This is a genomic window from Defluviitalea raffinosedens (genome assembly GCF_016908775.1).
Classification (GTDB): Bacteria; Bacillota; Clostridia; order Lachnospirales; family Defluviitaleaceae; genus Defluviitalea; species Defluviitalea raffinosedens.
In genome coordinates this window covers 1-46,926 of record NZ_JAFBEP010000024.1, presented here as the reverse complement: position 1 = coordinate 46,926, position 46,926 = coordinate 1, and the positions used below count along the sequence as shown (strand labels likewise).

Below are 46,926 nucleotides of genomic sequence, written 5' to 3'. Positions count from 1 at the left end.
ATCGGTTATATGACTCCTCAACAGCTTGAAGATGCTTTAAGAAAAACTGCATAAAAATTTGAGTTTTTGTGTCTACTATATTGACATAAATCCATAAAGAGATTTTAAATCCGATGAAATGAACCAAAAGTGTGCACTGACATTATTTATATTTATACTATCAAAAATGGGATGGATTTATCTTGACACAGTTATAAATCTCTATAGCAGAAAGATTATTTGGTATGCATATGAAATATCAATACTGCAGACTTAGTAGTAAGTCACTAGAGAATTGCTGCTAAATGTAAAATCAACAAAAGGAATAATATTTCATGGTGATTTCGGAACACAGTACACAAGTCAAAAGTTTCAAGAGTTGGTATCAAAAAAGGAGATAATGCATTCCTTTAGTCGTAGGTGAATCTCCCATGCTAATACTTGTATTTAATCCTTTCATTTTATCCTTAAGAAGGAAGAAGTCAACCATAATAACTACTATGATTTTAAATCTGCTCGTATGGAAATATTTGAATTTATTTACTCCTGGTATAATTGAAAAAGGATTCATGGCTCCATTTATGATATGACTTCTAATTCAGTTCATGAAAGAGCTGCATAGAAGTTAAACTTTTTGTGTCTATTCTATTGATATAAGTCTATAAGGAGAGAATTATGTATATTAATGATTTAGTTAGTATTATTACTCCAGTTTATAATGCTGAGCAATTTATAAAGCAAACCATTCAATCTGTAATTCAACAAACTTATGAAAAGTGGGAAATGATTATTGTAGATGATTGCTCGACTGATAGTTCATATGAAATAGTAATGAGTTTAGCTAAAAATGATGATAGAATTAAATGTTTTAGGTTAAATAAGAATTCAGGAGTAACTGACGCGAGAAATGTTGCATTAAGAGAGGCGAAAGGAGAATTCATTTGCTTTTTAGATGCAGATGATTTGTGGGTTAGTCATAAGTTACAGCGACAGCTAGATTTTATGAAAGAAAATCAATATGCAATTTCATTCACAGCCTATGAATTAATTGATAAAAATTCAAGATCACTAAAAAAAATAGTGAATATACCTAAAAAAGTAACATATAATCAATTGCTTAAAGGGAATGTTATTGGTTGCTTAACAGTTATGATAAATAGATCATTAACTGGTGAGTTTTTTATGCCTAAAGTTAGACATGAAGATTATGCCACTTGGCTTTCACTATTAAAAAGAGGTTATAATGCATACGGAATTAATGAAGTACTTGCTCAATACAGATATATGCGTACTTCTTTATCGGGAAATAAATTTAAAGTATTTAAGTGGACATGGAATATTTATCGTAAACACGAAAATTTATCAATTGTAAAGTCACTATATTATTTTATAAATTATTTAATTAAGTCAATACGTAAACACTATTTATAAAGTTTAGTCAAAATATAGAGTCATGCGAGAAATAAATAATTAATTTTTATTGATATAATGTAGCATATTCTAATAATATGTTATAATAAAAAGACTCATGAAGTAATTTTTCTTGAGTCTTTTATAATGTTCTAAATATACAGAGGAGAGTTTAAGGTGAGTAAATTTAAAAAATATCTAATAAGGTTGTGCATGATCTCAATTCCTTTCATGAGCATCAAAAATTTTTTCAATATAATTGAATTTAATACTTCTTTAGCGGATTTTATTCTATTAATCTATGTTATAATGACACTTTTACAATTACGAAAATTTAGTATAAAAAGATACTTCCCACAATGTAGGATTTTTTTCTTGCTAGGCATATGGATGATATTTTCTAATATTTTAGCAATATACAATCCTAACATTAATTCTACTGGTTGGATGGGAATGATAAGTGAAGGAATTAAAATTGGAATTTCAGGCCTTTATTTTTATATAGGCTATTATATTTTGAAAGAGGGCAATAGTTTCATATCCACTTTAAAATTTTGGACAATTACATGTATAAGTGTTTGCTTTATCGGAATAATTGCTGTTATTATGTATTATCAAGGTTCACCTTTAGAATTTCATACTTTAGTAAATGGATCAAGAAGTAGTGCTGTTTTTGTTGGTACATTAACAGATCCTAATTTAGCAGCTTTATACTTAACCATTTCTTTCTATATTAATCTCATGTGGATTAAGACAGATATTAACACATTTGAAAAATATATTGGTATATTAGTCTTAATTCTTATTCCTATATGTTTACTACTGACTGTTTCACGAGGAGGAATAATTGGTTTTGGATGTTCTATTTTCGTGTATACTATTTTGCATTTTCATAATTTCAATAAAAAATTACTTGTTATTATACCGTTAGTAGGTGTTCTTTTTTTTGCATGGATAGATATAGATTCAACTTATTTAAATGGTTCTTTGTTGGAACGTTTTACAGGAAAGATAGAACAAGTTACAGAGAAGACCGGAGAATTTGAAATTCGAAAAAATTTAACCATATCTGCTTTAAATATGGGGAAAGATCACTTTTTTACGGGAGTAGGAAGAGGAAATTATCCTTTGAATTCAGCCAGATATTTAGATGAAATGGGGATTGAGGATTTATCTCCATACAAAATTGGTGAATCAATGAAAATTCCTCACAATACATTAGCAGGTATATTTGCAGAATTAGGTATAGTCGGACTTCTCCTATATCTTGGGGTATTTATATTATTAGGTATAAGAGTATGGAGAAATCGATATTTAAAAGAACACAAAGTTTTTATGTGTATTCTTATTCCATTGTTTTTAGGTATATTTGTTGAGAGTTTGCCTCTAAATATTGAAAATTTTCGGGGGCTTTGGTTCTTGGTAGGATTATTATTAGCATTAGAAGAAGAAAAGTCTTACGAAATTATAAAAGATTCTACTGATTCTATAAAAACAAGTGATAGAAAAATTATTATTGGTACTTTAGCTGCTTTATTGTTAATGGGAGTAATATATGTTGATGCAGCTAGAAAAAGTTATATTTTTAAATCTATAGAATTATCTTCTAATAATTTATTTGAAGTAGCTATTCCTATAGATAATTTTAAAGAAGATCAAATAATCTATTATAATATACAAGCTAATTCACCAGATATAAATTATAAGGCAGCAAATATTCAGATAGTTGAAATTCAACAGGATAAAAGTGAAAAAGTGCTTCAAGAATATTCATACTGGAAGGCTAGAGGTGAAGCGAGAGTTTATATTGATCCTTCTGATAATACGAGTCAAATACTATTAAGAGCTAGAGCGACAGATATAGAAGAAACCAGTGCAGTAATTAAAGATATTGGATATATAAAAGATGATAAAAGAAAGTCACTTTTGAAGAAATACTTCTTACTTCCTGCTTGGCTTTATGAAATATTCGAACAAAGAAATTGGCTTGTTGATAGAGAAGCCACACAGACGCCTAAAGAAGAATTATGGGAAAAACAATTAAATATTGTTATGGGCGATTCTGTTGTATTGCAAAAAATAAGATATGAAGAAATAGAAGATAACAAAGTAAAACTTCGTTTCACTTTTAAATGCGAAAAGCCAATGGATATTGATTATATTATGTGGCTGCACGGAAAACCGGATAATATTAATTTACTATCAGAGGATAGAATACAATATGGATTTGCAAACTTTGATCATTTATTATCACCGGAGACATCTACATGGGAAGTAGGAAAAGAGTATATCCATGAATATATTCTTCCAGTTAATCAAGGAACATGGGATTTAAATTTTGGACTTTGGAAAAGTGAAGGAGAGAAGATCTATAGATTATATATAGATAATGATGAAAAGAAATCCGGGCTTTATATAGGACAAGTTTCCTTTGATAAGAGATAATACTTTACAAAAATATTGAAACACTGTATCCTATTATGTAGGATTTAGTCAAATGAGGTGTGGACAGTGGATATAATAACTAAGAATAAGAGAATTTTTAAAACGGGAACAATAGTTGTAGATATTTTATTGATTGTAGTAAGTTACTTATTAGCATTTAGAATCCGATTCAAGGGAGAACCTTCTAGTCATACATTTGATCCTTTTGTTAGTTCATTACCCTATATATGTGTTGCTGCTGTTATTCTTTTTTATGTATATGGGATGTATTCAATTCTTCAAAAAACTGTATGGGAAACTCTTTTAACGATTGTACTGATTACGATTATCTTAACAATTATTAGTATGGCAGTTACTTTCTTTATACGTGGTTTTGGATTTCCGAGAACTGTTTTTGCATATGGGGCTATTTTGCAAGTTATTCTTTTAAGTATTTGGCGAACCCTTATTTTAAAGGTTAGAAGACGATTACATGGTAAGCAATCTATTCTGATTATTGGACATGGACAAGAATTAGAAGAAGCAGCAAGAAAGATTATCATGTCTGCAGGCCATTTATATGAAGTCAGATATTTATTTGATTTACAGAAGGATTTTAAGTTAGCGCGGAAGTTAATTAATGATGTAGAGCATGTTTTTATTTGCTCTGATCTTGCAGAGCAAGATAAATCTAAAATTTTTTCTTACTGTGTGTCAGAGAATAAAAATATGTTTATCATTCCTGATTTGTTTGAGATAAGTATAAAGAATGCTTCTTTATATCAGTTTGATGATATTCCTCTTTTTAGAGTTCAGCATCTTACGTTGACCAGTGAGCAAAAGCTTATAAAAAGAATATTTGATTTAATCGTATCAGGAGTTGCAATTATTATTACTGCTCCTATTATGCTGATTATAACTATTGCAATTAAAATTTCATCTCCCGGACCTGTTTTATTTAAGCAAGAGAGGGTAACAGAAGGAAATAGAACATTTAATGTTTATAAATTTCGAACGATGGTTAAAGATGCGGAGAAATTAACAGGCCCCGTGTTAGCCTCAGAAAAAGACCCTAGAATTACGCCAATAGGACATTTCCTCAGATCAACTAGACTAGATGAGCTGCCACAATTTTTTAATGTATTCTTGGGCCATATGAGTATTGTTGGACCTAGACCGGAAAGACCTTATTTTGTAGAGAGATTTATAAAAGACATGCCTGACTTTGAATATAGAGTATCTGTAAAGGCAGGAATTACAGGGTTGGCACAAGTACTTGGGAAATATACTACAACTCCACAAGATAAGCTTAGATATGATTTGCTATATATAAGGAACTATTCTTTTTGGCTAGACATTAAATTAATTTTGCAAACGATTAAGATAGTTTTTGTAAAGGAGAGTTCCATCGGTTTAAAGGATGATATGGACTTTGATAGTGTTTTAAAGGAGTTAAGTTATAAAAAAGTTTTACGAAAAGGTTATATAGAATTGCAAAAAAGCTAGTATGATAAAGATACTGGCTTTTTACTTATAAATATAAAGAATCAGAAAGGGAGGATAGTATAGAATATGAAACGTTATTCAGTTATTATGGCAGGTGGGGGAGGTACTCGTTTCTGGCCATTATCAAGGCAAGCCTCCCCTAAGCAATTGCTTAATTTAAGTGGTAATGATGTGATGATTAATGAAACGATTAATCGTATTAATCCTTTAGTACCTTATCATCAAACCTTAATCGTAACCAATCAAGTTCAGGAAGAGATTATGAAAGAAGTTGTTATTGAAGAGATCCCTAAAAGTAATATTCTCTTAGAACCTATTGGCAGAAATACTGCACCTTGTATTGGATATGCTGCTATGGTGCTAAGAAAGAGAGAACAGGATGCTTTAATGTGCGTACATCCTTCTGACCACTTTATTAAAAATGAATCGGAATTTATAAAGATACTGGATAAATGCTTTGATTTAGCTGAATCTACGAACAACCTGATTACGATTGGTATTAAGCCGACTTTCCCTTGCACAGGATATGGCTATATTCATATGGGAAAAGAAATAGATCAAAATGTATACGAAGTTGAGGAATTTGTAGAAAAACCAAATATTCAAAAGGCCAGGGAATATTTAGACAGCGGAAAATTCTTATGGAATAGCGGTATGTTTGTATGGAAAGCTTCTACTATTTTAGATAATATCAAAAGATTTTTGCCTAAACTCTATGATAAACTGCTAGAATTGGAGCAATATATAGATACAGAGGAAGAAGCAAAAGCGCTTGCTGCTCTTTATCCTCAGATGCAAAACATTTCGATTGATTATGGTATTATGGAGAGAAGTAATGAAGTTCTTGTGGTTCCAGGAGATTTTGGATGGAACGATGTGGGCAGCTGGGATAGCCTTGGCAGCATTTATGAAGCAGATGAACGAGGGAATATAATTGTCGGTGACCATATTTATATTGATACGACGAACACCATTGCTTATGGAAAAGAGCATTTGATTGCCGCTTTAGGAGTGGATAATCTGATTATCGTACATACTCCTGATGCTACTTTGGTTTGCCCCAAAGACAGAGCGCAGGATGTAAAGTTGATCGTGGATGAGTTAAAGGCTAAAAATAGAAATGAATTATTATAGACCAAAACCCTTTTCATGTTTCAAATGAGCATGAAAAGGGTATTTTTAAATCTAATTATTTGATATAATAATAAAAGTTCAATGAATATGATGAATGGTGGAGAATTTATGAAAAGTAACATAAGAAAAATAGGGATTTTTAGTGTAGACATTATTTTGATCAATCTATCTATTATAATAGCATATTATTTGCGTTTTGGCCTTAGAATGCCTCTTGATTATCTAAAAGTTTATTTTCAAATGGCTGTTTTTGTAACTTTTATAAAGCTGCTTGTGTTTTATTATATGGGGTTGTATCGACCAATTTGGAAATATGCCGGTATTGATGAGATAATTAATATCTTTTTTATGGTCTGTATTGCCAATGGAATGATTATTATTGGTATTTATTTTCTAAGTTTAAATGTTCCGCGTTCTATTTATGTAATTGCTACGTTGATAGATTTATTCTTTATTGGGGGAACCAGGTTTATAAAGCAGATTTATAATCGATTAACCTTTCAAGAAAATATCTTTGTAAAGCGAAAAAGAAAGCGAGTTATGATTGTTGGAGCAGGAGAAGCCGGAGGATTATTGATCCAAAGTTTTAAAAACCATCCTTCTTCCAACCGTGTTCCCATATGCTTGGTGGATGATGATTCTCATAAATTAGGAAGAAAGATTAATGGCGTTCCTGTATTGGGCAATAGAGACATGATTTCATTTTTAGCTTACGGGAAGAAAATTGATGAAATTATCATAGCGATACCTTCCATTAATAAAAAGGATTTGGCAGAGATTATTCACGAATGCAAAAAGACTCAATGTGCTATTAAAGTTGTTCCTTCTATAAATGAAATTAAAGAGTTTACTGGTAATATTCAGGACGTACTTCTCCAAAAAATGAGACAGGTCAATATTGAAGATTTACTTGGCAGAGAACCGGTTGATTTAAATATTGAGGAAGTATCCAGTTATATTGAAAGCAAAGTGGTTTTGGTTACAGGAGCAGGTGGATCCATTGGTTCTGAGCTTTGTAGAAATATTGGAAGATTTAACCCCAGTAAAGTAGTGATGCTGGATATATCTGAAGAAAATCTGTATAATTTAGAAAATGAATGGAAGATTCATTATCCACATATTCCTTATGAAACAGTGATCGCCAGTATCAGGGAAGAAGATAGACTTAGGGAGGTTTTTGCGACATATCATCCGGATATCGTATTTCATGCTGCTGCCCATAAACATGTGCCATTGATGGAAAAGAATCCGGGAGAAGCAATTAAAAACAATGTTCTGGGGACGTGGAATCTGGTTAAAGTTGCTCATTTATTTAATGTAAAGCGTTTTATATTAATTTCTACGGATAAAGCCGTAAATCCCACTAATGTTATGGGAGCCACCAAGAGGCTCTGTGAGATGATTATACAAGGAATTAACGAAGTAAGTAGCACGGAATTTGCTGCCGTACGTTTTGGAAATGTTCTGGGAAGTAGTGGTAGCGTAATTCCTTTGTTTAAAAAGCAAATAGAACAGGGAGGGCCTGTTACAGTTACCCATCCGGATATTATTCGTTATTTTATGCTCATACCGGAGGCAGCTCAATTGGTTATTCAGGCAGGTGCTATGGCAAAGGGCGGAGAAATATTTGTATTGGATATGGGAGAACCAGTTAAAATTGATAAATTGGCAAGGGATTTGATTCGCTTATCAGGATTTAAACCAGATGAAGATATAAAGATCGAATATACCGGGCTTCGACCGGGAGAAAAGCTTTATGAAGAGCTTTTGATGGCAGAAGAAGGATTAAATAATACGAAGTATCAAAAGATTTACATTGCAAAGCCAATGAAGATTACAATGGAAGAAATAGAAGAGAAAATAGAGATTCTAAAAGAAGTACTTGATAAAGAGGACAAAGAAATAATAAAGGCATTGCAGACAGTTGTACCTACGTATCATACTTCCAATGATTTATTCTGATGTTTTTTAGAATATAAAGCTATGAATTGCTAAAAGCCAAGGAAATGTTCCTTGGCTTTTGGATTAGACTTCAAAATTCATTGTTATTCTCTCAAATAACTCTTTAAATTCTCCTTCATTTTCTAAAAACACATCTGTAATTTCCGGATCAAAATGGCTGCCTTTGCCCTCTTTGATGATTTCAAGACTTTCTTCGTGGCTGTAAGGTTCTTTATAGACTCTTTTTGAGCGCAGGGCATCATATACATCCACTAAAGCCATAATTCTTGCGCAAAGGGGGATTTCTTCTTTGGACAAACCGAAAGGATAGCCTTTTCCATTCCATTTTTCATGATGATAATACGTGATATCTATTCCAAATTCTAAAAATTTATTATTAGGGTATTTCTTTTGAACTTCTAAAAGGGTATTGGCTCCGATGACTGTATGCCGCTTGATCACCTCAAATTCTTCATTAGTAAGTTTACCTGGTTTCAGGAGGATACGATCGGGAATACCTACTTTGCCTATATCGTGTAATGCGCTGGCTTTATAAATATTCTCAATGAAACGATCATCAATGTAATTGGCGTATTTTGGAAGATGAAGTAATTTTTCAGTTAAAAGCTTACACAGAACAGAAACTCTTTCAATATGTGTTCCTGTTTCATCGTCTCTGGATTCAGATAATTTAACCAGGGCATAAATGGTTGCCATATGGGAGTCAGAGATTTCTTTGGTGATAGCGTTGTTTTTTTCATATTCTTTCTTGGAATAGTCGGAGAGGAAACCTATGATTAAAGACATTAATACAAAGAATAACAGTCGAATGATCCAGTTAAGAGGTTTTTGCTCAGTATGGGAATCAGCAAACAATGGCATATATGGACCCAATAGTAATCCGCTTATTATAGCATGAATGAGTCCTTTAATTTTTCCATTGGTGAATGTAGCTAAAATAATTGGTATATTCATAAAATAAGGGTATGCAGTATGGGTTCCGCCACTCATATAAATGATAAAAGCAATTAAAATGGAAAGAAGATATGAGAAGATGAGTAGCTGATAGTTTTTAATGCTTTTAAAATGATTCCACATAGGCATATCCCCTTTATCACAATCTAGTCTAGTGTACTAGAAATTTGAATCTTTTTTCCTAAATTTCAGCATTATTCTATAATTATTATAACATACTACTGATTTTACCCAAATAAAAAAAGTCAAAAGTACTATTTCGGATGATGATTTTTTACTAATTTGTTATGTGATATAATTAAATGACAAAAATTAAACTTTAAATGGAGGAAATATGAAAAAAATTTTGCTAATTGCCAGTGTCGATTTTCATTTTACATCTTTTCATATCCCCTATATAGAATATTTTCAGAAGCGGGGAGCAGAAGTACACATTGCTGCAAGATCGGGGGAAAGGACAAAAGAATTAGAATCCATGGGAGTCATTTTTCATCCCATAGATTTTTCGAGATCCCCATATTCGCCCAAATTATTTAGAGCTTTTGCTGAGTTGAAAAATTTGATGGCAACAGAGCGATTTGATTTAGTGCATGTCCATACTCCTGTAGCTGCTTTTTTGGGTCGATTTGTAGCTAAAATCACAAAGACTGAGCCGGTTTTATATACTGCCCACGGCTTTCATTTTTATAAAGGAGCACCGATTTTAAATTGGCTTATTTATTATCCTATGGAGAAAATGGCAGCTCGCTGGACCCATGGACTTATTACAATTAATCATGAAGATTATGAAAGAGGAAAAAGCTTTCATTTAAAAAGAAAAGATGGTTTATTCTATGTCCATGGAGTAGGATTATCTCTGGAAAACTATTCTGTTCCTCAGAATTTTGATAAAGAAGCACAGAAAGAAGCAATGGGTTTTAAAGAGTCAGATCAGTTATTGGTTTGTGTCGGAGAATTTACGAAGAATAAGAATCAGAGGCAAATTATTCATGCTATGCAAGAAGTAGTGAAAATAGATCCAAGTATTCATTTGCTTTTGGTTGGGCGAGGAGAAGAAGAAGAGCATTTAAAAAGCTGGGTAGAGAAGTTAAATATATCTAAAAATATACATTTCCTCGGTTACAGAAGAGATATTCCCGGAATTTTATGGGCGGGAGATGCGTTTATTTTAACTTCCAAAAGAGAAGGATTACCCAGGGCTGTGATGGAGGCTATGGCAGCGGGACTGCCTATTATTGCTACGGATATAAGGGGGAATAAGGATTTAATAACCCATGGTGAGGAAGGGTATCTTGTGCCAATAGGGGATATAGAAAAAACAAAGGAAGCCATTTTGAAAATCATGAAAGATTCTGAACAAGTTAAAGAAATGAGGCATAAAGTAAAAGAAAAAATTAAAACGTATTCAATTGAGAATACTCTTTTGGAAATGGATAAAATATATAGAATCTTTATTAATATGTAAGAAGTTCAAATTGCCATAAGCCCAGCATTGAAGAATAATGGTATTTATAATATAATAATAAGGACTCATATTGTAGAATCTTATCATAGGAGGATGAGTGATGGAAGAAGAAATTAGCTTAAGGGAGCTTATTGAGGTTCTTTTAAAAGGTAAAAAATTAATAGGTATTATTACAGCTGTTGCTGTTATACTTTCTGTTGTAGTAAGTTTTATAATGCCGCCGGTGTATGAAGCAAGGGCGACACTTTTGGCGAACCCCATAGGTTCTCGGCAGAACAAGGAAATTGCGAATAGTACTGATGTTTTAGATACGATTAGTCAATATCCTGAGATGACGATAGAAACCTATAAAGAACAGTTTTTAAATTCTGAAGTAGTACAAGCTACGATTATTGCTTTAGATTTAAAAGACTCAGAAGGTAAAACGATGAAAATTCGTTCTTTAAGGGATAAAGTTGCTCTGGAAGTTGTGGAGGATACGAATCTTATTCGTGTAACAGTAAAGGACAAGGATCCGGAGTTGGCAGCCAAGATTGCTAATTCTCTGAGTGAGAATTTTATTCAGTTTATTACGAGAATGACAAAAAGAAAAGGTGAGCAGGCAGTACAAGCGATCAACGAGCAACTGGAGGCAACCAAAAAACTTCTTGACGAAGAGGCACAAAAGAAAAGGGATTATTTAAAGAATGCTAAGGATATTGAGGAACTCAATCAGGAAATCATTACGCTTAGAGACCAATTGACTTTGTATAAGCAGAGATTGATTGATACGGAAAGACAAATACAGTCGGATCTAAAAAGTCTTGAGACTTTAGAAAGAAATGGTATAAAATCTAATAATGTTAATATTGGAGCAATCAAAGGCAAGATTCAATTAAATGAAGTACAGGGTATAACCAGTGCAAATAACACCAATGATGCCAATAATACTCAGAAAGATGATAACGCTTCTCAATCAGGTAATATTCAAAATAATGATAGTAACTATATGACTATAGGGCAGGAAATAGAGTTTGATATTTCCAATGCTTCAGCTTTGGAAAGTACAATGCTGGCAGCTCAGAGAACCCAAATGGAAACAAGACTGATTCAGAATGTATCTGAGAAAGAGGTTTTAGAGCAGAAGATTGAGGAAATTCAAGCAAGATTAACTGAACTACGTGCAACTTTAGCTACAGAAGAATACAAATATAACGAAGTTATGAGAAATTACGAATTAGCAGAACAGTCTTTTGAAGCATATCAAACAAGAAAAAATGAAGCAGAGCAAAACGTAGCAGCAGATATTGGTAGGGCAAGTATTATCGTATCTTCTGCTGCTGCAGTTCCGGAAATGCCTTCATCACCAAATAAAATGCTTAATGTAGCTATTGGCTTTGTTCTTGGGTTAATGATCAGTGTATTTGTTGTTTTCTTTAAGTCTTATTGGGAAAGCACTGAAACGAAGTAAGTCTATTAATCGTCTCATTTTTATGAATGAGGCGATTTTTTATTGTAATAAAAATATTTTAGTGGTAATGAATATTCTGTAAAGCTGATGTCAATAACTTCAAGTAAAATAAATATCTGAGGAAGGATGAATATGATTAGAAAATTATTTATAATCTCATCAGCTTTAATGATATTCATGATACTGAGTTCTAAAGTTTTGGCAGAGGGAAATACTGTCTACTGGGATGGAGAAGGAAACGACAACAGATGGATGAATCCAATGAATTGGTCCAGCAATCAAGTGCCTCAATCTGATGATCATGTGATCTTGGACGGAAGATGTACTAAAAGTATAGAAATTAATGAGGAAGACCGTATTATTATCCATAAGCTTACGATTGAAGAGGGATATACTGGAACGATTATAGCCAATTGTCCCAATATCTTTAGAATCCAAGATAATTTCATAGTTAAAGGTGGTAACATTCTATGGAAGCAAGTTGTTGGGGGAAAGAGGATTATTTTTGAAGGGGATGTAATGATTAAAGGAGGGGTTGTAGAATTCATAGGCACTTATAAGATTGCTAAAAATTTCATTTGGGAAGGGGGAACTTTGATTACTGAAAAAGCAGTCTTTGATATATATGTCAGCAATGCTCGTTGCATCGATTTAGGAAGCAATCAACTGATTTTAAAGACTATGAATGTTTATCATGGTGTTTCTCCTAAAGAGCTCCGGCTAAAGGGCAATATAGTGGTATGTCATGATTTCAGTCTTAGCTCAGCAGTTAATATTCATCTTACTGAGCATTCTATATTGGATTTTAGCAAAATCAGTAAAAGTCTTAATATGGATCAATTTAAAGTTGACTCAGGTTCTAAAATATTGATTAAGGATGAAGAATGTAAAATCACCATGGAGAATTTAAAGGAATATTATTATTCTGCGAATAAGAATATCATTACCTTAGAAGGAAATATAAATGACAGTTTAGAAAATGATATAATACTCAAATACAATCTTGATCATGGAGAAGAAAAGATACTCCTGGAGTTTACATGTGATGAAAATATAAAAACTTTTAGACAATGCATAGTTTTGCCAAATGAATTAGCTGAAGGCAAGCATACTATAAATGTTTGGGCAGAAAATGATAGAGGGTATTGTTTTAACGTAGGAAGCTTGCATTTTTATATAGACAATACGGCGCCTGTAGGTACGATAAGGACAAGCAGTGAAGGAGATGCTCATAAGGAGGTCTTTATTTATCTTACAGCGGAAGATGCAGGCAGTGGATTATCTAAAATCATTCTTCCTAATGGAGTAAGTGAAGCTGTATCAGGAACTGTCTATGAAGTGGTGTATAGGGCAAAAGAAAATGGCATCTATACATTTAAGATAAGTGATCATGCAGGAAATGCAAAAGAAATATATACGGTTATTAAAAATATTAGCAGCATTGATGGTAAGGAGAGAGAAGAAGAAGTTATAGAGGATAATAAAACAGAAGAAATTGAAACAGATGAAAAAGCAAAAGATGAAATAAATGAAGAAACAGATGACAAAAAAACTGAAGACCTTATTGATACGGATGATGAAGGCTTTAAAGAGACAGAAGAAGGCCATAAACGAGACAGAGAAACAGAGGAAGAAGAAGTGGAAAATGAAGGGTCAGAAAATAAGGAGACAAAAGAAGTAGAAAACGAAGAATCAGAGAATAAAGAGATAGAAAAGGATGAAACAGATCATAAAGAATCAGAGGATGGAGAAACAGTAGAAAAGGAGAAAGCAGAAGACAAAAAAGAACCGGTTAAAAATAGAGATAAGAAAGATACAGAAAAGGAAGAACCTAAAGATCAAATTTCAGATAAAGAAATAGAAAGTGAAAAAAGTGAACAGAAGGAACCGAAAAATAGCAAAACAGGCAATAAAACAACACAAGAGAAAGGAACAGAAAGTAAAAGTACGAGCAAGATATCTAAAGCAAGTGGCAGCAAGCAATATAAAAATAACGGTAGTTCACCTAAAGATAGTATTGAAGATTTAAAAGCTCGATTGGGTATATTACAATACTTGCTAGATCTATTCCGCAAGATATTTACCCTAAAAATTGGGGATTTTCGGTATGATCTGAACGAATAGCTTTACGAAGTATTGTTATCTTGGATTCGGTTGGATCAGAGCTAAAAGAAAAAGGATATTTCGTGTTGCATGTCATGCATAATATATAATCTTGGGAATCAAGAAGTTCACGATTATAAAATAAATAGGGATACTCATTTAGTCTGGCTTCTGCTTTTTCCATATCTTCGTCATTAGGATCCAATTTATATGAATAGAGAAAAGTGGCTTCTCTGTTGATAACGAATTGATTTCCATTGCATTTTGGACAAGTAAACATATGAAAACCTCCATACCATAGTATGTTCTTAGTGTTTGTTAATATTAAAAATATATACACAAAAAAGAGATGCTCTCTACGAAGAGAACATCTCTTTTTCATTTCCAATAAGTAGGGAAGCTGAATCTTCGCTTATTGGGTTAAGATTTTTGAAAGCGGTTGAAAGCATAAGTTTTATTCGATTAAGCTGGTTTACTTCGCTGGCTCCCGGGTCATAATCTACAGCAACGATATTGGCATTAGGATATTTTTGTTTTAATGGCTTAATCATAGCTTTTCCAGTCACATGGTTAGGAAGACATGCAAAAGGCTGCATACATAGAATGTTTTCCACTCCTGACTCTATTAGTTCAATCATTTCAGCAGTTAAAAACCATCCTTCACCGGTTTGATTGCCCAGAGACAAAAGGCTGGAAGCTCCTTTTGCCAAATCGAATATGGATTTGGGAGGCTCAAAACGCTCACTGTTCTGGAGTGCCTTTTTCATTTCAGAGCGATAATATTCGATAAATTTAATTACGGCCAATCCAATCCATTTTGCTTTACGGCTTCCAGATAATTTTTCGTGTCTAAAGCTTGGATTATATGCACAGTACAGTAAAAAGTCTGTTAAGTCAGGTACAACTGCTTCTGCACCTTCTTTTTCAATAATGCCGATCGCATTGTTATTGGCAGTTGGATGGAACTTTACTAAGATCTCTCCAACTAATCCGACTTTAGGTTTCTTTATATTATTAATTTCTATGTGGTCAAAATCTTCTACAATTTCATGGACGATTTGAGCAAACTCCTTATGATTTCCTCTTCGGATCGATTCCTTGCATTTTTCTGCCCATTTCCTATACAGCAAATCAGAAGAGCCCTGGATGGTTTCATAAGGTCTTACCCGAAGAAGAACTCTCATCAGAAGATCGCCGTATACCAGGGCCATCATACTTTTATTGATGAGTTTTGGTGTAATTTTGAATCCGGGGTTTTTCTCCAGCCCCAATGCATTGAGAGAAATAACAGGAACATGGCCCATGTCGGCATCTTTCAGAGCTTTTCTGAGGAATGCGATGTAGTTGGTTGCCCGGCATCCTCCACCGGTTTGAGTAATCATTACTGCCGTTTTGCCAAGATCATATTTGCCCGATTGCAGAGCTGAAATCAGCTGACCGATGACAATGATAGAGGGGTAGCAGGCGTCATTGTTCACATATTTTAGACCAATTTCTACAGCATTATAATCTACTGAAGGCAGTAATTCCAGATTATATCCTGATGCCCTAAAAGCCTCCTGTACAAATTCGAATTGATAAGGAGCCATTTGCGGAACTAAGATCGTATATGTACTTGTCATATCTTTAGTAAATGGAATTCTTTTATACTCTGTTTTCTCGTCTGGCTTAGAGTCTTCATTCTTTTCGGCATTTTTCATTCTTTCTTCCATTGCAGCTTTCAGTGAACGCATGCGAATTCGTGCGGCTCCCAGTTGATTGCCTTCATCGATTTTAAGAACGGTATAGATTTTACCATTGTTACTTAAAATCTCCTGCACCTGGTCTGTTGTAACGGCATCCAGCCCGCATCCGAAAGAGTTTAATTGTACCAGCTCGAGATTGTCTTGTGTTCCTACAAAGTAAGCAGAAGCATATAATCTGGAATGATATACCCATTGGTCTACAACCCTTAGTGGACGTTCAACATTTCCTAAGTGGGCAACAGAATCCTCTGTAAGTACAGCCATTCCTAAGCTGGTGATGAGATTAGGTATTCCGTGATGAATTTCCGGGTCAATATGATAAGGTCTGCCGCTTAAAACGATTCCTTTCTTATTGTTCTCTTTTAAGTATTTTAAAACTTCTTCCCCTTTACGTCTTATGTCTTCTTTTACTTTTTGCTTTTCTTCCCAGGCTAATTCCACTGCAGCTGCAACTTCCTGTTTGGAAATCTTAAAATCCTGAAGTTCTTCCGTGAGTCTCTCGATCAGACGTTTCTTATTGTCCATTGGAAGGAAAGGATTCATAAAGATGATGTTCTTTTCTTTTAAAACTTCCATATTGTTTTTAACAACTTCCGGATAAGAAGTCACAATAGGACAGTTGAAATTATTATCCGCTTTCTCTTGTTCCTTTTTTTCATGAGGGATACATGGGTAGAAGATCCTCGTAACTCCTTTATCGATCAGGTTCATGATATGACCATGAACCAGCTTTGCAGGATAACAAACCGATTCGGAAGGGATGGTTTCCATTCCTGCTTCATAAATCTTTTTAGAAGATCTGGCGGAAACCTCTACGCGGAATCCCAGCTGAGTAAAAAAGGTAAACCAAAATGGATAGTTTTCATACATATTAAGAACTCTGGGTATACCGATCCTTCCCCTTATTGCTTTGTCTGGGGGAAGAGGTTTGTATCCAAATATTCTTTTATATTTGTAATCAAATAAGTTTGGCAGGGTTTCTTTAGAAGTTTCGACTCCTGCACCTCTTTCGCAACGATTTCCTGAAATAAAATGCCTTCCATCAGAGAAGATATTCACAGTCAGGTAACACTGATTGGGGCAAAGAGGACATCGCTTTTGACTGGTTTCAGTTTTGAAATTGCTTAACAATTGAGGAGATAAAAGGGTGCTTTCTTCTCCAGCATAGCGTTCTTTTGCAATCAAGGCGGCACCAAAAGCGCCCATAATTCCAGCAATGTCCGGACGGACAGCTTCTTTTCCGGAAACCAGTTCGAAGCTTCTTAAGATAGCATCGTTATAAAAAGTACCCCCCTGAACGATCACTTTGTCGCCAATATCTTTAGGATTTCTAAGTTTTATAACTTTAAAAAGCGCATTTTTTATCACTGAGTAAGAAAGTCCGGCGGATAAATCACCGATGGTTGCACCTTCTTTTTGTGCCTGCTTTACCCTGGAGTTCATAAATACCGTACAGCGAGAACCAAGGTCTACCGGATTTTCAGCAAGAAGGGCTTCCCTGGCAAAATCTGAAACGCTCATATTTAAAGAATTTGCAAAGGTTTCTATGAAAGAACCACAGCCAGAGGAGCATGCCTCATTGAGCAATATTTTATCTATGACGCCATCTTTTACATGAAGACATTTCATGTCCTGGCCGCCAATATCCAGTATAAAGTTTACACCGGGAAGAAAAAAGTTGGCAGCCTTATAATGGGCTACTGTTTCTATCTCTCCAACATCTATTTTGAGGGCAGCCTTTAAGAGGGCTTCACCATATCCGGTTACAGCAGAATAAGCAATATATGTTTTTTGCGGAAGTTTTTCATAGATATCTTTTAAAATACGTATAGCAGAAGTCAGGGGATTTCCCTCGTTGCTTCCGTAATAAGAATACAGAAGGGCGCCATTTTCAGCTATTAATGCAGCTTTGGTAGTGGTAGAGCCTGCATCAATTCCTAAAAAGCATTTTCCCTCATAGGAAGATAGTTCTTCACGTTGAACTTTATGGGATTCATGCCTTTTGTAAAAACTATTGAGCTCGTTTTCATCTAAAAACAATGGACGTAACCGTTGAATTTCATAATTTTGAGCTTCTTTTAAAGTTGGCAGAGTTTCATATAATTTTTTAAATGAAATAGGCTTTTGATCTTTTGATAATAATGCAGCCCCAAGAGCTACAAAGTATTCTCCATTTTTGGGAACGATGATTTCATCTGGCTTTAAATTCAATGTTTTGATAAAACATGTTCGAAGCTCTGACAAAAAGGATAATGGACCTCCTAAGAAAGCCACATTTCCTCTTATAGGTTTTCCGCAGGCAAGCCCGCTGATGGTTTGGGTAACTACGGCCTGGAAAACTGAGATGGCGATATCTTCTTTGGCAGCGCCTTCATTTAGAAGAGGCTGAACATCAGTTTTGGCAAATACACCGCATCTTGCAGCGATTGGGTAAATTGTCTTGTGATGCTTAGCCAGTTCATTAAGTCCAGCGGCATCTGTTTGAAGCAGAGTAGCCATTTGGTCAATGAATGCTCCGGTTCCCCCGGCACAAGTACCATTCATCCTTTGTTCGATAGAACCTTCGAAATAGGTGATTTTTGCATCTTCTCCTCCTAATTCGATGGCCACATCTGTCTCAGGGATAAAGGTTTCCACAGATTTTGCTCCAGCTATGACTTCCTGAACGAATGGGATGTTTAGCCATTCCGAAACAGATAAGCCTCCGGAACCGGTGACACTTATGGTGATCTGTTCATCCTTAAAAACCTTATAGGTTTCATTTAAGAGATCTATGATGGTTTGCCTGATGTCAGAAAAATGTCTTTGATAACGAGAAAATAAGATAACATTTTCATTGTCTATTACAACTACTTTAACAGTAGTTGAACCAACATCCAATCCCATGTGGAGTTTATTGATCATATGCATTCACTCTCTTTTTATATACTAAAAAGCCTTAAACCGTAAAAGGCTTAAGACCTTTAGTGCTTTGATATAAATTTTTTCTATTCAAGACTAATAATAGTGAAACGAAATTCGTTTGTCAAGATTTTTGATTTTTTACTCATATACTTCTGCCACGTGTCAATATATTTATAATAAGCGGTTTGTCAATATCGTCCCAAGTAAAGATAGATATTGAAAAGGAGGGGTAAGATGGGCACAACCGATTTTTATACTCTCATACAAAAAGACCGGGGAGAAAGAAAAACACTGGATTTTAAAGGAACCCTATTGGATTATTTACATATTGTTAAAGAATCTCCTGAAATCAGTGCGCTTTCTCATGAAAGGTTATATAGACTTATTGTAGAACCGGGAGTAGAAGTGATAAAAACAGAAGAAGATCCGAGACTAAGAAGAATTTACGGCAAAGATACCATTAAAAAATATAAGTTTTTTGAGAATGACTTTTTTGGGATTGATGAAGTACTGATGAAATTAGTACGATACTTTCATTCTGCAGCCATGAGGGGAGAGGAATCAAGGCAGGTCTTATATCTTGTAGGTCCTGTGGGTTCAGGTAAATCTTCTTTAATTGAAGCGCTTAAGAAATTACTTGAATCCAGTCCTCCAATTTATGCATTAGAAGGCTGTCCAATGAGAGAAGAACCACTTCATCTTATACCAAAACATCTTCGACCTGCGTTTGAAAAGGAACTTAATGTAAAGATTGAAGGGGATTTATGTCCTGTATGCAGATATAGACTTAAGAATGAATTTAAAGGTGAATATGAAAAATTTCCTGTAGTCTCCGTTGATTTTTCTATACGTTCCAGAAAAGGTATTGGCGTTGTTCCGCCAGTAGACCCGAATAACCAGGATACTTCAGTGCTTATTGGTTCTGTAGATATTTCCAAAATGGATTTATACCCGGAGGACGATCCCAGGGTTTTTGCATTAAATGGGGCTTTTAATGTAGGCAACAGAGGAATTGTGGAATTTATAGAGGTATTTAAAAATGATGTGGAGTATTTGCATACCATGATCACAGCCACCCAGGAAAAATCTATTCCATCTCCTGGAAAAGGTTCTATGATTTATTTTGACGGAGTCATATTAGCCCATTCCAATGAAGCAGAGTGGAATAAATTTAAAGCGGACCATACCAATGAGGCCATATTGGACAGAATTGTTAAAATTGAAGTGCCTTACTGTCTGGAACTAAATGAAGAAATAAAAATATATGAAAAGATTCTTAGAAAGTCCAACTTTAAAGCACACATCGCTCCCCACACGATAGAAGTTGCTTCAATGTTTGCGATACTTAGCCGTCTTGCACTTTCTAACAAGGTAGATCCTATGACCAAATTAAAGATTTACAACGGAGAAGAAATCATTGAAAAAGGCACTACAAAAAGAATTGATGTCATGGAGCTGAAAGAAGAGGCAGGAAGAGAAGGGATGACAGGAATTTCTACCAGATTTATTATGAAAGCATTGGACAGTGCTCTGTCAGACTCGGAACATAATTGCATTAATCCTTTAAGTGTTATGGAGAGTTTGATTAAAGAAGTTAAAGAAATGGCTGCACCGGAAGATTTGAAGAAGAGATATCTGGGATTCCTTCAAGACAGCATTAAAAAAGAATATCATCAGATACTGGAAAAGGAAGTGACGAAAGCCTTTATCCATGGCTATAGGGAACAGGCTCAGGATCTATTTAACAATTATTTGGACCATGCAGAAGCCTTTGTAAATAAAACCAAGCTAAAAGATCCAAATACAGGAGAAGAATTAGAACCCGATGAAGAATTTTTATCTTCTATTGAGCAGCAGCTGGGAATTACTCCAAGTGCAGCAAAGGGCTTTAGACAGGATGTAACCGCTTATATGTTTTCAGTTTTAAGGAATGGCGGTAAGATTGATTACACCTGTTATGAACCCTTAAAAGAAGCGATAGAAAAGAAATTAACGGCATCGGTCAGAGAATTGTCCAGAATTATTACCAAATCAAAAGTTCGAGACCAAGAACAAAGCAAAAAATATGATGCCATGGTAGAGGAAATGAAAAGGAATGGTTATTGCGACCACTGCTGCAATGTAGTACTAAAATATGCGGCTAACAATCTTTGGAAAGATTAGGTGATAGCATGGCAATCTTTCGGGAGTTTCAAAAATATGGCAGAGATCGGAGCGCAGAAGACAGACGACGTCATAGAGAACTGGTGGAAAAAAGTATAAAGGAAAATATAGGGGATATTATTTCGGAAGAAAGCATTATTGGTCAAGCTAAAAATAAGAAAATCAAAATCCCCATCAGAGGGCTTAAAGAATATTATTTTAAGTATGGCTCAAATCAAAAAGCTATCGGTTCAGGGGATGGAAGTGAAAAAAAAGGAGACCGCTATCCCAAAGGAAAATACAGCAATGGAAACGGCGAGGGAAATCAAGCAGGGAATGAAGAAGGAGAAGACATTTACGAAACGGAAATAACCATCGAAGATGCGATTCAATATTTATTTGAAGATCTTGACCTTCCTTATCTTTATAGAAAACAGTTTACAGAAATTCAATCCGACAGCACTGGAAAACGTTGGGGAATTCAAACCAAAGGAATTCCTCCCCGAATTTCTAAAAAGCATACAGTCATAGAAAAAATCAAAAGAAAAAAACAGATGCAACGTAATCAAGATATAGAGGAAGATGAAAGATTTCCTTTTCATAAGGATGATATCAGATACTTTCGCATTCAGCCAAAATTAAAAAGAGATTCCAATGCAGTGATCATTTGCATTATGGATACCTCAGGTTCCATGGGGCAGACAAAAAAGTATCTGGCAAGAAGTTTCTATTTTCTTCTGTACCAATTTGTGCGGATTAAGTATCTTCATGTGGAAGTGGTCTTTATTGCCCATACCACGGTGGCAAAAGAGGTAACCGAAGACGAGTTTTTCCACAAAGGCGAATCCGGAGGAACTTATATCAGCAGCGGGTACCAAAAGGCATTGGAGATTATAAGAGAAAGATATAATTCCGAGGTGTGGAATATCTATGCTTTTCACTGCAGTGATGGAGATAACTGGGGAGAAGATAACCAAAAAGCTATAGAAAAAGCCATAGAGCTTTGCAAAGTCTGCAATATGTTTGGATATGGAGAAATTAAAACCAGTACTTATACCAGCACAATCATGCATAAATATATGGAAGAAATCAAAGAACCTAATTTTGCAATGGTTAAAATATCCAACAAGGAAGAAGTATGGTCGGCCTTTAAAGAGCTTTTAAATATAGAAAAGAAGAATGGCCCGAAAGGGTGGTTGTCATGAACTATTCATTAGAAGAATTACAGTATTGGAATGAAAAAATAGAAAAAATGGCAGAAGAAAAAGGACTGGATTTTTATCCCCAGGAATTTGAAATCATTAGTTTTGAAGATATGCTTTGTTACGAATCCTATGTAGGTATGCCGTCCCACTACCCTCACTGGAGCTTTGGGAAAGCCTACGAAAAATTAAAGACCTTATACCAGTATAATCTTACGGGACTTCCTTATGAGATGGTGATCAATTCCAATCCCTGCATTGCCTATTTAATGAAAGACAATACTCTGATCCTGCAGATTTTAACCATGGCGCATGTGTATGGACATAATGATTTCTTTAAAAACAATAGATTATTCAAAGAAAATACCAATGCTAAACTGGCAGTAGAAATGTTTAAAAATCATGCCAATAGAATCCGTTCCTATATACAGGATCCCAGTATAGGTTATGAAAAAGTAGAACGGGTTTTGGATGCGGCCCATTCCATTCGATATCAGTGCGGACTTTCAGAAAAGAAAACAGAGGAAGAAAAAGAGAAAAAGAAAGAATACGAGAACCTGTTGGAATTTTTGATAGAACATGGAGACGGCGAAGATTGGGAAAAAGATATCTTAAATATTGTCATGGAAGAAACAAGATATTTTATTCCCCAGATGGAAACCAAAATCATGAATGAGGGATGGGCGAGCTGGTGGCATTACAATATACTTAAGGAATTAGATTTGGACCATGGAAATCACATTGAATTTTTAAAAATTCACAATTCGGTGATTCGGCCTTTGCCCGGAAGAATCAATCCTTATTATATGGGGTTCAAAATATGGGAAAACATAGTAAATCGATATGAAGACCCACAAAAAATATTTGAAGTAAGGACCCTTGAAAGAGATTCCTCTTTTATCAGAAGATATCTTAATTTTGACCTTTGCAGAGAAATGAATCTTTTAGAATTCGAAGAACAGGACAGATATTATGTGGTAACGGAAGTAGCAGATGAAGAAGGATGGAGAAATATAAGAAATCGCTTTGCTGATACCGTTGGCATGGGAAGCATTCCTAAAATTATTGTAAAAGATACCAAAAAAAGGGATAACACACTTTTGCTAAAGCATGTGTTTGATGGAAGAGAATTGGATGCTACCAATACCTTTGAGACCTTAAAATATGTTTCCAGGCTCTGGGGTGGAAAAGTCGTACTGGAAACCGTTATGAACAAGTCTGAGAAAAAAATCATATGCAGCAGTGATGGAAAAATCTCCTTAGAATAAGTAGGGAAATAGCTCCCTACTTTTTTGTGTTTTAAGATTCATGACTTTTATCAGGGGATGATAATTCATAAAGAAGATAATAGGTTTCTTTCATGCCCAGAGCTTTATATGTGTTTTTGGCTGCTTCATTTTCTTTTTCAACATATAACCGCAGACCACAGATAGTATCATCGGAATCCACAATGGATTTAACATGATTAAACAATGCTGTATAAATTCCTTGCCTTCTATAGTCCTTATGTACATAGACACTTTGAATCCACCAAAAGTCTCCGTTTCTCCAGTCACTCCATTCTTTCGTAATCATCAGTTGCCCTACGATTTTTTCGTCTTTTTCATAGACAAAATAAATACCTTTGGATTCATCCGAAAGAACTTTTTGAACGCCTTTAAATAAAGTTTCTCTATTAAGTTCCAGGTCTTCGGTTTCTTTTGCTAAACAGTAATTAAACTCTGTAATAATTTCTGCATCTTTTATAATAGCTTTTCTAATCATAAGCTCACTCCTTAAGAGAAAAATCTATAACCCAATAAACATGATACCAAGTAATGGATGGGTGGACATAGGATTAGTTTTATTATACAATAACTGTTGATATAACTCAAATTGGGACTTCAATAAGGAAGGAAATGACAATGGCATTTAATTTTTGTTCGATTACCAGCGGCAGTAGCGGAAACTGCCTTTATATAGGAACACCTAAAGTCAATTTATTAATTGATGCAGGAATCAGTGGAAAAAGAATTCAAAATGGTTTAGAGCAGATGAATGTAAATCCTAAAGATCTGGATGGTATTTTAATTACCCACGAGCACAGTGATCACATAAAAGGAGCAGGGATTTTATCGAGACGATTTGATATACCTATTTTTGCTACAGCAAGTACCTGGGATGCCATGGATGAAATGGAAAGCATGATCGGGAAAATAAAGCCAGACCATCGTCAAGTGATTGAAAAAGATAAAGATTTTATTATAGACGATTTGATTATTCATCCCTATAGTATTCCCCATGATGCGGCTGATCCTGTAGGATATACCTTTGTTCATGGAGATAAAAAAATTAGTATTGCAACGGATTTAGGGCATATGAATGACTATGTAAAAAATAATATAAGAGAGTCTAACCTTATTTTATTGGAATCCAATCATGACATTGATATGTTAAAAAGCGGCTCTTATCCTTATTATTTAAAGCGGAGGATATTGGGGGATAAGGGGCATTTGTGCAACGAAATAGCCGGTAAAACCTTGGTTGAAATTTTTCACGACAAGCTTAAAACAGTGATTTTAGGGCATTTAAGCAAAGAAAATAATTATCCTGATTTAGCTTATATGAGTGTAAAAAATGAGTTAATGGGAGCCGGAATAGAAGTGGATGGAAGACTTGAATTGACTGTAGCCAGCCGGGAGGAAATATCGAAAATTTTTGAAGTATAAGTCTTAAAAGTACTGAAAGTTTTTAGTTCTGTGTATAAAATATCCTTATTTGTTTCATAATTATTGCTGAGGGTGATTAATTTTAATGAAGAAAGGAGTACTCCCATGGCTAAAAGTAAAAAAATCGATAAAGCCAGTCAGCCAGCTTCTTATGCTACAGAAGAATTTGCTTCTGAGTCCATTCCACAACAAGGTTCTCAAAAAAGCAGAAAAAAAGGCGGCCTTCAGCAAAAAAAGAAATAGGTCAGAAAAAATAAGATGGATAAAATCCCTATCGTTGCATAGGGATTTTATTATGTTGGTTTAATAAAAAAAAATTATGGGTGATTTCATATTTTAATAGACTAAACCTATAAAACATAGTATAATAAACATCAAAATGAAGTTAAATAAAGAGAAGGTGTATTTTTGAGATTATCCAGCCATATTTATGTGGCAGAGTATGCTGGAGATATTCTTGAAGCTTTAGTAGGGGTTTCTTTTAATCGCAAGCTTCTGGCAATCGGTGCCACAATGCCGGATCTTCAACCTCTTCGAAGAATGCAGATTCATTCTCCAAAAATTGTTCTGCCTCACTTTCAACGGGAATATGAACGAATTGTTTTAAAAGAAAAAAAGATTGAACGCATTTCATTGATATTGGGAATTCTTAGTCATTACATATCTGATGCATTTTGCTATTCCCATAATGCATATGTAATAGACATGAAAAAGCATGTTCAATATGAGCATTACTTGGATGACGAAAAGTATCATATCAAGTTTTCCAAGGATATAGAGCAAATTGTTCCTGAATATTTAGCCAAGATGAATAAAGGCATATCTTCTGTAGATGAATATATGAGAAAAGAAAATAAAAAATATCTTCAGCTTGCTGAAAATCTAAGCTGGAAAGATATAATCCAGATTGATTTAGAAAATGCAATCATTCATACGGCAGTACTTTTAACTCACTTTGTCATGGAGCTTCAAGAGGTAAGAGTACCTGCAGTATGCTTAGCTTAATAATTTAGATCTTTTATTAGACCTATTAATGCTCTAATCAGATATGTTTTCTGATTAGAGCATTTTTGTATCAATTTAATGAACTAATAAGTAAAGTATTTTATGATATAATAGGATTATTATTCAATATAGAGGTGTGCACATTGATTATTACTGAACAGACAATATTAAATGCAGCGACAAGCTATGAGACTTATGTAAAAGGCAAGCAATATTATGTTGGTGGCAATATATTCAAGTTTCATTTCGATCCTGAAAAATTGATGGCCCATGCAAAAGTATCGGGAAGAAGAGATTATGATGTTCATATTGCTCTCAATGATGAAGGTGTTCTTACTGGACACTATTGTGATTGCCCTGCATTTGAGGGATATAATGGAAGCTGTAAACATATCATTGCAGTATTAAAAAAGGTTCAGGAAATTCTACCTCAGTATAACAAACGATTCAAGAAACCTATACAGGATGATTTCTTTAATTTTTTTAATAATCCTGCAACGATTGAAAAAGAAGAAGTTCGTTTAGAAGTGACTTTAGGAATAGAGAATCCATATAAAAAAGAACTGTGTTCTTTTCTGGAATTAAAAATAGGAAAAAGGTATCTATACAGTGTAAAAAGCATTAAGAATTTAATTCAAAGTATGAAATCAGGAACGCCTATTGAATATGGCAAAAAGTTTACCTTTGTCCCCTATAAACATAAATTTTCAAAAATCCATAGAGGCATTTTAGATATTTTAAAGGAGCTCTATGAAATAGAAAATCTTTCTAAAGATTTTTCTTCACAATATATTGGCGCAAGCATTTTTAAAGGGAAAAGAGTATATTTTCCGTCGAGCAGTACCCAAAGGATATTGGAACTGCTAAACAATGAGATATTTTTACTTAAAATCAATGAGAAAGAATATGAAATCCATGGTATAGAAGAAGGCAAAGCACCTATTGAGTTCGAGTTGAGGCATGAAGAAAAATATTTAGCCCTTCAGTGTGGAAAAATAAACGAGTTGATTCTTTTAGATGAAGAAGGCAACTACTTTTTCTACCAAGAAAAGGTTTATAAATTGAATTCCGAGCAAAAAAGATACATGAAATTACTCTATAATGAATTAAAAAACACAGACACGATTTATGTGCAGGAGGAGCAGAAAGAAAGATTTGTGTCGGAAATCCTTCCGGCTGTAAATTTAGTGGGCGCTATTGAGATAGACAAGGAAGTAGAAAACAGTTTGTACCAGGTAGAGTTAGAGGCTGAAATTTATCTGGATCAAGGAGAAGAAGGTATAAAAGCTGAAATCATATTTTGCTATGGAGATGCTAAAATTAACCCATTCTCTGACGAGCAGACAAAGCGCGTGGAAAATAAGATTGTGGTTCGTGATATAGAAAAGGAAAACAGGATTTTAACTTATTTTGAAGAGATGGAGTTTAAAGTGTCTAAGAATTATTTATACTTAGACGGAGAAGAGAAATTTTTTAAATTTATTTATGAGATTGTTCCAGAGCTTCAAAAATTGTCTCAGGTATACTATTCGGAATCGTTTAAAAATATTAAAGTTAAAGACCCCTCTTTATTTTCCATAGGAATAAGGTTAAATGAAACATCGGATATGCTGGAGATTTCTTTTGACCACCAAGATATAGACAGGGATGAATTATGGAGAATACTTACTTCTCTAAAAGAAAGAAAAAAATATTACAGGTTAAAAAACGGAGATTTGCTTCCTCTGGAATCAAATACCTTAGAGGCTATATCTCGTCTGGTAGATTATTTTAATTTAGATCAAGACGATTTAGCGACTGAAATCATTGAGCTTCCTAAATATAGGGCACTATATTTAGACGAAGAAATCAAAGAGTCTCATTTTAATCAGATTAAAAGAAATCAAGCCTTTAAAAGATTGGTTCAAAATGTGAGGGAACCAGAGGATTTGGATTTATCCATTCCAAAAGAGATGGAAACTGTATTAAGAGATTATCAAAAGACAGGCTATAAGTGGTTAAAAGCTCTTTCAGCCTATGGCTTTGGGGGTATATTGGCAGACGATATGGGGCTTGGTAAAACCCTTCAAACTCTTACGTTTCTTCTATCCGAAAGAGATGGAACGCCATCATTGATTGTGGCACCTACTTCTTTGGTCTACAACTGGAAAGATGAAGCTGAAAAGTTCGTACCGGAGCTTAAAGTAGTGATCGTATCAGGCAATAAACATGAAAGAACCCAGTTTCTTGAAGATATAAAAGATGTGGATGTGGTTATTACTTCCTATGCTTTAATTAGAAGGGATATTGATCTGTATAAGGAAATAAAGTTTAAGTATTGTATTCTGGATGAAGCCCAGCATATCAAAAATCCATCTTCTCTTAATGCTATGAGCGTGAAAAAGATTAAGGCCTCAGGGTATTATGCATTAACCGGAACTCCTATAGAAAACAGTTTAACGGAACTATGGTCGATCTTTGATTTTATTCTTCCAGGGTATCTGTTTTCTCATCGGCAGTTTGTTGAAAAATATGAAAAACCAATTATAAAAAATCAGGATAAAAATGCCTTAAAACAGCTGCAAAAGCAAATCAAACCTTTTATTTTAAGAAGAATGAAGAAAGATGTGCTTAAAGAATTACCAGAAAAAATTGAAAGCAAAATGATTGCAGAACTAACCGAAGCTCAAAAGAAGATTTACTTTGCCTATGTAGAGAAAGCAAGAGGAGAGCTGGCGAAAGAAATTGCAGAAAAAGGATATGAAAGAAGTCACATTAAGATATTATCTATTCTCACAAGGCTTAGACAGATTTGCTGTCATCCGGCATCCTTCCTGGAGGATTATAAAGAAGACACTGGAAAAATGATGCTCCTTGAAGAAATCGTTGAAGAACTTTTAGAAGGAGGACATCGTACTCTGATTTTCTCTCAGTTCACCAGTATGCTTCAAATCATAGGAGAGATGTTAAAAAGAAAAGATATAAGGTATTTTTATTTAGACGGTTCCACTCCTGCAGAAGAGCGAGGAGAGATGGTAAAAAGGTTTAACAAAGGCGAAAACAGCATCTTTCTGATTTCATTAAAAGCAGGAGGTACAGGTTTAAATTTAACGGGAGCGGATACGGTTATTCATTTTGATCCATGGTGGAATCCTGCAGTAGAAGACCAGGCAGCAGACAGAGCTTATAGAATCGGACAAAAGAATGCTGTTCAGGTAATAAAATTGATCACAAAAGGAACCATCGAAGAAAAAATATATCATCTTCAGCAAAAGAAAAGAGAAATGATCGATAGTGTTATTCATCCGGGAGAAAGCATGCTTTCTAAAATGACAGAAGACGAAATCATGGAATTGCTTGAGATTAACAAAAATTTAATGAAAGATGTGAATTAAATCACATATCAAATGAAATCAATACGTGGGAAAGAACTTTTCCTGCGTATTGACAAATGATTTAATTTTATTTATAATACTTTCGTTGATGCTTCCGTGGCTCAGGGGTAGAGCAATTCACTCGTAATGAATAGGTCGCCGGTTCGAATCCGGCCGGGAGCTTAAAACGCAAAAAACTGCCTAGTGATAAAGACTAGGCAGTTTTTTTGCGTATTCTATAAATTAAAACCATCATAAAAGGGACGACCACAAAATTAAATAAGCAGATATATGCAAAGTAATGAAGATATTTAAACAGATAGATAATATTTTGGGATAGAGAAATAGCTCCTATCAATACCAGTAAACTGATGGTATAGAGAACATATGGATCATGAAGTTTTATGTAGTGAAGAACTTTCGTAAGCGCATAAAAGGTTAATATGTACTTGATGTACCATCCTCCAATAATTTGAAGCATAACAAAGAACTCGCCGCTTTCTAAAAAATGTGCAAAATCAACCAATTGAGTCTGAAGCAACTTAGGATATGCCATGGTATTAAGATAACGTATATCAAAAGTAGTAATAATTCCTATGATCGCAACGATTTCGATCTGAATAATAAAAAGCATTGAAAGCAATTCATGTTTTACCAGATTCTTTTTTTGGTCTAAGTCTTCTATATAAGGAAAGCTGATGGTGAGGCATCCGTATAAACCAATGGATTGAAAAAATGATTTAATAAGCCCTGGAGTAATTCCATCTCTCAGTATAGGCAGCAAGTAGTATAACTTTTTACACTTGAATGTCAGCAAGGCCAGAGTTATTCCTGAAAATATAATCAGTACTATTGAAATAATAGTAGTAATCATAATAGCAGCTCTGCCTTTTTTAAGTGTATATATTGCGGGCAAAACAAAAAATAATGCAATATACCAGGTAGGAGTTTCCAGCAACATATTCGTATGCATAGAATGAGCTTCTACGGAGGCACTTTCCAGCAGGGTTAAAAATAATGTAAGACCAAATAAGATCATAAAGAAATTTCCTAAAAATTTCCCTACTGCACCGCAGTATATTTTATGCAAATTATAACAGTTTGTTTTCTTAAAGGATGCAAACATAAACCATGCATATAAAAAAATCAGGACAGAAGAAAAAATAAAGGCAATCCAGGTATCTCTTCCACCGCTTCGTGTGAGGAGAGTAGGATAGCTTTTTAGAGACACAATGGTTGTACCCATGAGTACAAATGCCAAATGTTTAGTATTGAATTGATCTATATTTTCACCTCCTAAATCTACATGCTATTAACTATTATTTACCATATTTATGAATAATATTCCTAAAACATCAAATAATAACATGGGTGAGGTATATGGTAAATAATTTGAATTCTATTCAATCGATCCTTCAAAAAAATGCAGATTTTAAAATAAGAGATATTCAAACCAAATCAGGAATCATTCATGTTTTATTTATCGAAACAATTTCTGACTATGACATGATCAATAAATTCATTATCGAACCACTTCTTGAGCAAAAAGATCAAGTCTTAAATCTAGAGCAAATCGAAAAAGATGTTATTACTCTTGGTGTTTTGGAAAGAATTACAAGGGTTGAAGAAGCAGTAAGCCAAATTATATCTGGGAATACAGTATTGGTTTTCGATGACTTTAAGGATATGCTTTATTGTGATACTAAAAAAGCAACATCAAGAGCAGTAGAAATTCCACCTACGGAATCCGTTATTAAAGGACCCAGAGAAGGCTTAACGGAAGATCTCAGTACAAATATTTCTCTTATAAGAAAACGCCTTACCAATAAAGATTTAAAATGTGAATTGATTTTATTGGGGAAAGAAACGGCTACAAAAGTGATGATTCTATATTTGGAAGGGTCAGCCCCCAAAAAACTGGTTAATCATGTGAGAAAAACGTTAAAAAATATTGATGTTAACTTCGTGCAGCAATCCAATTATATAGCGGAGCAATTACAAGATAAACCCAGTGTTTTCGATACTGTAGGGTATACAGAAAAACCTGATGTGTTTGCTGCCAGATTATCGGAAGGAAGAGTGGGAATATTTGTGGACGGTGACCCATTTGGAATTACGGTTCCACATTTTTTTATTGAAAATTTTCAGACTCCCAGTGATTATAATGTGAACATATATTTTGCTAATTATGTAAGAATGATCAGATGGGTCGGCTTTATCATTGCGATTTTGCTGCCACCAATATATATTGCTTTGACAACCCATCATTTTAGTTTAATTCCACCATCGTTCCTTTTTAGATTGACAATTGCGAGAGCAGCTATTCCTTTTCCGATTTTTATAGAAATATTATTAATGATGTTTTTCTTTCAGCTTTTAAGAGAAGCAGGGGTAAGGCTTCCGCAGTCCATAGGACAAGCTATCAGCATTGTAGGTGCATTAATTTTAGGAGACACTGCAGTACAATCAGGATTGGCTTCTACCGTTGCAGTTTTGCTGGTAGCACTTACTTCTCTTTCCGCATTTTTGGTTCCGAACATTTTTGGAGCTATAGCTATATGGACGGATATCTTAATACTTTTTTCAACTTTACTAGGACTCCCTGGATTTTTTGTTGGATTCCTGATTTTTTTATCTCACCTTGCAAGTCTGACCAGTTGTGGATATCCATATCTATATCCGATAGGCACTGTTAATATTTTTAAATTAAAAGACAAAATTCTGCGTTCCAATCTTAAAGATATATCCCATTCATTTATTGATGAGGATGATGCATAATGAAAGTGAGAGTAATTCTTTGCTTTTTGATATGTATGATATTATTAAGCGGTTGTTTTAATTATAAAGATATTGATAAAGCGATATTTTCCACAGCTGTCATCATTGATGTTAACGAAGATGGCAATGTGGTGCTATACTCAGAACTTTTTCATACATATAGGAGCAAAAAAAATAACACAGAAACAGGAACCCGTTTAATATTTTCAGCCACAGGTAAAACCTTGTTTGAAGCGGTGAGAAATCAAAATAAAACTGCCAGCGATAAGATTAACTATCAGCAAAATAAAATTATTATTTTTACTAAAAGGGCTGCTGAGTATGGGATAGATCACTTTATTGATTTTCTTAACAGAGATCAGGAACTTTTAATAAGGCAGTATATTTTGCTATTCGAAGGAGATCCTAAAGAGCTTATTCAGCTTAATATAAAACAAGAAGAATATCTCGGCTTATATCTATACGAATTGGTGCGTAATGACCTTATTTCAAAATTTGCAGACATTTATCAGGTTTACGAGTATTTAAATAATAGATACATTGGCAATTCTGTTGGAGTAATGGGCATTGTTAAAATAAAAGAAGAGGCTCTTGAAGATGACATTTCGATTGAAGGAGCAGGCATATTAATGAAAGGCAAATTAATAGACAAGATGGAGCCAGAAGAAGAAAAAATATACAATGAGATGATGGGAGAAGGAACAACAAGAGTTATTATTCTTCCTCATCCGACTATTCAGGGAAAGCAGATTACTTTGGAAGTACTGAATAGCAAATTGAAAAGTTCTGTTTTTTATGATTATGATCATGATGAAATAACTCTAAAAAAGGATTTTAAACTCAAAATTAGTTTCGCAGAATCAGAGGATGCGATTGATCTGGATGAACCCGAAATAATTAAAAAAATAGAAAAAGCTGCAGAAGAAGAGTTAAAAAAAAGGTGTACTGAGTTTTTTAAAAAATATAAAGAAAAAAGGTTAGATGTTTTTAGAATTCAGGAAATGGTATCACGAAAATATCCTGATTTAGAGATAGAAAATCCTATCGATATAACAGAATTAAAAATAGTTGCGGATGCATATATAGAAGGAAGCTCAGATGTACAAGATTTTGAAAGTGAATAAAGTTTTTAGAAACGGTTCTAAAACAGAGCTTTTATTTTATATTTTAATTTTTTTAGCAATAAGTTATAATAAATAAATGTGGATAAAAATAACTTTTTTAAAAACAGGTAAGTTTAGAATAGAAGCATGATTAGGGGTTGAAATTATGGAATCAAATTTGAGTAAATTTATAAAATTCATCACAAGTCGATTGTTTATCCTTGCTTTGGGTTTTTTTACGATATTTTGCATATTGGGTGTGTATTTATTTAAACTTCAAATTATTGAAGGGGAATATCATCAAAGCAAAGTTAATACCAACGTTCTGCGAGAGTTACCTATTTCCGCCCCTAGAGGAACGATCTATGACCGGTATGGTAAGCCTTTAGCAGTGAATAAAAACGCTATGAGCATTAAATTAGATCCGAGCATTGATGTTGAAAATCGTGATGAAGTTTTGTTAAACTTGGTTAAATTGTTGGAGAAAAACAATGAAAAAATGATCGATGAACTTCCTTTGTCTGCTGAAAAGCCCTTTGAATTTCAAACTACAGAAAATGAAGAAATCAGATGGAAGGAAGAAGTATTTGGTAAAGAACGAAGTCAACTAACAAAAAAACAGTTAGAAATGAATGGAGATGATTTTTTTCAGGAGTTAAGAAACTTTTTTGACATTGACCCTGAACTAAGTGATAAGGATGCGAGAAAAGTCCTTTCATTAAAGTATTCTCTCTATCAAAAACGCTACAGAAAATATCAGCCTATTACTGTTGCCACGGATATAAAGGATAAGACAATAGCCGAGATAGAAGAAAATTATGATAAATACCCAGGCTTTTATATTGATGTTGAAGCGGTAAGATATTATCCTGAAGGAGAACTGGTAAGCCATATTATAGGATATACAGGAAAAATTACACAAGAGCAATATGAATCATTAAAAGACCAAGGGTATAATCAGGATGATATTGTTGGAAGAATAGGCATTGAAAGAGAAATGGAGCTTTATCTCAGAGGAAAAGATGGCTCAACTTCAGTAGAAGTAGATCCATTAGGGCAAAGAAAACAAGTTCACAAAGTAGAAAACCCTATACCTGGAGGAAAGATATTTTTAACATTGGATTTAAGTCTTCAAAAAAAGGTTGAAGAGATATTAGTCAATAAATTGACCAATATTATTCTTTCAAGAATAGAGAGATCCCCTTCTAAAACCGAGCCACCTATATATATTCAAGATTTACTTGCAGGGCTGGTAAGTACGAATACAATTTCTACTGAAGCAATACTTAAAGCTCCTGCGGATACAGCACAAAAAGCTATAGCCGACAGGTTAAAGAGTAAAATAAAAAATATGAAAGAGGATACGGATGAAGAAGAAGGGAAAAGTGAAGTTGAATTAGCTAAAGAAGCGTTAATAGATATGATTAAAGCCAGAGAAATATCATCTAAAAATATGATTAGTGTTATGGTGGAGCAAAATGTTATAACAGCAGATGATCAGTTCAGAAAGAATTTGGAACGAGGGACCATATCGCCCATAGAGGTTTTAAAGGAGAGAATAAGTACTGGAGAAATTTCTCCACATGAACTGGGATTAGACCCCAGTACCGGCGCTGTAGTTGTGGTAGATGTTCATTCGGGGGAAGTGCTGAGTCTTGTTAGTTATCCGAGCTATGACAATAATAAATTTATTAATGGCATAGACTATGAATATTACAAAAAACTCCAGGGAGATCCCACTATACCAATGTTTCCAAGGGCAACTCAAGGGAGAATGGCGCCTGGTTCGACATTTAAGATGATTACAGGGATAGCGGGGTTGGAAGAAGGCGTCATTACGCGTTCTGAAAGGATAAACGATAAAGGTATATACACAGATGCAGGCCTTCCATATGCCAGATGCTGGATTTATAGCTCTTATCATGTCGGCCATGGATTAACAGATATTACTAGGGCTTTAGAAGTATCCTGCAACTACTTTTTCTATGAAACTTCTTACAGAATGGCGAAAGCCAATGGGAAAAACGGCATTGAGCAAAATGGACTCAATGTGCTTAGAAACTATGCAAGTAAATTCGGATTAGACAGAAAAACTGGAATTGAACTGGATGAATACGAACCTAAGTTATCGGACAGAGATGTTATTCGTTCTGCAATTGGTCAGGGGACCCATAATTTTGCGCCTATTCATATGGCGAGATATATTGCCACTTTAGCCAATGGAGGGACCTTATATAATTTACATGTTGTGGATTCCGTAAAGACCTATGATGGAGTAACCGTTTTGGAAAAAGAACCAGAAGTATTGGAGAAGTCAGAATTTGACCCGGAAAATTTGCAGATCATCTATAAAGGAATGTATGAAGTGACATCTGGAGATGAAGGAACAGTCCGGGCAGTATTTAAAGATTTTCCAATAAAAGTGGCAGGTAAAACAGGAAGTGCTCAAGAACAGCTCAGCAGAGGAGAACATGCCTGGTTTGTGGGATTTGCTCCATATGATGATCCCCAAATTGCAATTGTTGTTGCTATTCCATATGCATATTCTTCAGCTTATCCTGCAGAGATATTTAGAGATATTGTAGCAGAGTATTTTGGGTTGAACAAGGAATATGAAAAAGCTTCGATGGATAATCTTTTATATTAAGATTCGACAGTAAGTCACTGAGATATAAGGAGTATGGTTTTTTTAGTCATATTTTGTATATTTTTCTTTAGTCTTTATTTGGTTGGCAATATAAATTATAAAAAATTACCTAAAAATAATGTCGAATTGGATAATGTTTATGCACACTTACATTGAAATATTTGTTATAATAACACTTGTAAGACCCCCCCAATTGATTTAATTATATAAAGCAGCAAGTGAGTTGCTGCACCCCCCCAAAAAATTTAATACCTTCTCCAGAAAAGCAGTGGGATTTCCACTGTTTTTCTTTTATTCAAAAAACTTCTTAATGTATTTTGACATATTTCGTTTGTTTTTTACATATCCTAGAATTGGACTACACTGATCTTTTGAATATGAATTATAAGGAGATTGCCAATGGAAGCGAAAAATAATGATATTGTACCTTCTTTTGCAATTTCATTAGAAGAAGTAGAAAGCCGCATTCATCTTCTTGAAGAATTTATTAAGAAGTATATGATTAAAGGAGAAGACTATGGAGAAATTCCCGGAGTCTCTAAGCCAACGTTATTAAAACCGGGAGCAGAAAAGTTGTGTGATGTATATGGCTTTGCCAAAATGGTAGAAGTAAAAAATCGAGTAGAAGATTGGGAAAAGGGATTCTTTCATTATGAAGTAGAAGTCACTTTAATCAATAAGAGAAATAATCTTCTTGAAGCTCAGGGTGTAGGCTCATGTAATTCTAAAGAAAGAAAATACAGGTACCAAGATCCCTATACGATTGTCAATACAATTCTTAAAATGGCTAAAAAACGTGCTCTTATTGATGCAGTATTATCAGCAACTCGTTCATCCGGTATATTTACTCAGGATGTAGAAGATATGGAGCTTCAGGAAGAAGCGGCAAAACCCAGCAGTGAGAAGCAAAGGAAATTTATATATAATTTATCTAAGGAAAAGCATTTTGATGAAGAACAGCTTAGAACTTTTTGCAGCAGTGTTATAGGGGAAGATAAACCAAGTAAAGATTGGACCAGCGAAGAAGCAAGCAAAATCATATCGGCTCTTCAAAATATACCAAACGCATCAATGATTATAAACACCCATTAAAGCAGTCGGATTACACCGTAATTCGGCTGCTTTTTGTGTAAACAACTACCATCGACAATTTAGAAAAAATGTATTATACTGTAAATAAATTATGTAAACTATGATTATCAAGGTTTATGTGTAAAAATTCCAGGGGAGGTCATGTCGTGAAAAAGAATCGAAAATATATCTGGACAATACCTATTATCGCGCTGATTGTTATTCTCGGGATATTGTTCATATATAAGCAATCCAATATAGAAGAAATTTCGTATTCTAATTTTTTAGAAGAAGTAGAAGCGGGCAACGTAGAAGACGTTATTTTGAATGGTACAGCTAAAATGCAACTGCACTTAAAAGATATTGAAAATAAGATATATATTACGGACAATCCAAGAAATCCGGAATTGAAAGAATTTCTTTTAAAGAAAGGGATTTCAGTGGAAGAGGCTAATTCAGCTACTGCTGGCAGTATTATTCAAGGCGTTTTAATGATTATTCTTTTTTTAATAGTCTTTAGATATGTATCAAAGAGGTTAACCTCTCAAACATCGGGGAATTTAATGGGTTTAAATGTGAAAGAAGTAGAATTACAGAAGGCAAAAAGATTTTCTTTCGCTGATGTGGCAGGAAACGAAGAAGCAAAAGAAGAAGTACAAGATATTATTGATTTTCTTCAAAAGCCGGAGAAATATGTACGATATGGAGCGAGAATGCCAAGAGGCATTATTTTTTATGGGCCTCCGGGAACAGGTAAAACTTTAATGGCAAAAGCTATTGCAGGAGAGGCTGGGGTTCCGTTTTTTTCTGTTTCAGGATCAGATTTTGTTCAAATGTATGTGGGCGTGGGGGCAAGTCGCGTTCGAGAACTTTTTGAAAAAGCAAGAAAAGAGGGGAAGGCAGTTATTTTTATCGATGAAATTGATACATTAGGTAAAAAAAGATCCAATGGCTTAGCGGGTGGAAATGATGAAAGGGATCAGACGCTTAATGCTTTACTCACAGAAATGTCAGGATTTAAAGACAATGAAGGGATTATTGTTATTGCAGCTACGAACAGGTTGGATATATTAGATGAGGCACTCTTAAGACCTGGCCGTTTTGATCGCCATATTGAAATAGGTCTTCCTGATGTTAACGGCAGGGAATATATTTTAAGACTTCATGGGAAAAACAAGCCCTTGTCTGATAATATAAATTTGGGGAAATTAGCAAAGCAAACTGTATACTTTAGTGGAGCGATGCTGGAAAATCTTCTAAATGAAGCTGCTATTATGGCAGCAAAAAGAAATGCAAAAAAAATCGACTGGATGGATATTGATAAAGCTTTTTATAAAGTCATAGCCGGTTCAGAAAAAAAAGACAGAAGCACCATATTGCAAATTGAAAGAGAAGTTACTGCTTATCATGAAGCAGGCCATGCACTGATTACAAAACTTATAGCACCTCATAATACTGTATCTAAAGTAACGATTATTCCAAGCACTAAGGGGGCTGGAGGATTTAGCATGAATATTCCTCCGGATAAAATGTACCATACCAAAAAAGAAATGGAAGCACAAATTATGATTAGTCTTGGAGGAAGAATTGCTGAGGAATTAATTTTTGGGGAAGAAAACATTACAACCGGAGCAAGTAATGATATTGAAAAAGCCACTCAGATCATAAGAGATTATGTGACTAAATACGGAATGAGTAAGAAAATAGGACTTTTGAATACGGAAATCCTGCTTAACAATAATTCTCAGGGATATTTAGAAGAAATATTGATTTCTGAATGCAGAAGTCATATGGAACGCTTATATTTTGAAGCAAAAGAACTGATTATTGAAAGCAAATTCTTTTTAAATGCCATCGCAGAAGCTCTTTTGGCTCAGGAAACCATTAATGAAGAAGAACTTGATGCCATTATGGAAGGTACATTTCTTCCTCAAAGTAAAGATACACAGTACGTTGAATCCAGTAATTCCATAAAACTTAAGCCAGTGATAGAAACTATCTAATAAAATAGGGTATTTTATTTCATAAAAAAGGCATCTTTTGGCCATACTACCTACATGTCATTCGTTTGGAATATTTATATTTGGACAGACATAGAAATGATGTAGGGGGTATGGTAAGATGCATTACATAACAAGATGTGTAAAAAGAAAAAACACGGTCAAGCTTTTTTTAAACACGAAAAAAAAGAAAATGAGTGAAAGTATATATACAGCACCTGAAAACAAATTAATAAAAAGGAGGCTGTTTACGGGAAATACCCTTGAAGAAATTGCAGGTATTTATTTTGAAGAAATGAATCGATACAGTACATTGGGTTATGAAGTTGAAGAGAAGAAAGAGGGAAAAGTTATTTTTATAGAATTCTATAAAAGAGAGAATAAATTACAGCAAATTGTGTGAGAAACAAGTAATTTTTGATACAGGAATTTCAGCTAAGGTCATTGGATTCATGTATATGGATATGTATTCATTTTTTACACTCATAAGTATTCCAGTGTATCCAGAACCGCCCGGGCCACCTCCGATGACGAAAATAGTGACGGTTTGACCTATGTATTGCTTTAAAATTTCGGTGAAAAGAAATTTAGCCTCACTATTGAAGAATGGAGGAGACTTTTCTTCTGGGGAAGTTTGATTTATGTTTCTTAATAAATAAAGCATATAAAATATTTTCCACATAGCATCCTTCCTCTCATTGAATACAATAACAGGTATCCGGGGACAGGCCCCGGAACGAATAATATGACTTATCGAGTAGATCCTTTTCGTATATCCAGTCTCACTTTATCATAAGGTTCTTTACTGGCAGCTTTGATAGGAGAATACACATGCATATCAAAGATTATATGATCTGAGTTTTCTAAATTTTGGCCATCATATGAAACAATGTCGTAGCCGATTACATTATATAATGAATAGGGTTGCAGAGTTCCTCTCTGATCAATATAATTGAGTTCAATCTTTTCAATCTTGGAATCTATGGGTGATGACCACAGGGGTCTGAATCCTACGCCTACAACTCTTCCGGATGCTCTTAAAGCAGCATTTTGATTCGGGATACATTGCATATGGCAACCTTGCATTACAAATTGAGTTAAAATTGATTTTAACTTTTCAATTTCTTGAAGATTCAAGTTGTTTCCACCTCCAAAAGGAAAACATCATATTGTATTGTATGTTTTTAAATCACATATAGTTCCAATATATGTAAAAAGGTAGCTCTTTTTAAGAACTACCTTTTTGGCAAGATTAAACGGCGTTATGAACGAAGGAAACAATATTTGCGATCGGAATATCTGTAACAGATCCAACTGTATAAACAGGATATCCATCCCATCCACCAGCAGATACAGCACCGATTTCACTGGCTGGAGCAATAGGACCATAACCATATCCAGCACCATATCCACCAGCAATACCACAGTCACCGCCATAAGCACTTAAACCATAACCAACATTAAATCCAGTACATGCATTACCTAAAGAACATCCTGGAGGAGGACCTATTCTGGTAATTAATCTAACGAATACATTATTAACGCTAAGAATAACTCCTGTAAATCCTGAACCGGATTGACCGCCGCTTGATGTAAATATTGTAACTGTTTCGCCAATATGTTCAGCCAATAAAGCAGCAAAATTTCCGCTACCAATTACACCATCAGCCATATATTTGCCTCCTTTCAAAAGTCGTATATGAGGTAAGGCCGCGACCTCTACTATATACTATTATTCCTGTAAAAGAAGTGTGACTGAATTCTTTTTGATAATTACATAAGATGAAAAAAATAGAAAAATATACTACAATAAAGATGGAAACATGTCCTAAATTAGTGGATGCGCTGCTTGGCTTAAGATTATCCCTATGATATAATCATTAAAAAGTTTCAATATTAACACTTCATAGAATAGGATTCAACAAGAAAGAATAATATGATACTGAAAAGGTCGTATCAAGGTCAACTGGTCATATGAGGAGGAAATCTATGGACTTGCTTCTGAATTTTTCTAATATGAGTTATGCACAAAAATTGATTGCATATATGAGTACAGTAAAAGAATATCTTAATGAAAAAGCTATATTTAGTGATGAAACGGCTAATTTCAGAGATCCTGTTGAACCAGGAAAAGATGAACCGGTAAAAGTAAAATTAAGAACGGCAAAAAATAATGTAGATGAAGCTTTTGTCCATGTTCAAGGACAAAGATTGAAAATGGATAAATTGGTACAGGATGAGCTGTTTGATTATTATGAAGGAGTCATTCCTCCATGCCAAAGCAGTACCTCATATTTTTTTGAAATTGTAAAATATGGTATATCCTATTTTTATAACAAAAAAGGTTTAGTAAAATATATTGATCATGTTTATGATTTTAGGATTGTTCCCGATTTTCATACTCCGGATTGGGCAAAAGGAGCAGTCATGTATCAAATTTTTGTAGACAGATTTTATAATGGGGATCCAACCAATGATGTTTTGGATAACGAATATATCTACGCAGGCAAGCCCTCTGAAAAAGTGAATGATTGGTATAAATATCCTTCAGTTGATGGGATTCGTGAATTTTATGGTGGCGATCTTAAAGGAGTTATGGACAAATTACCTTACTTAAAAGATTTAGGAGTAGAAGTCATATACTTTAATCCTATTTTTGTTTCTCCGAGCAATCATAAATATGACATTCAAGATTATGATTATGTTGATCCTCATTTTGGAGTGATTGTTGAGGACGGAGGAGAAGTCTTGTCTGAGGGCAAATTTAACAATAAATATGCCACCATGTATGTTAAAAGGACTACCGATAAGAAAAATTTAGCCGCAAGCAATGAATTGATGATTAAATTGATTCAGCTGGCCCATGCTAATGGCATAAAGGTTATTTTAGACGGTGTATTCAATCATTGTGGATCTTTTAATAAATGGATGGACAGAGAAGGGTTTTATGGAGGACAACTGGGATATCCAAAAGGTGCGTATAGAGAAAAAGAAAGTTTTTATCATAATTACTTTCAGTGGTATGATTTTAACAATTGGCCCAATAACGACTGCTATCATACATGGAATGGATTTGACACCCTTCCGAAATTAAATTATGAAGGCTGCAGGGAACTATTCGACCATATTATCAGCATTGCACGCAAATGGGTATCACCTCCCTATAATGCGGATGGCTGGCGTTTGGACGTTGCTGCAGAATTAGGCTATAGTAAAGAATACAATCATTATTTTTGGAGAGAATTCAGAAAAGCTGTAAAAGAAGCGAATCCCAATGCCATTATATTGGCAGAGCATTATGGGGATTCATTTGATTGGCTTCAGGGAGATCAATGGGATACGGTTATGAATTATGATGGGTTTATGGACCCTGTATCTTATTTTTTAACGGGTATGGAAAAGCACAGTGACCATTTTAGAGGAGATTTGCTTGGAAATGCAAGAATATTTGAAGACGCCATGAGATATCATATGGCCCGATTCAATATTCAATCCCTTCAAACTGCTATGAATGAATTATCCAACCATGATCATTCAAGATTTTTAACCAGAACCAATCGTACAGTGGGACGTATTCACACTAAGGGCAGTGAAGCTGCAGCATATAATATCAATAAAGGAGTTATGAAAGCAGCAGTTGTTATTCAAATGACCTGGCCCGGAGCACCAACAATTTATTACGGAGATGAAGCAGGAGTAGTAGGGTGGACAGATCCGGATAATAGACGAACATATCCATGGGGAAGGGAAGATAATGAACTTTTAAGTTTTCATAAAGACATTATTAGAATTCATAAGAGTTATCAGGCTCTAAAAACAGGTTCTTTAGAATTTTTATTGACGGATGATTGGGTTTTAAGCTATGGTCGATGGGATCAGAATCATCATTTTGTCATTGCAATAAACATTGATGAAAAAGAAAGACAATTATCCATTCCTGTATGGAGAGTGGGTATTCGTTACAAAGATGAAATGACAAGGATACTATTTACGGATATTCATAACTATTTTACAGAAAATAAGAACTATAGAGTTGATAATGGCTATTTGACTGTTAAGATGCCTCCTTACAGCACTATGATTTTTATGAAATAAGGGCGAATAATTTTCGCCCCAAACTGTTTAAACATGGAACTTGACAATTTTCGAATTATATTATACGATATATATCGCAATTAAATTTAAGCTTGGAGGAGTATCGAAGTGGTCATAACGAGAACGACTCGAAATCGTTTGACGGCTTAAACCGTCCGTGGGTTCGAATCCCACCTCCTCCGTTTTTTTTATTTGTATAATTAATTCTAAAACGACATAAAATAACTCAAGATATACATGGATATGAGCTTACATAAAGTTACACATAGATGGGGAAATTAGAAAAGCATAATGAAGGGAGAATGGGTATGTTGAATAAATGGAAAGGAAATCATATGGATATGGATGAACTTAGAGAAATATTATCCAAGTTATCGTCTAAAAAAAGAAAAAAGAAAATAATTGCCTGCGTTTTTTTGGCAGTTACTTTAATAGCAGCTATTGGCGGAGCCATATGGTTTGTACTAAAAAGAAATCATGATGATGACGAAGACTATGATGATTATGATGATTTCGATGATGATGATTATGAGGAGTGCGATTCAGAAGAAGATTGCAATTGTACGAAAGTTATAAATGATGAAATGACAGAACTAGAAAAAGAGAAACTGTCTGAAGAATTAGAAGTAGCTATGCAAACAGAATTAGAAGACGGAAGTCAAAATGAAGAAAATCAAAGTAAACAACCCTCAGAAGAAATTCAAAATGAAGAAAATCAAAATAATGAAAATGGCAGTGATATAAACTAAAAAGACATCTACGGATGTCTTTTTTACTTTAAAAAGTTTTTTAAAACGGTATAATAGTATTAAGAGAGGTGGTTAAGATGAATAAACAAGAAGCGGATAATGCCTTTCAACATGCATGTAAATTGGGTAAAGCAAGCTATTCAGAAAATGTCTCTAAAGGGATTTCGGGATATTTACCGTCCTTAGGCGGAATTGTAAAAAACTCTGACATTGCATCGGAAATCAATTTGGGAATCGTTGAAATTCCTCTTAAAAAGATCATTGGTACATACTCGCATTCCAGAAGTATTGCTTTTGCAAGTAATTTTATGCCACTTATTTCAGGAGAATCCGAATTCAAATCCAAATGGACGGCACTTTATATTGCACATATGGAAGAAGGCATCAGAGATCCTATTAAAGTCTACGAATATTTGAATTGGTTTTATGTTGTCGAAGGAAATAAAAGAGTGAGTGTTTTAAAATATTGTGATGCTTATGGCATAGCTGCTGATGTAACACGTTTGATTCCTAAAAAAGATGAGTCTGATCCTGTAATAAAAATCTATTATGAATTTCTTGAATTTAACAAGCAAACAGGAATTAACTCCATTTGGTTTTCAAAAGAGAATGGATTTACTGAACTGGGCAAATATTTGCAGCAATATAGTCCTAATCTAACTGTTTATTCGGATAAGTATAAGCATTTTATGGGGAATATTTATCGGCCTTTCAGAGAAATATACCATAGGCTGGGGGGAGATAAGCTCAATATAACGACAGGGGATGCTTTATTGGAATATATTAAGATCTATGGTCTTCCTGATGAGATCAAAGAGGATGTGTTAAGAAATCGAATTAAAAAGTTTATGACAGAATTAGAAGCTTTATCGGAAAACCAATCCAGAGAAGTTAGAACTGATCCCATTGAAGTGCCAAAAAAGAATGTGATTTCTTCCCTGACCACTTTAATGACGTCCAGAAAAAATCTTAGAGTGGCTTTTGTATATGCAAAAACGATTAAATCTTCCGGATGGACTTATGCCCATAATTTAGGGAGACTTCATGTAGAAAACGTATTCAAGGATCAAATTACAACTACTTATTTAGAAAATGTTCCCGAAAGCAATGAAGCCTATAAGTATTTGAAAGAATTGGCTAAAGATGATTACGATATTATTTTTACCACCAGTCCAACTTATATTAATCCTACTTTAAAAGCAGCCTTGGAATTCCCGAATGTTAAGTTTTTAAATTGTTCTGAAACCCATTCTTTTAGGCATGTAAGTACTTATTTTGGAAGAATCCATGAACCGAGATTTTTAACAGGTATTATTGCTGGTTCCTTAACTAAAACAAATATTATCGGCTATGTAGCCACATACCCTATTCCAGAAGTTATTACTGGAATAAACGCCTTCGCCTTAGGAGCCAGAATGGTTAATCCTTACGTGAAAGTCAAGGTTGAATGGACCCATAAATGGGATCAGCCAGAAAAAGCTAAGAATCTTGGGATTACATTAAATAATGCCGGAGCAGATATCATTTCGCATGATGACTTGCCGGTTCCGGGAGAAGTGTCAAAGGAATATGGAGTTTATTCTTTAAAATTTGCAGATGAGGGTGAAAAGGATATATCTCAGGTTCATTTTGCCTTGCCAATCTGGAACTGGGGAATATTCTATGAAAGATTGCTTAGAAATATTTTAAGTGGTACCTGGAGGGTTGTGTTTGATGTCTTAAATTCCAACCCCAAGCTGGTTAATTTCTGGTGGGGAATGGATACGGGCATGGTAGATATCATATATTCCAAAACCCATGTACCATTACAGACTCAGTGTTTAGTTGAATTAATGAAGAAAATGATTGTTCAAAATGAATATTATCCTTTTACAGGACCTATCTATGATCAAAATGGGAATTTGCGCATACCTAAAGATGAAACGGCAAGTTACGAGCAGATTTTGTCTATGAATTGGTTTGTAGACGGAGTAGAAGGAGAAATCCCTATATTAGATGATGAACAACGTATTGATCCATTAACAGAAATGCTAGGAATCAAACAATAAAAATCCCCTGTCAGGGGATTTTTTAATATTCCAGAATATAATATTCATAAGAATTAATAATTGATGTGTTCTTATAAGTCCTAAATCTGGTTTGCCGACCATAATTCAAATGCTGGTGACCATGTATAAAATATTTCGGACTATATTGATCCAAAAGATCAACAAAGGCCTGAAATCCTCTGTGACATAGATCATCTCCGTCTCCAAGGCCGTAAGCTGGTGCATGGGTAAGCAATATATCAAATCCATGATGCTTTTTTAGAGCTTTTTTTAACTTTTTGATGCGAAGCGTCATTTCCTTTTCTGTATATTGAAAGTTACCATTATTATAGTTTTGTGAACCACCCAAACCAAGGATTCTAATATTGTTGTAAACCACCAACTGATTATCTATACTGGTGCATCCTTGAGGTTCTTTATAAATATAACGGCCATCGTGGTTACCATGGACATAGAATAAAGGCGCTTTAATCATAGTCACTAAAAAAGACAGATATTCGGGCTTCAAATCACCACTGGACAATATTAGATTAATATCTTTAAAGCGTTCCCGATCAAAATGGTCCCATATATATCGAGATTCTTTATCACCAACTATAAGTATCTTCATGACTGTATACCGACTTTCTAATGTTCTTGTACTGTAAAAAGAAGCAATTTAAAAAAGATTGCATCTATTATTAGTGTACCATAAAAACCGCAGATATAAAACCTATATTTATATATTTGTAGATTTTTTGATAAAAAAATTAAAAAAGAGGGTTGACATTTAATTTGATTTTTGATATTATACTCTTCGTCACGGAAAATAAAAAGTTCTTTGACAATAGAATAATGTATGACAGCTTATATAAGCCCAATCAATTCCATTGATTGAAGGATAGAAAAGCTAGCAAAACTAGCAAGGATTATAACATGAGAGTTTGATCCTGGCTCAGGATGAACGCTGGCGGCGTGCTTAACACATGCAAGTCGAACGGAGTAATTAA

Annotated in this window: 33 protein-coding genes, 2 tRNA genes and 1 rRNA gene; 27 read left to right on the top strand and 9 right to left on the bottom strand. The window is 34.3% G+C overall.

Annotated features, from left to right (window positions below):
- The first annotated feature begins 654 nt into the window (after nt 1-654).
- The 5 genes from JOD07_RS13515 to JOD07_RS13495 all read left to right on the top strand — a co-directional run bounded on the left by JOD07_RS13515 (nt 655) and on the right by JOD07_RS13495 (nt 8,415).
- Nucleotides 655-1,410, top strand: coding sequence for a glycosyltransferase family 2 protein (locus JOD07_RS13515; protein WP_204614321.1), 756 nt, complete (start codon nt 655-657; stop codon nt 1,408-1,410).
- A gap of 156 nt (nt 1,411-1,566) precedes the next feature.
- On the top strand, nt 1,567-3,834 hold the full coding sequence (locus JOD07_RS13510) for an O-antigen ligase family protein (RefSeq protein ID WP_204614320.1): 2,268 nt from the start codon (nt 1,567-1,569) through the stop codon (nt 3,832-3,834).
- Between the two features lie 66 nt (nt 3,835-3,900).
- A complete protein-coding gene (locus JOD07_RS13505; protein ID WP_204614319.1) occupies nt 3,901-5,319 on the top strand; it encodes a sugar transferase in 1,419 nt (472 codons plus the stop codon).
- Between the two features lie 66 nt (nt 5,320-5,385).
- The gene (locus tag JOD07_RS13500; protein ID WP_204614318.1) at nt 5,386-6,453 is read left to right on the top strand and encodes a mannose-1-phosphate guanylyltransferase; all 1,068 of its coding nucleotides are present in this window, start codon (nt 5,386-5,388) and stop codon (nt 6,451-6,453) included.
- 108 nt (nt 6,454-6,561) lie between these two features.
- Entirely contained in the window at nt 6,562-8,415 is a 1,854-nt protein-coding gene (locus JOD07_RS13495; RefSeq protein ID WP_204614317.1) for a polysaccharide biosynthesis protein, read from the top strand.
- 63 nt (nt 8,416-8,478) lie between these two features.
- Here the strand turns inward: JOD07_RS13495 and JOD07_RS13490 are convergent, their stop codons facing one another.
- Nucleotides 8,479-9,492 carry an HD-GYP domain-containing protein gene (locus tag JOD07_RS13490; protein ID WP_204614316.1) on the bottom strand — a complete coding sequence of 338 codons (1,014 nt, stop codon included), beginning with the start codon at nt 9,490-9,492 and terminating at the stop codon, nt 8,479-8,481.
- 211 nt (nt 9,493-9,703) lie between these two features.
- Here JOD07_RS13490 and JOD07_RS13485 point away from each other — a divergent pair, with 211 nt between their 5' ends.
- The 3 genes from JOD07_RS13485 (at nt 9,704) to JOD07_RS13475 (ending at nt 14,408) form a co-directional block, all read left to right on the top strand.
- The gene (locus JOD07_RS13485) at nt 9,704-10,834 is read left to right on the top strand and encodes a glycosyltransferase family 4 protein (protein ID WP_204614315.1); all 1,131 of its coding nucleotides are present in this window, start codon (nt 9,704-9,706) and stop codon (nt 10,832-10,834) included.
- Between the two features lie 100 nt (nt 10,835-10,934).
- Nucleotides 10,935-12,284 (top strand): GumC family protein, encoded by a 1,350-nt coding sequence (locus JOD07_RS13480; RefSeq protein WP_158740080.1) that lies wholly within the window; start codon nt 10,935-10,937, stop codon nt 12,282-12,284.
- 132 nt (nt 12,285-12,416) lie between these two features.
- Nucleotides 12,417-14,408, top strand: coding sequence for a hypothetical protein (locus JOD07_RS13475; protein WP_204614314.1), 1,992 nt, complete (start codon nt 12,417-12,419; stop codon nt 14,406-14,408).
- Here the strand turns inward: JOD07_RS13475 and JOD07_RS13470 are convergent.
- Nucleotides 14,365-14,667, bottom strand: coding sequence for a hypothetical protein (locus JOD07_RS13470; RefSeq protein WP_204614312.1), 303 nt, complete (start codon nt 14,665-14,667; stop codon nt 14,365-14,367). The two genes, JOD07_RS13475 and JOD07_RS13470, sit on opposite strands and share 44 nt — an antisense overlap.
- A gap of 76 nt (nt 14,668-14,743) precedes the next feature.
- Nucleotides 14,744-19,036 (bottom strand): acyl-CoA dehydratase activase-related protein, encoded by a 4,293-nt coding sequence (locus JOD07_RS13465; RefSeq protein ID WP_204614310.1) that lies wholly within the window; start codon nt 19,034-19,036, stop codon nt 14,744-14,746.
- A gap of 234 nt (nt 19,037-19,270) precedes the next feature.
- On the opposite strand from JOD07_RS13465, the gene JOD07_RS13460 reads away from it, so the two are divergent.
- From JOD07_RS13460 to JOD07_RS13450, 3 genes are read left to right on the top strand one after another with little or no spacing between them, the layout of a single operon-like run.
- Nucleotides 19,271-21,199 (top strand): PrkA family serine protein kinase, encoded by a 1,929-nt coding sequence (locus JOD07_RS13460; protein ID WP_204614309.1) that lies wholly within the window; start codon nt 19,271-19,273, stop codon nt 21,197-21,199.
- Nucleotides 21,187-22,383 carry a sporulation protein YhbH gene (yhbH, locus tag JOD07_RS13455; protein WP_330636331.1) on the top strand — a complete coding sequence of 399 codons (1,197 nt, stop codon included), beginning with the start codon at nt 21,187-21,189 and terminating at the stop codon, nt 22,381-22,383. Before JOD07_RS13460 ends, yhbH begins: the two co-directional genes overlap by 13 nt.
- On the top strand, nt 22,380-23,648 hold the full coding sequence (locus JOD07_RS13450) for a SpoVR family protein (protein WP_158740086.1): 1,269 nt from the start codon (nt 22,380-22,382) through the stop codon (nt 23,646-23,648). The genes yhbH and JOD07_RS13450 overlap by 4 nt, the downstream gene beginning before the upstream one ends.
- A gap of 31 nt (nt 23,649-23,679) precedes the next feature.
- On the opposite strand, the gene JOD07_RS13445 is transcribed toward JOD07_RS13450, so the two are convergent.
- Complete coding sequence (locus JOD07_RS13445) at nt 23,680-24,144, bottom strand: GNAT family N-acetyltransferase (protein WP_158740087.1); 465 nt, start codon at nt 24,142-24,144, stop codon at nt 23,680-23,682.
- Nucleotides 24,145-24,284: 140 nt separating this feature from the next.
- Here JOD07_RS13445 and JOD07_RS13440 point away from each other — a divergent pair, with 140 nt between their 5' ends.
- From JOD07_RS13440 to JOD07_RS13420, 5 genes are all read left to right on the top strand, one after another.
- The gene (locus JOD07_RS13440; protein ID WP_158740088.1) at nt 24,285-25,088 is read left to right on the top strand and encodes an MBL fold metallo-hydrolase; all 804 of its coding nucleotides are present in this window, start codon (nt 24,285-24,287) and stop codon (nt 25,086-25,088) included.
- Nucleotides 25,089-25,193: 105 nt separating this feature from the next.
- Entirely contained in the window at nt 25,194-25,331 is a 138-nt protein-coding gene (locus JOD07_RS13435) for a hypothetical protein (RefSeq protein ID WP_158740089.1), read from the top strand.
- Nucleotides 25,332-25,496: 165 nt separating this feature from the next.
- Nucleotides 25,497-26,093 (top strand): zinc dependent phospholipase C family protein, encoded by a 597-nt coding sequence (locus tag JOD07_RS13430; RefSeq protein ID WP_158740090.1) that lies wholly within the window; start codon nt 25,497-25,499, stop codon nt 26,091-26,093.
- Between the two features lie 143 nt (nt 26,094-26,236).
- Nucleotides 26,237-29,467, top strand: coding sequence for a DEAD/DEAH box helicase (locus JOD07_RS13425; RefSeq protein WP_207756974.1), 3,231 nt, complete (start codon nt 26,237-26,239; stop codon nt 29,465-29,467).
- A 90-nt stretch (nt 29,468-29,557) separates the two neighbouring features.
- Nucleotides 29,558-29,629 (top strand) — tRNA-Thr (locus JOD07_RS13420).
- 31 nt (nt 29,630-29,660) lie between these two features.
- Here JOD07_RS13420 and JOD07_RS13415 read toward each other — a convergent pair.
- Nucleotides 29,661-30,731, bottom strand: a complete 1,071-nt coding sequence (locus JOD07_RS13415) for a GerAB/ArcD/ProY family transporter (RefSeq protein ID WP_204614323.1) — start codon at nt 30,729-30,731, stop codon at nt 29,661-29,663.
- A gap of 95 nt (nt 30,732-30,826) precedes the next feature.
- On the opposite strand from JOD07_RS13415, the gene JOD07_RS13410 reads away from it, so the two are divergent.
- The 6 genes from JOD07_RS13410 to JOD07_RS13385 all read left to right on the top strand — a co-directional run bounded on the left by JOD07_RS13410 (nt 30,827) and on the right by JOD07_RS13385 (nt 39,448).
- Nucleotides 30,827-32,224: a spore germination protein gene (locus tag JOD07_RS13410; protein WP_204614307.1), complete on the top strand. Its 1,398-nt coding sequence runs from the start codon at nt 30,827-30,829 to the stop codon at nt 32,222-32,224.
- The gene (locus JOD07_RS13405; RefSeq protein WP_204614306.1) at nt 32,224-33,348 is read left to right on the top strand and encodes a Ger(x)C family spore germination protein; all 1,125 of its coding nucleotides are present in this window, start codon (nt 32,224-32,226) and stop codon (nt 33,346-33,348) included. The genes JOD07_RS13410 and JOD07_RS13405 overlap by 1 nt, the downstream gene beginning before the upstream one ends.
- Nucleotides 33,349-33,493: 145 nt before the next feature.
- Nucleotides 33,494-35,974, top strand: a complete 2,481-nt coding sequence (locus tag JOD07_RS13400; protein ID WP_158740094.1) for a penicillin-binding transpeptidase domain-containing protein — start codon at nt 33,494-33,496, stop codon at nt 35,972-35,974.
- A 399-nt stretch (nt 35,975-36,373) separates the two neighbouring features.
- Nucleotides 36,374-37,066 carry a hypothetical protein gene (locus JOD07_RS13395; protein WP_158740095.1) on the top strand — a complete coding sequence of 231 codons (693 nt, stop codon included), beginning with the start codon at nt 36,374-36,376 and terminating at the stop codon, nt 37,064-37,066.
- A 146-nt stretch (nt 37,067-37,212) separates the two neighbouring features.
- Nucleotides 37,213-39,048 (top strand): ATP-dependent zinc metalloprotease FtsH, encoded by a 1,836-nt coding sequence (gene ftsH / locus JOD07_RS13390; protein WP_330576544.1) that lies wholly within the window; start codon nt 37,213-37,215, stop codon nt 39,046-39,048.
- Nucleotides 39,049-39,166: 118 nt separating this feature from the next.
- Nucleotides 39,167-39,448, top strand: coding sequence for a hypothetical protein (locus JOD07_RS13385; RefSeq protein WP_158740097.1), 282 nt, complete (start codon nt 39,167-39,169; stop codon nt 39,446-39,448).
- Here the strand turns inward: JOD07_RS13385 and JOD07_RS13380 are convergent.
- From JOD07_RS13380 to JOD07_RS13370, 3 genes are all read right to left on the bottom strand, one after another.
- A complete protein-coding gene (locus JOD07_RS13380) occupies nt 39,431-39,727 on the bottom strand; it encodes a hypothetical protein (protein WP_207756972.1) in 297 nt (98 codons plus the stop codon). The two genes, JOD07_RS13385 and JOD07_RS13380, sit on opposite strands and share 18 nt — an antisense overlap.
- A 68-nt stretch (nt 39,728-39,795) precedes the next feature.
- Nucleotides 39,796-40,182: a hypothetical protein gene (locus JOD07_RS13375; RefSeq protein ID WP_158740098.1), complete on the bottom strand. Its 387-nt coding sequence runs from the start codon at nt 40,180-40,182 to the stop codon at nt 39,796-39,798.
- A 115-nt stretch (nt 40,183-40,297) separates the two neighbouring features.
- Nucleotides 40,298-40,717 (bottom strand): hypothetical protein, encoded by a 420-nt coding sequence (locus tag JOD07_RS13370; protein WP_158740099.1) that lies wholly within the window; start codon nt 40,715-40,717, stop codon nt 40,298-40,300.
- 317 nt (nt 40,718-41,034) lie between these two features.
- Between JOD07_RS13370 and JOD07_RS13365 the strand changes: the two genes are divergently transcribed.
- From JOD07_RS13365 to JOD07_RS13350, 4 genes are all read left to right on the top strand, one after another.
- On the top strand, nt 41,035-43,140 hold the full coding sequence (locus JOD07_RS13365; protein ID WP_158740100.1) for a glycoside hydrolase family 13 protein: 2,106 nt from the start codon (nt 41,035-41,037) through the stop codon (nt 43,138-43,140).
- Between the two features lie 94 nt (nt 43,141-43,234).
- A tRNA-Ser gene (locus JOD07_RS13360) sits at nt 43,235-43,322 on the top strand.
- Between the two features lie 126 nt (nt 43,323-43,448).
- Complete coding sequence (locus tag JOD07_RS13355) at nt 43,449-43,889, top strand: hypothetical protein (protein WP_204614305.1); 441 nt, start codon at nt 43,449-43,451, stop codon at nt 43,887-43,889.
- Between the two features lie 77 nt (nt 43,890-43,966).
- Nucleotides 43,967-45,937, top strand: a complete 1,971-nt coding sequence (locus JOD07_RS13350; protein WP_158740102.1) for a BMP family ABC transporter substrate-binding protein — start codon at nt 43,967-43,969, stop codon at nt 45,935-45,937.
- 22 nt (nt 45,938-45,959) lie between these two features.
- Here the strand turns inward: JOD07_RS13350 and JOD07_RS13345 are convergent, their stop codons facing one another.
- On the bottom strand, nt 45,960-46,547 hold the full coding sequence (locus JOD07_RS13345; RefSeq protein ID WP_158740103.1) for a metallophosphoesterase family protein: 588 nt from the start codon (nt 46,545-46,547) through the stop codon (nt 45,960-45,962).
- A gap of 301 nt (nt 46,548-46,848) precedes the next feature.
- Here JOD07_RS13345 and JOD07_RS13340 point away from each other — a divergent pair.
- A 16S ribosomal RNA gene (locus tag JOD07_RS13340) occupies nt 46,849-46,926 on the top strand; the annotation flags it as partial.

Bases quoted from the DNA above. Each gene is read 5' to 3' on its own strand.
- JOD07_RS13410 (WP_204614307.1), top strand. From the start codon at position 30,827: ATGGTAAATAATTTGAATTCTATTCAATCGATCCTTCAAAAAAATGCA.
- JOD07_RS13370 (WP_158740099.1), bottom strand. From the start codon at position 40,717: ATGGCTGATGGTGTAATTGGTAGCGGAAATTTTGCTGCTTTATTGGCT.
- JOD07_RS13355 (WP_204614305.1), top strand. From the start codon at position 43,449: ATGTTGAATAAATGGAAAGGAAATCATATGGATATGGATGAACTTAGA.
- JOD07_RS13445 (WP_158740087.1), bottom strand. From the start codon at position 24,144: ATGATTAGAAAAGCTATTATAAAAGATGCAGAAATTATTACAGAGTTT.
- JOD07_RS13490 (WP_204614316.1), bottom strand. From the start codon at position 9,492: ATGTGGAATCATTTTAAAAGCATTAAAAACTATCAGCTACTCATCTTC.
- JOD07_RS13465 (WP_204614310.1), bottom strand. From the start codon at position 19,036: ATGATCAATAAACTCCACATGGGATTGGATGTTGGTTCAACTACTGTT.
- JOD07_RS13495 (WP_204614317.1), top strand. From the start codon at position 6,562: ATGAAAAGTAACATAAGAAAAATAGGGATTTTTAGTGTAGACATTATT.
- JOD07_RS13480 (WP_158740080.1), top strand. From the start codon at position 10,935: ATGGAAGAAGAAATTAGCTTAAGGGAGCTTATTGAGGTTCTTTTAAAA.
- JOD07_RS13435 (WP_158740089.1), top strand. From the start codon at position 25,194: ATGGCTAAAAGTAAAAAAATCGATAAAGCCAGTCAGCCAGCTTCTTAT.
- JOD07_RS13345 (WP_158740103.1), bottom strand. From the start codon at position 46,547: ATGAAGATACTTATAGTTGGTGATAAAGAATCTCGATATATATGGGAC.
- JOD07_RS13440 (WP_158740088.1), top strand. From the start codon at position 24,285: ATGGCATTTAATTTTTGTTCGATTACCAGCGGCAGTAGCGGAAACTGC.
- JOD07_RS13405 (WP_204614306.1), top strand. From the start codon at position 32,224: ATGAAAGTGAGAGTAATTCTTTGCTTTTTGATATGTATGATATTATTA.
- JOD07_RS13475 (WP_204614314.1), top strand. From the start codon at position 12,417: ATGATTAGAAAATTATTTATAATCTCATCAGCTTTAATGATATTCATG.
- JOD07_RS13500 (WP_204614318.1), top strand. From the start codon at position 5,386: ATGAAACGTTATTCAGTTATTATGGCAGGTGGGGGAGGTACTCGTTTC.
- JOD07_RS13470 (WP_204614312.1), bottom strand. From the start codon at position 14,667: ATGTTTACTTGTCCAAAATGCAATGGAAATCAATTCGTTATCAACAGA.
- JOD07_RS13515 (WP_204614321.1), top strand. From the start codon at position 655: ATGTATATTAATGATTTAGTTAGTATTATTACTCCAGTTTATAATGCT.
- JOD07_RS13395 (WP_158740095.1), top strand. From the start codon at position 36,374: ATGGAAGCGAAAAATAATGATATTGTACCTTCTTTTGCAATTTCATTA.
- JOD07_RS13460 (WP_204614309.1), top strand. From the start codon at position 19,271: ATGGGCACAACCGATTTTTATACTCTCATACAAAAAGACCGGGGAGAA.
- JOD07_RS13365 (WP_158740100.1), top strand. From the start codon at position 41,035: ATGGACTTGCTTCTGAATTTTTCTAATATGAGTTATGCACAAAAATTG.
- JOD07_RS13380 (WP_207756972.1), bottom strand. From the start codon at position 39,727: ATGTGGAAAATATTTTATATGCTTTATTTATTAAGAAACATAAATCAA.
- JOD07_RS13350 (WP_158740102.1), top strand. From the start codon at position 43,967: ATGAATAAACAAGAAGCGGATAATGCCTTTCAACATGCATGTAAATTG.
- JOD07_RS13400 (WP_158740094.1), top strand. From the start codon at position 33,494: ATGGAATCAAATTTGAGTAAATTTATAAAATTCATCACAAGTCGATTG.
- JOD07_RS13450 (WP_158740086.1), top strand. From the start codon at position 22,380: ATGAACTATTCATTAGAAGAATTACAGTATTGGAATGAAAAAATAGAA.
- JOD07_RS13385 (WP_158740097.1), top strand. From the start codon at position 39,167: ATGCATTACATAACAAGATGTGTAAAAAGAAAAAACACGGTCAAGCTT.
- JOD07_RS13485 (WP_204614315.1), top strand. From the start codon at position 9,704: ATGAAAAAAATTTTGCTAATTGCCAGTGTCGATTTTCATTTTACATCT.